General features: G+C 39.2%; 39 protein-coding genes, 9 tRNA genes, 3 other RNA genes, 3 pseudogenes and 1 riboswitch (2 of these 55 cut by a window edge). Of the genes and pseudogenes, 10 read left to right on the top strand and 44 right to left on the bottom strand.

Annotation, left to right across the window (positions count from 1 at the left end):
• The 4 genes from BK575_RS09425 to BK575_RS09410 all read left to right on the top strand — a co-directional run.
• Positions 1 to 144 carry the 3' portion of a YopX family protein gene (locus tag BK575_RS09425; protein WP_078410150.1) on the top strand. 315 nt of this gene lie to the left of the window's left edge, so only the last 144 of its 459 coding nucleotides appear in the window; its start codon lies off the left edge, out of view; it ends in the stop codon at positions 142 to 144.
• Between the two features lie 266 nt (positions 145 to 410).
• Entirely contained in the window at positions 411 to 1,982 is a 1,572-nt protein-coding gene (locus BK575_RS09420; RefSeq protein WP_078410149.1) for a bifunctional metallophosphatase/5'-nucleotidase, read from the top strand.
• Between the two features lie 437 nt (positions 1,983 to 2,419).
• Positions 2,420 to 3,289, top strand: a complete 870-nt coding sequence (locus tag BK575_RS09415) for a TVP38/TMEM64 family protein (RefSeq protein ID WP_235867345.1) — start codon at positions 2,420 to 2,422, stop codon at positions 3,287 to 3,289.
• Positions 3,290 to 3,583: 294 nt separating this feature from the next.
• Positions 3,584 to 5,326: an acyltransferase family protein gene (locus tag BK575_RS09410; RefSeq protein ID WP_169907683.1), complete on the top strand. Its 1,743-nt coding sequence runs from the start codon at positions 3,584 to 3,586 to the stop codon at positions 5,324 to 5,326.
• A gap of 422 nt (positions 5,327 to 5,748) precedes the next feature.
• Here BK575_RS09410 and BK575_RS09405 read toward each other — a convergent pair whose 3' ends face one another.
• Positions 5,749 to 6,666, bottom strand: coding sequence for a LysR family transcriptional regulator (locus BK575_RS09405; RefSeq protein ID WP_169907681.1), 918 nt, complete (start codon positions 6,664 to 6,666; stop codon positions 5,749 to 5,751).
• A 127-nt stretch (positions 6,667 to 6,793) separates the two neighbouring features.
• On the opposite strand from BK575_RS09405, the gene trxA reads away from it, so the two are divergent.
• Positions 6,794 to 7,111: a thioredoxin gene (gene trxA, locus BK575_RS09400; RefSeq protein WP_078410146.1), complete on the top strand. Its 318-nt coding sequence runs from the start codon at positions 6,794 to 6,796 to the stop codon at positions 7,109 to 7,111.
• 95 nt (positions 7,112 to 7,206) lie between these two features.
• On the opposite strand, the gene BK575_RS09395 is transcribed toward trxA, so the two are convergent.
• Complete coding sequence (locus tag BK575_RS09395) at positions 7,207 to 7,812, bottom strand: TetR/AcrR family transcriptional regulator (RefSeq protein ID WP_078410145.1); 606 nt, start codon at positions 7,810 to 7,812, stop codon at positions 7,207 to 7,209.
• Positions 7,813 to 8,003: 191 nt separating this feature from the next.
• Here BK575_RS09395 and BK575_RS09390 point away from each other — a divergent pair, with 191 nt between their 5' ends.
• Entirely contained in the window at positions 8,004 to 9,176 is a 1,173-nt protein-coding gene (locus tag BK575_RS09390) for a YhgE/Pip domain-containing protein (RefSeq protein ID WP_078414720.1), read from the top strand.
• Positions 9,177 to 9,309: 133 nt separating this feature from the next.
• Here the strand turns inward: BK575_RS09390 and BK575_RS09385 are convergent, their stop codons facing one another.
• The 7 genes from BK575_RS09385 to BK575_RS09350 form a co-directional block, all read right to left on the bottom strand.
• Entirely contained in the window at positions 9,310 to 9,981 is a 672-nt protein-coding gene (locus BK575_RS09385; RefSeq protein WP_078410144.1) for a YdeI/OmpD-associated family protein, read from the bottom strand.
• 1,555 nt (positions 9,982 to 11,536) lie between these two features.
• On the bottom strand, positions 11,537 to 13,945 hold the full coding sequence (locus BK575_RS09375; RefSeq protein ID WP_078410142.1) for a penicillin acylase family protein: 2,409 nt from the start codon (positions 13,943 to 13,945) through the stop codon (positions 11,537 to 11,539).
• Between the two features lie 319 nt (positions 13,946 to 14,264).
• On the bottom strand, positions 14,265 to 14,480 hold the full coding sequence (locus tag BK575_RS09370; protein WP_078410141.1) for an aspartyl-phosphate phosphatase Spo0E family protein: 216 nt from the start codon (positions 14,478 to 14,480) through the stop codon (positions 14,265 to 14,267).
• 702 nt (positions 14,481 to 15,182) lie between these two features.
• Entirely contained in the window at positions 15,183 to 16,487 is a 1,305-nt protein-coding gene (locus BK575_RS09365) for a helix-turn-helix domain-containing protein (RefSeq protein ID WP_078410140.1), read from the bottom strand.
• 432 nt (positions 16,488 to 16,919) lie between these two features.
• On the bottom strand, positions 16,920 to 17,282 hold the full coding sequence (locus BK575_RS09360; protein ID WP_078410139.1) for a VOC family protein: 363 nt from the start codon (positions 17,280 to 17,282) through the stop codon (positions 16,920 to 16,922).
• Positions 17,283 to 17,506: 224 nt separating this feature from the next.
• A complete protein-coding gene (locus BK575_RS09355) occupies positions 17,507 to 18,307 on the bottom strand; it encodes an AraC family transcriptional regulator (protein WP_078410138.1) in 801 nt (266 codons plus the stop codon).
• A gap of 423 nt (positions 18,308 to 18,730) precedes the next feature.
• Positions 18,731 to 19,930, bottom strand: a complete 1,200-nt coding sequence (locus tag BK575_RS09350; protein ID WP_078410137.1) for a phosphoglycerate dehydrogenase — start codon at positions 19,928 to 19,930, stop codon at positions 18,731 to 18,733.
• 133 nt (positions 19,931 to 20,063) lie between these two features.
• Positions 20,064 to 20,142: riboswitch (ZMP/ZTP riboswitch) on the bottom strand.
• 248 nt (positions 20,143 to 20,390) lie between these two features.
• Here BK575_RS09350 and BK575_RS09345 point away from each other — a divergent pair.
• On the top strand, positions 20,391 to 20,882 hold the full coding sequence (locus BK575_RS09345) for a hypothetical protein (RefSeq protein ID WP_078410136.1): 492 nt from the start codon (positions 20,391 to 20,393) through the stop codon (positions 20,880 to 20,882).
• Positions 20,883 to 20,977: 95 nt separating this feature from the next.
• Here the strand turns inward: BK575_RS09345 and ftsZ are convergent.
• From ftsZ to BK575_RS09250, 19 genes and pseudogenes are all read right to left on the bottom strand, one after another.
• Positions 20,978 to 21,928, bottom strand: a pseudogene (ftsZ, locus tag BK575_RS09340) (cell division protein FtsZ); the annotation flags it as partial.
• A gap of 578 nt (positions 21,929 to 22,506) precedes the next feature.
• The gene (locus tag BK575_RS09335; RefSeq protein ID WP_169907679.1) at positions 22,507 to 24,330 is read right to left on the bottom strand and encodes a sensor domain-containing diguanylate cyclase; all 1,824 of its coding nucleotides are present in this window, start codon (positions 24,328 to 24,330) and stop codon (positions 22,507 to 22,509) included.
• Positions 24,331 to 24,565: 235 nt separating this feature from the next.
• On the bottom strand, positions 24,566 to 24,937 hold the full coding sequence (locus BK575_RS09330; protein WP_078410133.1) for an HIT family protein: 372 nt from the start codon (positions 24,935 to 24,937) through the stop codon (positions 24,566 to 24,568).
• A 398-nt stretch (positions 24,938 to 25,335) separates the two neighbouring features.
• Positions 25,336 to 25,872: a VUT family protein gene (locus BK575_RS09325; protein ID WP_078410132.1), complete on the bottom strand. Its 537-nt coding sequence runs from the start codon at positions 25,870 to 25,872 to the stop codon at positions 25,336 to 25,338.
• A gap of 392 nt (positions 25,873 to 26,264) precedes the next feature.
• Positions 26,265 to 26,648, bottom strand: coding sequence for a DMT family transporter (locus tag BK575_RS09320; protein WP_078410131.1), 384 nt, complete (start codon positions 26,646 to 26,648; stop codon positions 26,265 to 26,267).
• On the bottom strand, positions 26,648 to 27,196 hold the full coding sequence (locus BK575_RS09315; RefSeq protein ID WP_078410130.1) for a TetR/AcrR family transcriptional regulator: 549 nt from the start codon (positions 27,194 to 27,196) through the stop codon (positions 26,648 to 26,650). Before BK575_RS09315 ends, BK575_RS09320 begins: the two co-directional genes overlap by 1 nt.
• A gap of 414 nt (positions 27,197 to 27,610) precedes the next feature.
• Positions 27,611 to 27,875: signal recognition particle sRNA large type (gene ffs / locus BK575_RS09310), an RNA gene on the bottom strand.
• Between the two features lie 24 nt (positions 27,876 to 27,899).
• Positions 27,900 to 28,087, bottom strand: a non-coding RNA gene (gene ssrS / locus BK575_RS09305) — 6S RNA.
• An 18-nt stretch (positions 28,088 to 28,105) separates the two neighbouring features.
• Positions 28,106 to 28,179: transfer RNA gene (locus tag BK575_RS09300), tRNA-Arg, on the bottom strand.
• Between the two features lie 45 nt (positions 28,180 to 28,224).
• Positions 28,225 to 28,611: RNase P RNA component class B (rnpB, locus tag BK575_RS09295), an RNA gene on the bottom strand.
• Positions 28,612 to 28,632: 21 nt separating this feature from the next.
• Positions 28,633 to 28,714: transfer RNA gene (locus tag BK575_RS09290), tRNA-Leu, on the bottom strand.
• Positions 28,715 to 28,887: 173 nt separating this feature from the next.
• Positions 28,888 to 29,334: a hypothetical protein gene (locus tag BK575_RS09285; RefSeq protein ID WP_078410129.1), complete on the bottom strand. Its 447-nt coding sequence runs from the start codon at positions 29,332 to 29,334 to the stop codon at positions 28,888 to 28,890.
• A gap of 39 nt (positions 29,335 to 29,373) precedes the next feature.
• A tRNA-Glu gene (locus BK575_RS09280) sits at positions 29,374 to 29,445 on the bottom strand.
• Between the two features lies 1 nt (position 29,446).
• Positions 29,447 to 29,537: transfer RNA gene (locus BK575_RS09275), tRNA-Ser, on the bottom strand.
• 13 nt (positions 29,538 to 29,550) lie between these two features.
• Positions 29,551 to 29,627 (bottom strand) — tRNA-Pro (locus tag BK575_RS09270).
• Between the two features lie 128 nt (positions 29,628 to 29,755).
• Positions 29,756 to 29,832 (bottom strand) — tRNA-Arg (locus tag BK575_RS09265).
• Between the two features lie 14 nt (positions 29,833 to 29,846).
• Positions 29,847 to 29,920: transfer RNA gene (locus BK575_RS09260), tRNA-Trp, on the bottom strand.
• Positions 29,921 to 29,928: 8 nt separating this feature from the next.
• A tRNA-Ser gene (locus BK575_RS09255) sits at positions 29,929 to 30,020 on the bottom strand.
• Between the two features lie 12 nt (positions 30,021 to 30,032).
• Positions 30,033 to 30,113: transfer RNA gene (locus BK575_RS09250), tRNA-Leu, on the bottom strand.
• 306 nt (positions 30,114 to 30,419) lie between these two features.
• On the opposite strand from BK575_RS09250, the gene BK575_RS09245 reads away from it, so the two are divergent.
• Together BK575_RS09245 and BK575_RS09240 are read left to right on the top strand one after the other, a co-directional pair.
• Positions 30,420 to 30,713 (top strand): hypothetical protein, encoded by a 294-nt coding sequence (locus BK575_RS09245; RefSeq protein ID WP_139368007.1) that lies wholly within the window; start codon positions 30,420 to 30,422, stop codon positions 30,711 to 30,713.
• 384 nt (positions 30,714 to 31,097) lie between these two features.
• Positions 31,098 to 31,493: a VOC family protein gene (locus tag BK575_RS09240; RefSeq protein WP_078410128.1), complete on the top strand. Its 396-nt coding sequence runs from the start codon at positions 31,098 to 31,100 to the stop codon at positions 31,491 to 31,493.
• A gap of 108 nt (positions 31,494 to 31,601) precedes the next feature.
• Here BK575_RS09240 and BK575_RS28465 read toward each other — a convergent pair whose 3' ends face one another.
• Together BK575_RS28465 and BK575_RS09235 are read right to left on the bottom strand one after the other, a co-directional pair.
• A complete protein-coding gene (locus BK575_RS28465) occupies positions 31,602 to 31,745 on the bottom strand; it encodes a hypothetical protein (RefSeq protein WP_169907678.1) in 144 nt (47 codons plus the stop codon).
• Between the two features lie 294 nt (positions 31,746 to 32,039).
• Positions 32,040 to 33,122, bottom strand: a complete 1,083-nt coding sequence (locus BK575_RS09235) for a GGDEF domain-containing protein (RefSeq protein WP_078410127.1) — start codon at positions 33,120 to 33,122, stop codon at positions 32,040 to 32,042.
• Positions 33,123 to 33,380: 258 nt separating this feature from the next.
• Here BK575_RS09235 and BK575_RS09230 point away from each other — a divergent pair, with 258 nt between their 5' ends.
• Positions 33,381 to 35,255: a glycoside hydrolase family 15 protein gene (locus tag BK575_RS09230; RefSeq protein WP_078410126.1), complete on the top strand. Its 1,875-nt coding sequence runs from the start codon at positions 33,381 to 33,383 to the stop codon at positions 35,253 to 35,255.
• Between the two features lie 101 nt (positions 35,256 to 35,356).
• Here the strand turns inward: BK575_RS09230 and BK575_RS09225 are convergent, their stop codons facing one another.
• The 14 genes and pseudogenes from BK575_RS09225 to dptH form a co-directional block, all read right to left on the bottom strand.
• Positions 35,357 to 36,634 (bottom strand): sensor histidine kinase, encoded by a 1,278-nt coding sequence (locus BK575_RS09225; protein WP_078410125.1) that lies wholly within the window; start codon positions 36,632 to 36,634, stop codon positions 35,357 to 35,359.
• A gap of 601 nt (positions 36,635 to 37,235) precedes the next feature.
• Positions 37,236 to 38,333: a GerAB/ArcD/ProY family transporter gene (locus BK575_RS09215; RefSeq protein ID WP_078410123.1), complete on the bottom strand. Its 1,098-nt coding sequence runs from the start codon at positions 38,331 to 38,333 to the stop codon at positions 37,236 to 37,238.
• A gap of 27 nt (positions 38,334 to 38,360) precedes the next feature.
• Positions 38,361 to 39,560, bottom strand: coding sequence for a Ger(x)C family spore germination protein (locus BK575_RS09210; RefSeq protein ID WP_235867473.1), 1,200 nt, complete (start codon positions 39,558 to 39,560; stop codon positions 38,361 to 38,363).
• An 83-nt stretch (positions 39,561 to 39,643) separates the two neighbouring features.
• Complete coding sequence (locus BK575_RS09205) at positions 39,644 to 41,170, bottom strand: spore germination protein (RefSeq protein ID WP_078410121.1); 1,527 nt, start codon at positions 41,168 to 41,170, stop codon at positions 39,644 to 39,646.
• 380 nt (positions 41,171 to 41,550) lie between these two features.
• Positions 41,551 to 43,515, bottom strand: coding sequence for a tetratricopeptide repeat protein (locus BK575_RS28460; protein WP_169907676.1), 1,965 nt, complete (start codon positions 43,513 to 43,515; stop codon positions 41,551 to 41,553).
• Positions 43,516 to 44,200: 685 nt separating this feature from the next.
• Positions 44,201 to 45,043 carry an alpha/beta hydrolase gene (locus BK575_RS09195; protein ID WP_078410120.1) on the bottom strand — a complete coding sequence of 281 codons (843 nt, stop codon included), beginning with the start codon at positions 45,041 to 45,043 and terminating at the stop codon, positions 44,201 to 44,203.
• Between the two features lie 161 nt (positions 45,044 to 45,204).
• Positions 45,205 to 46,545 (bottom strand): hypothetical protein, encoded by a 1,341-nt coding sequence (locus tag BK575_RS09190; protein ID WP_078410119.1) that lies wholly within the window; start codon positions 46,543 to 46,545, stop codon positions 45,205 to 45,207.
• Positions 46,546 to 46,777: 232 nt separating this feature from the next.
• A complete protein-coding gene (locus BK575_RS09185; protein WP_078410118.1) occupies positions 46,778 to 47,188 on the bottom strand; it encodes a (deoxy)nucleoside triphosphate pyrophosphohydrolase in 411 nt (136 codons plus the stop codon).
• A 32-nt stretch (positions 47,189 to 47,220) separates the two neighbouring features.
• On the bottom strand, positions 47,221 to 49,701 hold the full coding sequence (locus BK575_RS09180) for a restriction endonuclease-like protein (RefSeq protein WP_078414717.1): 2,481 nt from the start codon (positions 49,699 to 49,701) through the stop codon (positions 47,221 to 47,223).
• A pseudogene (locus tag BK575_RS09175) lies at positions 49,676 to 50,752 on the bottom strand (McrB family protein); the annotation flags it as partial. The gene BK575_RS09180 and the pseudogene BK575_RS09175, both read right to left, overlap by 26 nt.
• A 628-nt stretch (positions 50,753 to 51,380) precedes the next feature.
• Positions 51,381 to 51,845, bottom strand: a pseudogene (locus BK575_RS09170) (DNA cytosine methyltransferase); the annotation flags it as partial.
• 405 nt (positions 51,846 to 52,250) lie between these two features.
• A complete protein-coding gene (locus BK575_RS09165) occupies positions 52,251 to 52,904 on the bottom strand; it encodes a BglII/BstYI family type II restriction endonuclease (protein WP_078410116.1) in 654 nt (217 codons plus the stop codon).
• A gap of 18 nt (positions 52,905 to 52,922) precedes the next feature.
• Positions 52,923 to 54,629 (bottom strand): DNA cytosine methyltransferase, encoded by a 1,707-nt coding sequence (locus tag BK575_RS09160; protein WP_078410115.1) that lies wholly within the window; start codon positions 54,627 to 54,629, stop codon positions 52,923 to 52,925.
• A gap of 335 nt (positions 54,630 to 54,964) precedes the next feature.
• Positions 54,965 to 57,671: the 3' portion of a DNA phosphorothioation-dependent restriction protein DptH gene (gene dptH, locus BK575_RS09155; protein WP_078410114.1), read on the bottom strand. Its footprint extends 2,378 nt past the window's final position; the window shows 2,707 of its 5,085 coding nt (coding positions 2,379-5,085); its start codon lies off the right edge, out of view; its stop codon occupies positions 54,965 to 54,967.

The raw sequence follows: 57,671 nt of genomic DNA, 5'->3' as shown, positions 1-57,671 counted from the left end.
TTCGTGATTCAGAGTCTGCATGAAGAAAAGAATTTCACCTTTCAGGAAATAAGCCGGATTGAAGTCATTGGAACTGTTCATAAAAATCCTGAGCTTCTTCATGGACAAGCTGTTTCTTTTCTTAAAGAAAAGACAGCGATGTAAGCAGCAAAGACTATTTATCACTTTTTTAACTGAATATTCATACTCTTAAATGAAAAGAGAGTGAGACAAACGGATGATTTCCTATCCGCGTGTCTCACTCTCTTTCTTTTTCAAAATGGCTTCGGGATGTGTGCTTATTGAAGAGTTCATGAAAGTGTTCCAGCCTTTCTTTATTATGCTTCTTAATAAAAGCTTTACGCTTTCTTTAAATTCCTTTAAATTTCCAATGGTACGATGAACGTGACACCTAGAGGAGGGATCAGAAGATGTATATATTTCGAATCCTGTCACCCATGCTGCTGTTACTGTTCATCTTCGGAACATATGAATACGCCGCTCCCGCATTCCATCATTCTAAAGCAAACAAGCATATTCAAGTTCAGCTCTTAGGCGTAAACGATTTCCACGGTCAGCTCGACCAATATCAAACCGTATTCGGAAACAAGGCCGGCGGCGCTGAGTACTTGGCGGCGTATTTAAAAAAATATAGACAAGAAAACAAACACACCTTGCTTGTCCATGCCGGTGATATGGTCGGAGGAAGTCCGCCTATCTCCTCTCGATTTCAAGACGAACCAACCATCGAATTTCTAAACCTTTTGAACTTTGATGTCGGGACACCTGGAAATCATGAATTCGATGACGGGGTTCATGAAATGAAACGCCTTTTAGATGGAGGATTTCATAAAAAAACCGGTTCTTTTTCTGGTTCCACTACTCCTTATTGTTCTGCAAATGTCATCGATAAACAAAGCGGCACCCCGTTACTGCCTCCTTACATCATTAAGCGAATAAACGGAATCGATATCGGATTTATCGGTATCGTCACTACTGAAACCAATCAGTTCGTACTGCCTGAAAATCGAAAAGAAGTTGAAATTATTGATGAAGTGAAAGCGATTAACGACACGGTTAAGCTATTGAAGAAAAAAGAAGTCGAATCCATTGTCGTACTCGCCCACGTGTCAGCTAAATCCGATTGGACAGGAACGAATCCTCATGAAGAGTTAGTAAAGATGGCCCCTAAAATCGATGATGAAGTCGATGTCATTTTTGGCGGCCACAGTCATCAATATGCCAATACTGTAGTCGATGATAAGCTGATTGTTCAATCTTATTCCTATGGAAAAGCTTTCTCTCAAGTAAAGCTAAGCATTGACCCTCATACAAAAGATATCGTAAAAAAGGATGCAAACATTATCCCCACATTTCATCATAAAATAAAACCCGACCAAGAAACGATCCAGCTTTTGACAAAATATAAAGAAAAGATACGCAGCTATGAGAAGCTAGTCACAGGGAAAGCGCCAAAGGACATCACACGGAAGAAAGATGAGAATGGAGAATCTCCCTTGGCGCAAATGGTTGCACAATCGGGTTTGACTGCGATGGATGCAGAAATTGCTTTTGTCCATCACGGCGGGATTCGATCCACTTTACAAAAAGGGAACATTACAATGGAAGACCTTTATACCGTTTTGCCTTTTAACCATCGTTTCGTAAAAGTAACCTTGACTGGAGCTCAAATCCACGCGGTGTTGGAGCAGCAATGGACAAAAGAAAAAGAAAATCTGCTTCAAGTAATCGGTTTAACGTATACGAAGGATAAAAACGCACCAGCCGGCAGCCGTATTCTTGCCTTAAAAGATATGCACGGACACGAACTTGCGCCTGATAAGGAATATACCGTTGTGATCAGCGATTATCTGGCTTCAGGCGGCGACGGTTTCACCGCCTTTCAACAAGGGAAACTGATTGAATCAGGCCCTTTGATCGTCAATGCGCTCGTCCATTATATTCAATGGAAGTTCCCTGCTGATATGGTTCACGGGCGATAAGGAGGAGGCGTTCGTTATTCCCCGCTGCAGTTCCATCATTACAGGAAAATAAGCAAACCCAAAAAGGAGCTTACTTCGAATCCATCGGTCAGCTCCTCTTTTTAATCTTGAGTTCTGCATTTTACTCCATTCTTCCCCCTTCCTTAGCCGCTCCCTTTCATCGTGATTATTTTATATAATGGTAGCTTCTAAGTCTTAAGCCGTATAAAGATTTAAAGCTTGAGTGTGTATCATTCTAAAAGATATGATTCTAAAATAAAGAGAGCGTAATGAGCATCTCGATTTTATCTTTATTATAATATTTATTATAAAGGAAACTTCCATCGGTGGGGTTTTCCTTCATCCCCCACTTTAAACTTCCGCAATTACACGAAGTGTTGAAGGGGTGTTTACTGCCCGTTAATGAGGGATAAAAAGTACAGAGAAGGAGCACTGATTTGATAAAAGAAAAATACAAATGGACTTTAGAAATCCTGTTGCACTTATTTTTATCGGGAATCACCATCTATTTATCATTTGCCTTTTTACCCACCCTCCTGCCCATTTATAAAACATTGTTCGGTGCAGCTGTGGCAGGCATCCTATTGTTGGACCTTTATTTTGTCTTATCCAACCATAAAGAGTACTTAAAGGTCACAAAAATAGCGTTAATTCTCTTATCTTCTTCCATTTTCGTTGTATTGTTGATTTTCTACGGAACCAAATTTTTAGTATTAACCGATACGTATGGAATGGAAACTGTTTTAAAGGAAAAGACGTCTTTTGCCACATTTCTCTTTTTCCTTATTTGCTTTTCACAACCTATTATTCTACCAATTCCGGAAGCGGTAACCGTTCCTGCCGGGAGTGCGGTTTTCGGTCCTTTTATCACCGCTATTTTAAGCTTCTCAGGAACCGTTGCAGGGATAATGGTCATGTTCTTTATTGCAAGAATAGGAGAGCAAAAATTCGTTTCAAAACTGGTAAAAGAAAAACACTTAAGAAAATACCAAGAATATGTCGGGAAAAATGAAACAACCATCTTGGCGCTTATGTTTATGATTCCAATCCTTCCAGATGAAATTATTTGTGTTGGAGCGGGAATCAGCGGAATCTCCTTAAAAAGATTTTTCATTATCGCTTCCATCTCAAAGTTCATCACATCTTCGTTGTTAGCCTCTTCTGTCCATTTAGCAAAATTACTCTCTTTAACAAGTTCACAATTAATGATGTCTTGTTCAGCAATTGTAGGCATCATGCTTGCCGTTTCTTTGATCTTTAAACGATTTCTAGAGAAAAACAAAACCAGGGAAAGAATGAATGAATAGCCAATCAAAAAGCTGGGATTCCAAGCTTTTTGATTGATTGTTTTTCATAAACAATCACAAGGAACCATGAAATCCGTAACAATCGTTTTCAGTTTTTTTTTAAACGATGCCTCCCCCTCTTCTTTCTCACATAGATTTTAACTGTCACTAATATTAATAAATATAGGTCTTAAATAATGGATGAAAGAAGTGCGGCACCTTGCCAACTGCGGATATGTATGAACTGACGCGATAAAAGGGGGGCGTATAGATCTGTCAAACGAAAAGGAAAAACCATTTCAATATATACCCGGCTTGGATGGACTGAGGGCGTTAGCCGTTTTACCTGTTATCGCGTACCACTTAAATATTCCGTTTGCTGCGGGCGGATTTTTAGGGGTTACCGTATTTTTTGTCCTTTCCGGCTTTTTAATTACAACCCTTTTAGCATGGGAATGGGAGCATTGTCAGACAATTGATTTGAAACATTTTTGGATTCGACGGGCAAAAAGACTCTTACCCGCCATGTTTCTCGTGTTACTAGCTTTGAATGTATTCATCCCCGTTTTCCAGCCCGAGTTAGTCAAAAACTTACACAAAGATACCATTGCCGCTATTTTTTATTATAGTAATTGGCATTATATTTTTCGGGATTTGTCCTATTTCGAATCGTTTGGAATCACTTCTTTGCTCACGCATTTTTGGTCGCTGGCAATTGAGGAGCAGTTTTACATCATTTGGGCACCCATTATTCTCTGCTCGTTTAAATGGATCAAAAACCGAAAAATCTTCATCTTTCTCATGATGATTGGAGCCGGTTTATCCGCTGTATGGATGATGATGGTGTACGAACCGCATCTTGATCCGAGCAGAGTGTATTACGGAACGGATACAAGATTGTTTTCCTTATTAATCGGTTCAAGCTTCGCACTCCTCCTTCCCCGCCGCACGTTAACTACTCATGTAAGCAAAGCTGGAATATGGGCACTTGAAATAACGGCAATTATAGGAATTCTTGTATTTTTGCTCATGGTTGTATATACGAATCAATACGATAGCTTTGTATACCAGGGCGGGATGGTTTTACTGTCGATAACAACAGCTTTGTTGACCCTGTCCCTTGCTGTGCCATCTACTGTTATGGTGAAAAAAATCCTGGAGTGGAAGCCATTAAGATGGATTGGCATTCGCTCATACGGAATTTATTTGTGGCATTATCCAGTGATTGTGTTAATGAACTCAAACGTCAATACAGACGGTATCAATTATCTAAAAATCACCTTCGAAATAGCGCTTACTTTTATATTGGCCTCTCTATCGTATACCTTCATTGAAAAGCCCATTCGTCACGGCACATTTCGATTTAATACGAAAAATTCGATTACACTGGTCACAGCCATCTGTTTACTTGTTGGTGCAGCGAATAGTGTACCTAAATTCTCAACCCGCAAAATGACTGTAGCCTTCCACGGAGAAGTTAGTCATCATCCTGTTCAGAAGACGGCTGCAAAAATCGCTTTCTCAGAAGAAAAAACCGGTGCTGAAGCACAACCGAAGCCCGTTCCATCCATTACAACCGGAAAAATTACCGCTATCGGAGATTCTGTCTTGGTCATTCCTGCTCCATTTTTAAAAGAAACGTTCTCAAGTATCATGATAGATGCGAAGGTCAGCCGCCAAATGCGGGATGCCTTTTCCATTGTCACTCAATTAAAAAAGGCAAATAATCTAGGGGATATTGTGATCATTGAACTCGGTACAAACGGCCCTTTCCCGGAGAAAACGATAACGGATCTTCTTAGAAACATCGGAAAAGAGAGAAAAGTTCTTTTCATCAATGTAAGGGTACCTCGGCCTTGGGAGGCGATCGTGAATAAAAGCCTTGAAGAGATATCAAAAAAACACTCGAATATGTCCATCATTGATTGGTACTCGACCAGTGCCAATCATAATGAATACTTTGTAAATGATGGAGTTCACTTAAAGCCTGAAGGAGCAAGAGCTTTCGCGGCCATGATTGAAGAAGCCGTCCAAAAAGCTATCAACGCCTCCCCTTGATATTGGAATAGCCACTCCACGCTAATCCTTCTAACCCTTGAATCCATAAACCGTTGAACGTAAAAAATAGGATTCATCAGTCAAATGGTATAAAAAAGGCCTGCTGCGGGAACATGTGACCTGCAGCAGGCTTTTTTTGCAGCTTAAAACTCCCGTTTTCTAAAAAGGCAACTCAATTTCCTAGATCTATTAATTTTCATATAGGCTATTATCTATATAAGTCCAACTAAATAATTTAACATTAACTTGGTCCGGGCTCTTTTTTAGAATTTTGGGGTTTCTCATCTTGAATCATCTCACAAAGGTTCTCGTATAAGCGGCTGACAAGAACCCTTAATGTCGCTTGTTAGCCGCTTATGCGTAAATAATATGACATGGGCGCTTTTTGCCCATGTTAAATTATTTATGTGGATTTATATATTTCATTTACCTTTTTTTACTACAACCGAATGATAGCTGTTAAACAATTGTAACGATAAATTTTTTGTGTATTCTTGTGTCTCATGAATAAAAGCAGTTATTACAGGACTAATGTAATCTGTTGAACGTATCTCAAGCCCTAAATTTTGATACACTTGCGGACTTAAGTAAGCGGCGTTGACTTTGGTCAATGTTGCAGGAATTGCCATCTCCGGGAGTATCGTATTTCCAACCCCTTCTTGAACCATTGCTATAATAGTGGCTATGTCACGAACTTCAAATTGAATAGCCGGCGATACTCCTTGTTCCTTAAAAATTGTATGAAGTATACTATGACATTCTTTTGGCATGATGAAAGGTTCATTAGCTATTTCCTTTAAATGTATGGATGACTGATTACTCAATCGGTGATTTTCCGGTACAAAAACGACCATTTTATCCTGAAGCAGCGGAATAAATTCAAGTTCATACTTTTCCTCAGTGACAATACCAACATCAACAACTGACAATTTAATCCAATTTCTAACTTCCTCATAATTTCCTTCATAGAGAATGACTTCCACACCGGGAAATCGTTTTTTAAACGAACTGATCATTCCTGGCAGCAATTTAGCTGACATACTTGAAATACTGCCAACTCTTATTGTCCCAGTTTCAATTTCGGTGATTCCAGTTGCTTCATTTATTATTTTTGTTTTAATCATGATCAAATCTCGAATAAGACCCGTGATGCGTTCTCCTATTTTTGTTAAGCTGACACCATTTCTGTTTCGGTTTAATAATTTAATATTTAACTCTGATTCCAAAGCGGCCACTGCTTGACTGACTGCAGATTGTGAAAGGCCGATTTGCTCTCCAGCTTTCGTAAAGCTTCCCGTTTCAACTACCTTTAAGAAAACTTCTAACTGAAATAAGGTCATGGAATACCTCTTTCTATTCATTAGTTTTTACTTATAAATAACATTAAAAGTATTAATTTTACTTATATTATAATCCATCATATACTACAATCAAAACCAATTACAAATAGAAAAAGGGTGAGGAAGTTTGATAATAAATGCAGATGGACAAGAAATTTTGAAAGAAATCGAATCAAGTAATTCAGTGCTTATAGATTGCTGGGCCCCATGGTGTCCTCCGTGCAGGATGTTAGCTCCCGTTTTGGAGGAAATTCATCAAGAGTTTGGATTAAAAATTGTAAAAGTGAATGCAGATGATAATGAGGATTTTATAAGTAAGTTTCAGGTAATGGGACTGCCTACATTATTGCTTTTTCAAGATAACCAACTTGTGAAGAGGATAACTGGTTTTCAACCTAAGGACGCACTGATCGACTCATTAAAAAAACATGGATTAGTTAAATAAACTTAAAAGGCAGGAATCCCCAACAAATTCCTGCCTTTTTAAACTTTCTGCACAAAATGCTATGAGCCTGTCACCGCATTCAGACACTCAACCGTTTAATCCTTGCGTATCCCCGCCGCGTAACCGGGGCCAAAAAAGGTCATTTTCGCCAGGGTGAGCGCCATTTCTTGAGGGGATTGCTTCATATCACCCGCTAACCATTGCTGTATGACTCCAAGGTGGGCTGAAGTCACGTATGCCATTAAATAATCGACGGGCACAAGCATGTCTTCCTTTGAAATTGTTGCGATCTTTTGATGAAAATTGACTTTCATGAACTCCTTCAGTTTCACTTGAAAAGCGGGGTCTCCTTGCGGCCCTAAAATGAGTTTCATAAACCGGCCGTTTTCCTTGATGTATTCAAATAGCTTCACGACAAACGACAACGGCTCATCAAGCATATTGGCATTAACAATATCATTTGGATTCGCTTCTTTCATGAACTCTTGAATTTCTTGAAGAATTTCATTTTCACTTTGCTCCAGCAAATCATACTTATCGCGATAATGTAAATAGAACGTGCCGCGATTAATATCCGCTTTTTCCGTCAGGTCCCGGACGGTAATGCCCTCAAACCCTTTTTCCTCCATCAATTCCGTCAGCGCGTCCCGCACCATTCTTTTCGTCCGTACAACTCGTCGATCTGTTTTTGAATCCGACATAAGCACCGACCTTTCTTCATATTATTTTTATCATTAATGAACAAAATGCACGACTGTGTTAAGTAACAGACATTCACTCATTTATTGTTTATTGCAGTTCTCTCTTTAATCATTATAATTTACATTGTGAACATTAATCAACACATCGTCTATTACATGTCCGCATAAAATGAAGGAGGATAAACATGAAATTGCTAAAGAACAAATTCGTTCTTCTCTCACCGATTATTGTGTTAGCGGTTGTTTTAATTTTTGGATTAACATTGGCTCCATCTGTTAAACCGACACCAAAAGACTTACCCGTTGCGTTTGTGAATGAGGATGAAGGTGTCGACATTCCCAATCAAGGAATATTGAATATGGGAGACAAAATGGCAGACATGATCGAAGAAAAAACACCGAAAGAGTCGCCTGTGAAATGGGTTGCAGTGGATAGCGAGGAAGAAGTAAAACGAGGGTTGGACAATCAAGAATATTACGCAGCGCTCGTGATTCCGAAAGATTTCAGCGCAAAGCAGGCATCCCTGCAAACACCGAAGCCTTCTTCACCTGAGGTGCACATTTTCATTAACCAGGGAATGAACACGATGGCGTCAACCGCGGCGGGCCAGATGCTAAACAGCGTCGTTGACACCATTAACCAACAGGTACGAACACAATTAGTAGAAGGATTGGAAAAACAAGGCGGAACCTTAACAACAACACAAGCATCCATGTTGGTTTCCCCTATTACCAAAACGGTAACGAACATCAACGAAGTCGGCACAAACAGCATGAACGGTAATGCGCCTGTCTCTTTATTCCAGCCGCTTTGGATGGCAAGCATTGCGGGATCTGTTATTCTCTTTCTTACGGTTAATAAGCTCCCAACCGCTAGTCGCAAAGAAGCCGTTGCGGTTCGCTTCATTCAAGTACTCGCTGGAATCGTACTCGCGCTGGTTGCTGGATTTGGCTTAACATGGATAGTGGATGTATTAGGAGTCGACATTCCAAACTTTATAGACATGGCTCTCTTTTTAACACTTGCATTTTTCAGCTTTTTCTTAATGATCTCAGCAGTGCTGTCATGGCTGGGCATGAGAGGCATTCCGCTTTTCGTTCTTATTTTGTTTTTCGGCGCGCCATTACTAGCGATGGCTCCGGAATTCATGTCGCCTTTTTACCGGAACTGGGTGTACTCGTGGCTGCCGATGCGCTTCATGGTGGAAGGCCTTCGAGAGCTCATGTTCTTCGGCAAAGGCCTGAGCTGGAATACCCCTACGACTGTATTAGTCAGCATCGGGGCTGTTAGTCTTGTTGTACTGGGGGCTTCCTCGTTTAAACCAAGCAAGGAAAAAGATGCGGTATCCCAGGTGAAGATATAAATCGTACTTAAGGTCTATACTCTACTGAACGAATGAGATCATCAAGTTTTCCACACAAATAAAAATAGCCATTTCCTTTTGTTCAGACAAAAGAAATGGCTATTTCATTTGATCTTAAAAGTGAGGATTCAAATCACTTTTTATCTTGTCGATATAAATCCCGACTCTTGTAACCCGCTCCAAGAATCATTTTCATTTCCTCACGGCGTTTTGTTTTTGTCGCCTCTTGTTTAGCACTGTACACATAACGGGCCCAATCCTTGCGGTACCCTGGGGTGAGTGATTGATAAAAAGCAAGTAAATCCGGTGTATCCTGTAAATCCTTTTCCACACTCGGAATCAACTCTATATAATCGTCTACGCATTGACTTGCTTTTGTAGATGTTTGATTCTTGCTTTTAGAATCTTCCTTCAGACCGACAACGGTAAAAACCTCATCTAACCCAACCATACGCGCAAATTTAATGTTACTTGTCCCCACATAACCATCTTTATCTGCACCTAACCCTGCTAATAAATCATCCCGATGAATAAACGTTGGATATACTTTATTCCCCTTTTTCGGATAAGCCAAAAAGAGATAGCCGTTTTGATTGAGATAATGATTTTCGATCACCTTGTTTACGAGCTCTTTTAAAGATTCCATATCTAATACAAAAGCAAAAATAAGATCATACGTACTGCCGGTTAGCTCTGTATCATAATCCGTCAGGTCTGCAAAGTAATCAGTACCATCCGGTAAATTCAATACCGCCGCTTTTTTATATTTTTGTAAGTTCAGCTTTTCTACTATTGTTTTAGCCATCGTTAATCACCTGTAAAATTTATTCTGTTGCTCCTTCAGTGTAAAAGTTCTCTTATTAGTTAGCAACTTTTTAAATGTTGAAAATCCTAAAAAAGAGCCTGGACCAAATTAATTTTTTAACCTTTTCTATCGGACTTTCTGCTATGTCGACCTTTCTGTTCTTCCATCCTGAATAAGCTCACAAAGGTTATGTGGATTTATATATTTGTAAAAGGATTCTATTTTTTTACGTATTTCGACTTTATGTTTATATGAATTTGTTTGATTTTTGTTTGGGCATTCTCCTTCGTTTTCTTCGATATCTTTTGGATTAAATATGTATAATAATTACTTATCTGCTTATTGCGCCACAGGTCATTTTGCCCCCATGCAATCACTAGAAACATAATTAAATGAAAAAAATATACTCCTGTTGGATTGACTAAAAAAAGGATAAGTCCAGGTATTAATGCTATTAAGCTACATGTTAGCCCTTTAAAAAATCCTGACGAATCTTTAAAACTAATTAAAGTATATATTAATGAAAAAACGAAAGGGAACATAAAATACGATGAATCGTTATCTGAAAATAATCGGCCTACTAAGATATTAACGAGAAGAGAAGCAATAAAAGTGATGATCGCTCGTATGAATATTTCTTTTCTTTCTCTTTTCTTTTTTTCGGTTCTTGTTATCACCTGTGACACAAATGATCCTCCTCCAAGTTATATAGATCGATTTAGAAAATTCGACATAACCAAAGAACGGCTATGCCAAATTTTCTAGACCTTTGAGGGTAAATTCAAGTGGTCTAAATAACCCATTGTGAATGTCCCTCAATCGAATGAAGCTGTGTCGATTTATTAAGTGGAATGTATATAGTTTATTACATGAAAATTTTAACATTTTTATCTTGTCATTATCAATTTAAGTGATTGTGAACGAAAACATACTGTTTCTCCTGAATTATTAAAGTATGATTTTAATGGTTTAGAGGGACTCATAAAAGTACACAAAGGTTCTAAGGACCACATTTCTCAGACTTCGAAATTGCAATTGCTTCTTTAAATAAGATTACTATTTACTTATTATAATAGATTATTATTCCTCAAGAATCCTGCTCTTTAGTTTAGGCTCTTTTCTAAAAGATTGTTGTTTTTAGATAGGTTTCTTAAAAGATAAGCGTTTAAGGTTGGTTGGTCACCATCTCTTCTATAAAATTTAACATAAATATCCATTAATTTTAAGGATGAGTTCCTCTACAATTTGACTCGTTTATTGAACAAGAAAAAACCTGCATTTCAAGCAGGATTTTTGATCAAACTTCTTTATAAACAGTGCAACTTTATTTCAAACCTACAACTTATGGATCAGTTCCTTGAAAAAGAACCGTCATGAGCATCCCGGGAAAATCCAGGGTTTTCTTGACGGTTCTTTTATTTACCGAATCAATTATATAGATCGATTTAGCCCTTGAGAGCGAAATCAAGTTGTCTGAATCCCCGTTTGTGAACCCCTTTCGATGGAATGAAACGTGTCGAGTTATTAAGTGGAGTATATATAGATAAAAAATGATCTAGTTACTAACGGTTATTTCATTTATCGTGACAGCGGCTTTTTCAATATCCTTCTTATCGAATAAATAGTTTTTAAATGTCCAGTTTGCATATAATTCAATTTGATCATCGTAATGATCGCTAACCGTTCCGTCTTTTTTGACAAACCCGATTTGACCTGGCGGTGTCACGTTAAAGCCTTCTGGTCCTTCAGGGGTCATTTCGATATAATGGTTTTCACTGCCCCGGTTCATTTCAATAATTGGAGGAGGAGCAACGATGCCATGCGGCACACCAATTAACGACTTTCCGCCAAATGTCATCATTTTAATCGGCGAACGCCATTCTTCCACTTTCTTGTCTTTTCCTAACTTATCGAGCGCTTGATCTACACTCTCTAAAATAATTTTTTCAGGATCTTCGTTCACCCAATCAAAATTTGTTTGATCTTCATTTAACACCTTATAGGCCAGTGTAGCTCCATAACGATGATCGGTGATTTCTTTCGTTAACCCATACATTTCTCCCAAAGAATCTTGAAATAGTTGATTGTGAACAATTTTCCACCATTCATCAAAGAAAGCAGCAATACCAGCATCATAATATCCGTCTTTATTCACATCTTCTTTTAAATTATTCCAGCCTTCTAATTGGTCAATTAAATATTGATAATCATTGTTAGTATCTTTGTATTTGTCTAACGTTTTGATTAATAGCGGTTTAAAGTAATGGGTACGTAATTGCGCAAAGCTGGCAGTATAATTGATTTCATTAAGATCTTTCAATGTAACTTTCTCTCCCGCTTCCATTCCATTTATAAATTGCTGGACCCGATTATCTTGTCCCCAATACATACTAAGTTCCCCATTGGTCCACGTACCAGCAGGCTTATTGTTCCAATTGACTACATATCCGTTCTCAGGATTGATCACATGCGGGTTCTTTTGAAAAGGCAAAAAGCCCTTCCATTCATACTCGCCAGTTCCTGGTGTAGGAATCCTTTGATCGATTTTATCGTTTCTAATCGGGTATTTTCCAACATGGTAATAAGCAATATTACCTTTTTTGTCAGCATAGTACCAGTTTAATGACATGGTATATTCACTTGCTGCCTTCTCAAACTCTTTTAAATTTTTTGCCCAATTGGCTTTCATGTAGGCCGCAATACTTTGTGCTTCAGTGCCTCGGAATGACCATGATTTGCTGTACGCGATATGTTTTTGTTCATCCAGACTGATGACCGGCCCATGCACTGTGTGATAATAGTTCTTTTCTACTTTTTTCTTTTCGCCGTTAGCGCCGCGTACAATAAAAGTTTCGGTTCGCTTCTTCATGTCTTTCCATGTCCCGTTATAAAGATATTGATAAGAGTTTTTAGGGTTTAATTTTTCTTCAAAAATATCCGTTACATTTCCGTATCCGGCCGTAGCACTTAAAGCAAAGTGCTTATTGGCACCAAACATGATGAATGGGTAACCGATGAAACCAGATCCTGCTATATCAAAACCAGGGGCATGTAAGCCTACTTCATATAAAAAGCCCGGAGCTACAAAGCCTACTTGGGGACCGCTTAGTAATAAAGCATTACCTGTTTTCGATTTCTTGGAACCAACAATCGCTGCATTGCTTCCGATCTTTAACGGCAGGCCAAGTTCTTCCGATGACTCGATAAAATTTTCTCTTTGCTTCTCAATTTCTTTTGAAGCATTTACCACGCTAGAAGAAATAGATTGATGAGCAACAGAAGAAACCGAATCGTCTGTTGCCTTCTCCCCGCTTACGATACTTGTAGGGGCATTTGGATCATTCTTCCACACTAAGTCATTGAACATTTGCATAGCTTGTTCTTTTCCATATTTGTCTTCCAACTTCGTCAATATCTCGGCATTTTTTAATTCTTGGTGATTATCCATGAAGAAAGTCATAGAAACCATATAAATACGGATGACATCTACTGAGGTCCATTCTCGGGGTAAAAACTTGTAGTCATGAAATTCTTTAGATAGTTTCTCATCTGGGTCTTTACGGGCTTCTTTTACATACATCGTAATACCTTGGGCAAATTGATCGATCAATTCTTTCGACTGAGGATCTAAACTTTTAATCATTTTTTGAATTTCCTTATTGCTGTACCCATCCCTTCGGCTTTGCTCATCCTTTAATAAATATTCTTCTCCAAAAATCTCTGAAACAGTTCCTTCATTTCCGCGCCGGAACATTTCCAGCTGAAAAAGGCGGTCTTTAGCCATTACATACCCATATGCTTTATATAAATCTTTTTTATTTTCAGCATATAAATGAGGGACTCCGTATTGATCACGTATGACCTTGACCTCTCCTATTTGCTCATTCTTTCCTGCATGCACCATACTTTGAGGAAAAATGAAAGCAATGACTACAGACAATAAAATTAACACCTTACTCCACATGTCCAAAATCCACCTCCATAATATAAAACACCAACAAAACGAATTATATGTTTTATGTTATATTAAATCAATATATTAGTTTGAATATTTTAAATATTCAGTATAAAAGTATGATATTTTCCAAGGTAATTACTAGTTCATTAGCGATATAATACCTATTTTATGAGATAAATATTTCTTTTCCCAAAGTTACTTGTAATCTTTAAATTCCCCAAAAATATAACAAAATAAAAACGAGTTATGAATAATTGTTTTATTTTTTATCTATGCTCCGATTTATTTGGTTGCTATAAGGGATGATTCAACGATATACACAGACTCATCCATGTTTGTAATCATAATAACGGTCCATCTCTGTTTGTGAGGAGCGAATCGAATTTATCATTTTTTGCAACATAATAATTTTTCTATCTAATCGCTCGCTGATTCTTATGACTTCTGGATCAGAAAGACCTTTAATCTTTGTCAATTCATACATATCCTTTCGATCTTGAGTTATACCCCTCATTAAGTCTTGTGCATTTTTCAAAATCATTCACGATCTCTCCTTCTATTGTTTGTGGAGTATTGTTAATTTAAAAGTCGTAAGCAAACTTTATAAAGGAATACAAGTTTTTATCGTCCCTTTTAGTGGTGCATCCCACTAATCTCACAAAATTGATACCGCTTTCAAAATAAGATTTAGATTTAGATATATAAAACGAATATATAACGAATTTTTCGTTATATTAATTTTACAAGAGAGTTTTTTATTTTTCAATATGTTTTTAAGCGCTTTCAAAAATGTCGTACTACTGTCTCTGCTTGCCTAATGGCCAAAGTAAATAACCACCATCTTTTAGAAAAGACTAGACTAAACTAAAGATAACTCTCCTTCCCTATGATTATTTGAGTTCTTTTATACAAAAAATAAATAAACTGAATCTTTATTTAGCTGGAATGTAGAATGAGAGGGAAATAAAAAATCCTTTGTGCACTCAACATAATGCGCACAAAGGATTTCCTTACTCTATTCTTTTTATACATCACTTAACTTGATCACTATGGTAATAAAGAAAACTTCCATCAGTGGAGGTTTTCCTTTATCCCCGCTTAACTAAATGATCAAAGGCTAAGAACGCATCGTCCTGTTGCAACGCCTTTGCTAGTACATCCTGTACGTCGGAAGTGGGGGTCTTACTGCCCATTAATGCGGGATAAATTTGAAGGTATGCTTTTGCAAATCCAGGTCAGCTCTCTATTTCAAACGGTAGATTTTGCTCGGTCTTCCCCGACCAGAACGCACTTCTTCTCCTACAGCCTCGGCCAAATTAAACTCACAAAGACTTGCTATAATACGCTGAGCATTTCGAAGCGTCATAGCTAAGTGTGTAGCTAAGTCAGATGCAGCAAAACTGTCCCACCCCATTCGGTTAATAAGCGCTTCAATTTTCTTAAATGTCTTTATACTTATATTCGCTTTGTTCAAATTCTCAATGACATCCTTGTCTTCCGAACGGTAGGAATACACCAATTCTTCCTCTTTACCTACAGATTCCACCATCAAACCGTTTTCCTGTACAATAAAGATCTCGCCATTTCCTTTCATTTTTGACTGTTGAACGGCACGGCGGGCATTCAGTTCTGCCGAAAATGCCGTCTCTCCAAAGCCAATTCCTACCGAAACGGCCGTATCAGTTTCAAGTGACAACTGTTCAACCGTCTTTTGCAGCTGCGTGATTTCCCTTTCAATCGCACCACGCGAACTAAAAATCACATATCGACCATTTCCCTTATATAAAAATGAACCATTTAATCTTTCACAAAGCTTAAGTATGGCCTTATTTAAATCAAGTTCCAAATATTGAGGATGGTAAATATTATTTGTCTTTTCAATAATTTGATCAAATTGCTCAATCTCGATGATTTCGATGCCGACTTGTGTAGATTGGAAGTAGAAAGTTTTAACTCGTCCAGCAAGCATTTTTAACGTTTGTTCAACTTCTATGTCGGTTGGAGATAGCCGATATACTGGAATTCCCTCTTTTGTTAAAACATCATAAACCGCAGGCAAACAGGTGAAAGCTCCTTCTGTCTTTCCTTTCTTCCATAAATCAATATGGAAGTGGATTAATTCCTCGGTATTAAAGTCAGCCGTGAAAGATTTTATGTAAATGTCAGCTGGCGCCTTATCCAATTGTTTGAATGCTTTTGTTACTAGATTTTCCTGCAGCACATCGATCATATCTATACTTGCTCTTTCTATAATTTTCCCTAAAGAATACGACATCTGCAAAAAAACCTTATAGATACTGGATTCGGTCACCATAATATAATATAGTTTTTCGTCTGAATCTAACACTTGTTTGGCAATTGCATAGGGAACAGGTCCAGAAAGGAGCCATGCATTAACTTGTTGACTATGCTCCAAAATAGTGTTTTTCATTTGCTTAACATCCTCGGCGGGGTAAGCTATACATTCTATTCCCGTTTCAAGCTCTTTAGCCAAATTGATGATTCGCTCTACGGACATATTCGGCCCAATAATCCCGACTTTATACATCAATTTATTCCTACTCTCTATAGACTACTATTCATATTCGATACTTTAGCTCTGTAAAATAATTTTGAAAAAAGATCTATTAATATTATATTACACCAAAAAGTATTCTGCTGTATAAAGGAAACTTCCTCTTACTATTCGTTAATGGGGATAAACCTTAAACAGTTAGTCGCTCGAGAGCTTAATTAAACGGACAAAAAAGATACGGAGATGGGTAAATCGATCATGCAGAGCGGAATAAAAATAAACAGGGCCGCTCTCCCCAAAGGGTAAAATTTGCTCAAGCGGATTTATGACTCATGCTATGATAATACAATTTTTTATCCAAGATATCTATCACATTTATGATACAATTCACCGTGATTTTTATGGTAAATCAAATAATCAACGCAAAAAAAGACAGGTATGTAAACTTAACCTGTCCCACTCACATTAACCCTTTAATACAAACTCATTACCATCTTCATCACTAAACTGAACAAAAGTCCCCCACTGCATTTCTTTCGGCTCTTCTTTAAATTGAACACCATTTCCCTTCATCATTTCATAAGTTTCCATTACATGATCACATTCAAATACAATGGATGCTTTCATACTTTCTGAACCTTGCATCATTCCTTTAGGATAGAGCACTAGACGTGTTTTAGCATTTTTAGGGGCGACCTCCAGCCAGAATGCATTTGGTCCCATTGGAAATTCAGCCGTCACCTCAAAACCAACTTTCCCTGTCCAAAAATCCTTTGCCTTTTGCTGATCTTCAACATAAATTGCTACAGTTCCTAAATTTGTTATCATATAAATCCTCCTCAATAGTTTGTACTATGAGTTTATCAATCATGATCTTATTCTTCTTGTAAAAAAACGACATTATTCTTATATATTCCACTTGATAACTTGACACATCTTCATTCCACTAAGAAGCATTCACAATCAGTGATTCAGACAGCTTCAATTCGCCCTCAAAGGTTAGAAAATTTGGCATGGCCGTTCTTTGATCATGTCGAATTTTCTAAATCGATCTATATCATCTTTTTAAATGGGTTTATTTTTTCTAATAACCACTTTTTATATTCTTTAGGGGTCAAACCTATACATTCTTTAAAATCCTTTGAAAAGTGGGCATAATCATAATATCCATACTCATGCATGCAATCATATAGATCTATTTCTCTGTTGCGAAATATTTTTAGCCGCACTTGATTAAACCTTGCAACTTTACTTAATTTTTTAGGAGACAGCCCAGTAAGTTCAATTGTTTTTCTTTGAAATTGCCTTTGAGAATATTTGCTTTTTTCATGAATAGCTTGCAACTCTTGGCCAACAGGGTTTTCATAAAGTTCTGCTAGAAATGTTATAAACGAACGGTCATCTGTGGTAGTTTGCTTTAATATACCTAGTAAAAATTCAGTTAAAATAGTGACTCCCTCTTCCAATTCCTTATCCTTTAGAATAGTCTGCAAGTTCTCTACATTACTTTTACAAAATATATTGGAAAGAGGTATAAATTTATCTCTTAATACTTTTACGTCTGTATCTGATAACAATTTTAATCCCCAAGGTTTTAAACGGATGCCGAATAATCTTATTTTTCCTTGAGCCTTTAATTGATGGTAATGAGTTAATGAACCTATTAGAAACGAATTATCTAGAGGCTTACCATTTACTTCATATTTAGCACCATAATGAAAGATAATTTCATAACAACCATCTGGCCAAAGAACTTCACCATCTTCCAATTCTTTGTACTCTCTATTAAGGTACCAGAAGCATTTCACAAAAGGCTCCAATTCGGCTGGTGGTTTTAATTCTTTATATCTCATATTAACTCCAAAAAACACGAATTTTTTATTTTTATGCTCTGTTAAAGTATAGTGTTGACTTTTGACTCATTTGACGAAAACAATCAACATTATTATTTAAGACAGAAAGGCCCGGCCTCTTCCTTTCATTATCTAACAGTTAAATTACTTATTCTATAATAATGAAGTTCCAAAGTGAATACAATTGCATTTCCTTGACAAACATCTATTCATCTAAAACATTTAAGCATTTGTGAACAAAAGAAAATCTAGATAAACAATCATCGGCAATATAAGTTAAGGTTAAAAATAACAAAAAGCCGGGGAAATTCTCCCCGGCCTTTTCTAAAAAGTGAATGCAGCTATTAAAATGTAAGGTTTATTTAAAGTCGACTCCTAATGACGGGAGTTCAACCATATTTAATCGTCCTGACTAGCGTATGCTTAAATAATACGTGTTGTTACGATACCTTCGATTTGGTTGATTTTTTCCTCCAATTTAGGTACGATATCGCCGTTTACTTCATTGTCAATGTCAATTAATGTGTACGCGTACTCACCGCGGCTTCTGTTCACCATGTCAGCAATGTTTAAATTGTAGTTTGATAAAGCCTGCGTGATTTGTCCAACCATGTTTGGAACGTTTTGGTGGAAAGCTGCCACACGTTTCTTACCTGTGTAAGGAAGAGAAGCGTTCGGGAAATTCACTGAGTTTTTGACGTTACCTGTTTCTAAAAAGTCCTTCACCTGGCGAGCTGCCATAATCGCACAGTTTTCCTCTGATTCTTGTGTAGATGCACCAAGATGCGGAATTGGAACCGTATTTTTCATTTTCAATACATTTTCATTCGGGAAGTCTGTAATATACTTACCGACTGTTCCCTCTTCAAGTGCAACAGCCATATCAATTTCATTCACAAGCTCACCGCGTGAGAAGTTCAAAATATGAACACCCTGCTTCATGATGCTGAATGTTTCTTTGTTAAACATTCCTCTTGTATCATTTGTTAATGGAACGTGTACCGTAATATAATCAGCGTTCGCAAATAGCTCCTCAATCGTCATCGCGCGCTGCACTTTACGTGATAAGTTCCAAGCTGTATCGACAGAGATGAATGGATCAAATCCGATAACGTCCATGTCTAAATCTAACGCATCATTTGCTACAAGCGCACCGATTGCGCCTAAACCGATCACACCTAAAGTTTTACCTTTAATTTCTTTTCCAACAAATTGTTTCTTTCCTGCTTCTACAAGCTTCGGAATTTGATCGCCTTCACCGTCTAATGTCTTTGTCCAAGCGACACCGGCAAAAAGGTTACGAGATGAAGCCATTAATGACGTAAGAACGATTTCTTTTACAGCGTTCGCATTGGCACCAGGAGTATTGAATACCACAATTCCTTGCTCTGTGCATTTATCAACTGGAATATTATTCACACCAGCACCCGCACGTGCGATGGCTTTTAAATTGCTGCCGAATTCCATTGAATGCATATTAAAGCTGCGAAGAACAAACGCATCAGGATTTTCACTATCATTGTCGATTGTAAAGTTACCCTTATTAAATACATTTAGCCCGCTTTGTGCAATATTATTTAACGTTTTGATTGTTTTCACTTTGTCTAAAGTAACTGTGCTCATATGATTCTCTCCCTTTTCGTAGATGATGGTTTTCAAATTTTATAAAAATATGAAAATGCGCAACTGCTATAATAATGAAAGTAGAATGAGCTATCCCCTCCCAGTAAACAGAAAGAGGCAAGGAGTACTTCCTTACCTCTGCCCAGGCGAACGGCTACGACACTATGTGCTCCCTCACGGTTCTCCGCGTTTCGCCAGTTACACATAGTCTTTTGATTTATTTCATCTTATCAAATTCTTCAGAAATCTTCAACATCTATTATTTAAAAAATTATGTCAGTTCAGTGAAGTTAGCTTTTTATATCCTACACTGCTGTCGATTCATCCTCTGATATTGTTTCAAGAGAAACAATAAGTGTAAAAGACGAACGAAAACATTGCTATTCACCACTCCCGCTCATTCTACATAAATTATATAGGATATTAGGGTTATGTTTAAGATCGCGATGGAGGTAAACGTATGATAAATTTTAAATCTTTTCATGGTACCATCACCATGATTAATGATTTTATGATAGGACAAAACGGGGAAGCGGAAGGCTGTTATAAATTAATCTCTGTGGAAAACGAATTCGGCGTATTAGTCAATTTCGTCGCGTCACCCGCCACTTACTTTGTGGACCATGTAATGGTGGCAGTTGGAGACCGAGTAACCGGGTATTATGATGGAAATGCGCCTGTTCCCCTTATTTTCCCGCCGCAATATGGAGCGCTTGTGATGGTAAAAGATAATCCATATCAAAATGTAAAAGTAGATTATTTTAACGGGCAATTGGTGAGCAGTGACGGCCTGTTAAAATTAAATATATCCCCCTATACCCAAATATTATTGACAAACGGGCAAGCCTTTTCAAGAAATCCTGCAAACCGAAATTTAATTGTCATCTACGGTCCTTCCACAAAAAGTATCCCTGCACAAACCACGCCGTATAAAATCATCGTTTTGTGTTAAAGGTGACAATGGAAAAGGTGCCAGACCCCGCTAAACAAAAATATTCATACGGGGACTGACACCTTGTTTATAAAATTAACTGGACAAACCTCTTAGTCATCAAAACCGGTAGCAATGACGGTGACCCTTATCTCGCCTTTTAAATTTTCATTAATAACTGAACCGAAAATCATGTTTAATTCCTGATCCGAAACAGAAGCGACAATATCAGCTGCCTCTTGTACTTCAAATAGACTTAAATCGGCACCGCTGGTAATATTAATGAGCACACCTTTAGCACCCTCAATGGACCCTTCAAGAAGCGGACTAGAAATCGCTTTCTTGGCAGCTTCAGCCGCGCGGCCTTGACCTGTTGCACTGCCAATCCCCATTAAAGCAGATCCTTTATTAGCCATTATCGTAGTCACATCCGCAAAATCAAGGTTAATTAAACCCGGCACTGCAATTAAATCCGAAATGCCTTGTATCCCCTGGCGAAGAACATTATCCGCTTCACGGAACGCTTCAAGCATCGGTGTCTTTTTATCGATAATTCCCAATAATCGATCGTTTGGAATGACAATCAATGTATCTACCGCTTTCTTCATCAAATCGATTCCGCCTGCCGCTTGCGTTGCACGCTTTCGGCCTTCAAATGTGAAAGGGCGTGTAACCACACCGATGGTCAGCGCACCGAGATTTCGGGCGATTTCAGCAATGGCAGGAGCGGCGCCTGTTCCCGTACCGCCTCCCATTCCGGCTGTCACAAATACCATGTCTGCGCCTCTTAATACATCTTCGATTTGTTCTCTGCTCTCTTCTACCGCTCTTCTGCCCACTTCGGGATTGGCCCCAGCTCCTAAACCTCTTGTCAATTCTGCACCAATCTGCATCCTGACCCCTGCTTTTGATAAATTTAGCGCCTGGGCATCCGTATTAACAGCAATAAATTCGACACCTTGAACTCCATGCTCGATCATGCGGTTAACAGTGTTGTTCCCACCGCCGCCAACGCCGATTACTTTAATCTTAACCAATTCTTCCATGCCTGCATCAAACTCCAGCATCATAGTTCCTCCTTATACAGTAAAATGATTCTATCTCGCACTCTTTAAATATCCGAACAGTTTTATTCATATATAATCACCTTCATCGCTCTTCAAATAAGTACAAGTATATACGCTTATTGTATCACTTAATTTTTCATATGAAGTGTAATAAAAACAACTTATTTCCTAATAAATAAAAATAAGTTAAAACATGTTCACAAAATTATATTATAGGAGCTTTTTTTCAAAAAGTACAAAAAATGTGCGCCCCTATCTGTTATAAGAGACATACACTTTTCATATTTTTTATTGATACATTGCCCCTAACCATCTATCTTTTTAAAGTGAATTCATACTTTCAGCCTCTATCCCTTTGAGACAGAGGCTGTATCCGATTTATACTGTTTATATACATTCCACTTAATAACTCGACACGTTTTCATTTTATAGAGAGATATTCACAATCGGCGCTCTAGACAACTCGAATCCGCCCTCAAAGGTTCACCTATGCGGATGGCGCCAACGGATGACAGCCGCTTAGGTCTAGAAAATTTAGCATGGCTGCTCTTTGGTCATGTCGAATTTTCTAAATCGGTTTATATAGTTAACTCCTTAAAGGTCACCTTATTTTTCCCGGTCTCTTTTGATGTGTAAAGGGCCATATCTGCATGGTGGTATAGCTCTTCAAATATAATGTCCTTCCTTTTTGTATAGACTGTACCAATACTGACCGTAACAGGAATTTGTTCCCCTTCATCTAGAAAAAAACGGCCGTTCTCAGTAAATGCCCGCAAGCGTTCGGCTGTCTCCATACTTTCTTCCTTCTCTATTCCTGCTAAACATACTGCGAATTCTTCGCCTCCAATTCTCCCTACAATGCCTTCACTGGCACATGATGTTTTTAATATATCGGAAAATGTAATGAGAACTTGATCTCCGCCCATATGGCCATATCGATCGTTAATCCGCTTAAAATTATCAATATCAATCAGTAATAAAGAAATGCCCGATTTTCCTTCAGCCAACTGCTCTTTGACTCGATCTAGAAAATACCTGCGATTAAGCATTCCTGTCAATCCGTCAGTCGTCGCCAGACGAAACAATTCTTCATTTTTTTCTTGTAATTCTTTTGTTCTTTCTATCACTTTTTCTTCTAATGTATGATTCATTTTTACTAATTCCGCCGTCAACATTTCATTCTTTCCAAATAATTGAGAATATCGATAAGACACGATGACAGCTTGTAATAATAGAAAAAGGAGAACACTGTACTCCAGCGTACTAAATGTATCTATCACTTGAGTATAGTACAGCGTGTCATGGCACATGCTGACAACGATAATCGCCAGTGCAATCAAATTGACCTGTGCTCCTTCTCTTTTTCGCCATGCAGCTACAATGCCTACATAAAAAACAAAATAGAAAAGAAAGATGGACATCATTGTAACATGTATAAACATTGTCTCTGTAAATACATGTACGGGAGTAAGCAACACATAGGCACTGCATGCAGCAACAAAAACATAGGCAAGACGAAGAGAGATAGTATGTACCTCCTTAGGATACATATGCTTCATTAGAAGAACGACAAATGTAAAGCCTGCAATTTCGACTAAATATTCGACCTTCGTCATAAGTTCCCAACTGATTCCAGGGATCAACAAAAACATCAGGTACTCATTAAGCAGCAGCGTGCGGATCGCTCCTGCCATCCCAATTAATCCGATCAGAAGGCTGGGCAAGTCTATTTTCCTTATGCCAAAGATCACTATATGGTACAATCCTACGAAGAAAAATCCCCCAATAATAGAAATTTCTTTAGCAAAAGTCTTTACGATAGAAGGAATAAGCGCTGTCGGGTCACCATATGATACCTCACCGAATATTCCGCCTTCCCGAAAAGAATGATTAGAAACTTGAATGACGATTTCGACCGTTTCATATTTAGGTTCAAAAAAAGCAAGGTTTAAGCGCAATTTTGGAGTCTCTTCATCGCGGCTCTTCCCTACGACTCCTATCCCCTGTTTTTTTTGGCCGTCTATCCAAAGTTGATAGGCAGTTCCCACATATTCCAAGTATAAGGCTTTATTTCTCCCTATATCTTCAGGGGGAACTTTTAATTGAAGTCGATACGTTGCATATCCAAAGTTAGGAAGCGTCTCTCCATTGATCATATTTTCCTGCCAAGAAGAAGGGACCTGGATATAGTCAGGTTTGATATCCTCTTGTTTTATGGCCTTAGGATCCAATAATTGATTCCAGTAAAATTCCCATTCTCTATGCAATGACATTTTTTTCTTTTCCGTTGAGTAGCTTTCATGTTCAAAACGGCTGTTTGCTTGAACCATCATAGAACCCATCTCTGTTCCACCGAGATTCATCCATAAGCATCCCGATAATGAAAATAAAAAAGTAACCATGATTATCCTCTTCATGAATGACCCCATTATATTAAAGTTTTCTGAATTCTCTACTTTATTATATCACTTCTTAGAAGCTAGTCATTGAACGGATACCATATTTCCTAGTAAAAAAGACTTAGAAATGATTTCTACGTTTTGTCTGGTAACTCATTTTCTTTTACTTTTGGAGACTGCTATCAATGAGGAATGAAGGGCTGGACACCTTCTTTCGGCATCCATCCCCTTCTTCTTTTCAAGGATACGGCACCAAATTCGGGATGGCCTTTCGGATACCGCCCCTCGGATCCTCTATATCTCCTTGATAACGAGGAATAAGATGAACATGCAGATGCATCACCGTTTGGCCGCCAAACTCTCCTACATTGACACCGATGTTGTAGCCGTCAGGCTGATATTTGGCGTCCAGCATTTGTTTTCCCTCATGCAGCAAAGCGTGTATCGCTGCCACTTCTGCCATGGAAGCATCAAAATACGTTTTAATATGACGTTTCGGTACAATGAGAAGATGCCCTTGTTGAACAGGGTATTTATCAAAAAAGGCAATGGCATGGTCATTTTCAAGCAAGATGCTTTCTTTTGGTAATAAGCAGAATGGACAAGACATGTGCTTCCTCCAAATCACAAATTTCACAAGATATGGTATACTCCATAAAAATTATAACAACGGAAGATAAAAGAAAAAAGCATCAACTCGGTTTAGTCAGTGCTTTTCATTCAGAGATGACAGGTGCTTATGTCTCATATGATGACCTCAACATTCCATATGAACCTTTTCTAACTCTTATTGTGAAAAAATATCATTCACCGCTTACTGCCTTATCAATGCCTGAAGCTCCTCCACCGTCAACACATGGTCTCTCTTGCGATGCATCATACGATGACATTCACTAAAATCTCACTAATTTTATAGAGAAATTTTGGATTCATTAAATTAAATGAACATCAGCATATAAAAAAATACCTGCCATCCCCAAATCTCGGAAATGACAGGCATAAACCGTACTACATCGCTAATTTCTTATCAGAAGATTTGACAACGGAGTTCAAAATGAACGCCCCCAGTCCTTGGATAGCCGTTTTGACCAGCACTTGGCCAATAATGGCTGCCGGTACGGCTTCCCAAGGCAAAAAGTTCGCTCCAAGCGGACTCAGCGCAATCACGACAAAGATGATGGAGTCAAGCAGTCCTCCCACAATCCCGCTGTAGAACACACGCCACGCCATCGGCAGCCGCAAACGAGTATAAATTTCCGTATCCGTCGTTTCCGAAACCGCGAAGGAAACGGCAGAAGCGGCTACAATCAATAACGTATCACCATGCAAGTATGATGCAACGGCCGATAACAACAACGCCGCTCCAATGATCATATACGTCTTTTTTCTGCCATACTTATTTTGCACGAGGTCACGCAAAATGAACGTAGCCCCTATCAGCAAAGTTCCCATCGGAACGATAAACATACCAACATGCAGCGGTGCAAAGGCTGCTGTCACGAAGTTCGCCATGACAATCGACAAAAGATATAATCCTATTCTCATAAAAACCTCCAATTCATATACAACAAAAAATAGACACCCTATCAAAGGACGCCTTCTGCATTTAGAAAGGGCATCGAACTTCCCTCTCCTATTCATCATATGACCTAAATAAAACGACTATAACACTATACCATATCCTAAGTTTAACGGTAAAGAGGATGACCCAAAAGGACAAAATACATCCCATCCTTCTGCAAGGCACATGTCGCTGTTGCTAAAAGTGCCTGTCACCATCCAATTATTAAAAGCCCTGAGCAGACTGTTTTGAAAATTAAAAAATGCGGTGTGTAGCAGTATTTACTTCGTATATGAAATAGGCCGGAAAGATTCAAGTTATGAATATTTCCGGCCTTTTAAAGTTAGAGCATTATTATGTTACAGCAGCCTAGCACTCAATATAAGCTTTCTTTTTGCTGAACCTGGAATTCAGAATTCGTTAAGTCAGCTGCATGACTGTGACCAGGACCAAAGAGATTTAATACGACGACTCCGGCAATAATCAATAAGATCCCGATGACACTGCCAACCGTTATTTTTTCTTTCCAAATCAACACGGATATTAACACGGTTGCGATTGTACCTACCCCTGACCAAATGGCATAAGCCATATTGAGCGGCAGACTCTTAAGTGATAGGGATAAAAAGAAAAAGGAAAAGGTAAAGCTTATAATAACTCCTAACACTGGTAATAACTTTGTAAACCCTTCAGAGGCTTTAACCATGGATGTGCCAATAAGCTCCCCAATGATGGAAAACAACAAATAGATATAGGCCATTATTCATTCTCCTCTTTTGTCCACATAACAAGTTCATTTAATACACGTTCTCTCAGCCCTTTTTCTAAAGGGGCTAATCCAAATATTTCTGCAAACCATAAACCATCAGCAGCAAGACGTGCAATGGCAGGACGTACAGAATCCGTGTTTTCAGCTTCTATATGGTCCTGCCAAATTTTATATTGCTTTTGAAGTTTTTCAAGCAATTCCGGATTGGTAAAGACCGCTGCCAATAATCCAGAGCTTATTTTTAATCCATCTTCAATTTCTTTAAACGTAGCTTCTACGTAAGCCCTGCTCCATTTTCCAGATGGATCATCATCCCCATTTACTCTTTCCTCAATTTCATTCACATATTGATCTGTTAACTCATCAACCAGCCCTCTAATTAAGGCTTCTTTCGTTGGGAAATGATAAAGTAAGCCCCCTTTGCTGACACCTGCTTTATGAGCTGCGGCTTCCAGAGTTAATTGCGCTGCTCCTTCATTTCGAACGATTTCTGATGCTGCCATTAATATTAACTTACGTTTAGAAATATTTTCTCCCATTTCTACAAACCTCCAAAGAGATAACAACTTTCACATTTTTACTGTACCGTCCAGACGGTTTTTTGTCAATTTACTAAATCTTAACTAACACCTTAAATAAGGGTGTCATAATAAACACTGATTAGTATGCATACCGTAAAACGTACATTGTTTGATTGCCACAAATAAATAGCCGCTCTCTAAATGGTACTGAACAAATCAAATTTTAGAAATAATAAAGGAATTGACTTTCTATCCTGTTTATACTGGGAGTTCGACAAAAATTCCTTGAGAGGTTCACATATAAACATCGAACAGTACCTTTTAACTCATGAAAGAAGGCAGTTTGCGTGATTCGCAAACTGCCTGATAGATGACCCGTACGCTCTAGCCAGCTGAGCTACGCCGCCGTATATATGTTATAGGATAAAAACACCGTGCACCCATCGTTGATACGACCACCTAAGCGTTACTTGTGCAGTTAGCTCGATCAGGCTTGTCTGCGGCACACAGAAGAATCCACTTATGGCTGCTTCCTTCCGGATCTGACCAGGTTCATGGGTTTCTGTTGCGCAGGACCCGATTGTCAACACTACTTGCACAAGGCAGGCCTTACATGAATCGCACCGCGGATGGGAATTCAACCCCGCTAAGGCGGATTGCGGGTTACAGGGCACCGCCATCTCCCCATCTAGCACGGTATGTATCATTATTTTATCTGAAGATAAGTCCCGCCTATGCCGTCCTTCCAATCTGTTTTGTGAACCCGCGATCTCGCAGGTGGGTTTCCGCATATCGACGTTCCTGCAATCCTCGCTTACAGGGAGGCATGGCATCTGTCCACAAATATAAGAATCCCGATCAAACAGTACGGTTCAAAACAAATAGGAATAACGTACACCGCAGGATATATTGGTCAATCAGTTCAAGCGCGCCCGACAGGAGTCGAACCCATAACCTTCTGATCCGTAGTCAGACGCTCTATCCAATTGAGCTACGGGCGCATATTTCAGTTTGGATATCTACACTATTTTATTGAATATACAAAACCTCATAAGCCGCGTTTTGTTCACCATGTACTGCAAACGAAGCGCACTTCTCGTACAAGGTGGAGAATCATCTATCTCACCGCATGAAAGCGATGGTGTCTGTATCGGTTGTATTCCCTCAAGACACTTCCCCTACCATTGTTTGGGTTTCTCGCTCGTGGGGTTTACCTCGTTCCACCTTCAAGGTTTCCCTCGAAGCTCCGTCACTGTGGCACTTTCAAGGTATTCACACCATATCCAGCGGACTTAGGTGCTTTCCCTGCCGTCAGCCTGATGTACAAGCTGCCCTGACTTATCATTTCGCCAGGCACGAACACTACAGACATCTCAGTCTGTGCGAGCACGGACTTTCCTCACAGATCGAAATCTGCGCGATTCTCTCCGGTTTTGTATAGAGTAGTAAAAAAGTGCGGGTGAAGGGACTCGAACCCCCACGCACGAAGGCGCCAGATCCTAAGTCTGGTGCGTCTGCCAATTCCGCCACACCCGCATAGTATTAATTTTAAATCTTTAACTTTCGATCGTGCTCTCTTCACGCCACCACTTTTCAATAATTGTCTTGCTGGCGACAAAATCTATCTTACCTTATAACTTCGCAGAAATCAATATCTACGAAGTTAGTATTTATTGGAAATGAGCGCACAAGAAGAGCGGTCGCTTCTGTTACAGTATGAGAAATGTGCCAAAATCTTTTTCTGCTAACGCTCTATCCAATTTTAAATAAAGGCTGCGTTTTGATTTAAGGTAAAAAATAGAGTTGACTTTACTTACTAATAAAGCCAACTCTATTTCCTTGTGATATTTTAAGAATTGAATGATAAACATCCACGATAACTGAATATACAAATCATTCTTGTCTAATTTATTTTCTTTTTCTGTCGAATGAAGGCAAATACACATAATAAAATGCCAATTAATCCTGGTATGAATGGATATAAAATCGGAATAGTACCCCATTTGCATTAACTCAGTCCCGGAAAAGCCAATTAATCGAACTGCAAGTGGATGGTCACCCCGTGATGAATACGAGATTTGCTCTTCATCAGCAAATACTTTCATACTTCGTTCGTTTGCATCAAAGGAAATCGTGTCTAAGAAATGAAAACGCAAAAAAAGACAGCTTGCGTTATCTGCAAACTGCCTGGTTGATGACCCGTACGGGATTCGAACCCGTGTTACCGCCGTGAAAGGGCGGTGTCTTAACCGCTTGACCAACGGGCCGTGGCAGAGAAGAAGGGATTCGAACCCTCGCGCCGCGTTCGCGACCTACTCCCTTAGCAGGGGAGCCCCTTGAGCCACTTGGGTACTTCTCTATATGAATTTATTTGGTTGCGGGGACAGGATTTGAACCTGCGATCCCTTGGTCCCAAACCAAGTGCTCTACCAAGCTGAGCTACTCCCCGTTATGATCTAGCTATGGCTCCTAATCTCTCTGTCATTTCACTTCTATCCATGAAACCAAAGAGCGGTTTCCCGGTCAGAAGCCCAACGCCTTTCAAGATTGAACAGTCGCTTTCGCTTTTCTATAATATGGCGCGCCCGGCAGGAGTCGAACCCACAACCTTCTGATCCGTAGTCAGACGCTCTATCCAATTGAGCTACGGGCGCATATTTTATCATTTTGGCAGGGGCAGTAGGAATCGAACCCACACTGGAGGTTTTGGAGACCTCTGTTCTACCGTTAAACTATGCCCCTATTTTAACTGGCGGAGAGCAAGGGATTCGAACCCTTGAGACAGCGTTAACCATCTACACGATTTCCAATCGTGCTCCTTCGACCACTCGGACAGCTCTCCTAAATATAAAAGTGCGGGTGAAGGGACTCGAACCCCCACGCCTAAGGCGCCAGATCCTAAGTCTGGTGCGTCTGCCAATTCCGCCACACCCGCAAATTGAATTGTCTAGCGACAGCTCCATACAATGATCAGTTTTTGTTGATCACCGTTTCGCTGGCGACAAGAATTATCTTACCTCATGTTTTCGTAGAAATCAATATCTACGAATGAGGTATTTTTTGGAACTTATAATAAAGAGCATTGAATCCGCTACAGAATGATCGTTATTTAACGGCCAGAAACTACATTGACATCTCTTATCTTATTCAAAAGGCAGGTTAAATGGAGATTTTAACGTATTATATAGCATAGTATAGATATGTGATTAAGCTAACTTTTTTAAGTTTAGGGGGAATCTAATTGTCAAACGAACACATTAAAGGATTAAGTATTATGTCATCTTTATTAGCGATAGCGGGCTTAATTCTCATGTTTTCAAGTATTTCATTCGGAACTTCTCTAGGCGATTCGTGGCTTCTTAACCAAGAAAACGGCGTCGCTGATACTAACCGATACAACATGATTGTGGAAACATATAAAAATAACTTTGTCATTATCGGCAGCATACTGTTCGGTGCAGGTCTGCTAACAGCTATCCTCACTTATTTTACATCCTTATTATTTGTAAAAAAGGAGAACAAAAATATCGTCTAATTGTTCTTCAATAAACACCTAGAAATGTTGAAAACAATATATCACATTGATTTGGAATTAGAGTTTTATCAAAAGACTAGGCGAGAACACTCTCTTCTCAAGGGATGAAAAGGCATATTCTAAAAAGGAAATCTCGGATGAGTCGATTTCAGATAAGGGATGGGCGACTCGCCATTTCCATTGGCCTATCCTCCGAAAGCGCTTATCATGTAACTTTTCATTATGGACATATGAGTGCTAACTACTTCTTTTCAGTCTGAATAAGAACATATGTTTGATTTCTTTTTTAGAAATGGTATAATATAGGCAGTAAAAGAGGATTGAATAAGCTAAGAGAATTATTAAAGTAAAAAAGAGACATTCATTTTTAAGGAGGTCATTAAAATGTCAAAGGTAACACCATTTTTGATGTTTCAAGGAAATGCAGAAGAGGCTATGAATTATTACACTTCTTTAATAAAGGATTCCGAAATAATCAACATTGTTCGTTACGGAGCAAATGAACCAGGCGAAGAAGGAAGTGTCATGCAAGCTGCCTTTTCATTGAAGGGGCAGGAATTTATGTGCATTGATAGCAATGTGAAGCATGAATTTACGTTTACTCCATCCTTTTCAATCTTTATTACATGTGACACAGAAGAGGAAATAGACAACCTTTATGAAAACTTAAGTAAAGGTGGACAAGCTCTTATGCCGCTTGGCGATTACTCCTTCAGCAAAAAGTTCGGATGGATTGTCGATCAGTTTGGCGTTTCATGGCAATTTAATCTTCCCCTCTAAGTGACAGGATAAAGATCTTAATTGGCAAGCCAAACATGTAAATGTACATAACATCAGCTCTCCACTTAACAAAGACGAACTTTTAATAAGGGTTCGTCTTTCTTGTTGTTAAACGAACCATGCCGCGACAACTTCTTCTGGAAGAGGGAAAACTTCTCCATCTTCTTCGAAAATAACATAACCTCGTTCAATTGCAAGAACTTTGAATCCTATATCTTCGCAAAGCTGCTCCACTTGATGTTCCCACTCCACAATCAATCACCTCAAATTTCACTTTGTTTGGTTGTTGTTTCTAAGGTTATTTTTGATGAATGGACCAAAATATAAAGATGAATTCTTTTTTATTGTTCATTTCCTTTAAGTTTTTATACCATTTCAAATCTTCTTCCAGTAAGCTCCTTTCAGTAACTCCATGATATCATCATACAAAAAAAATCCTCCGGCTTTGATACCGAAGGAAAAGTCCAGATGAAAATTCCAATTTATCTTTTTAGGAGAGAAGACTCCCACTTCAAATTTTCGTTAGAAAATGAAGTGGTGGGTAGTTCAATAATATGTAGATACAACGACACGGTTTCTGCCTGAGTTTTTTGCTTTATACAAAGCTTCATCAGCTTTCCTGAATAATTCATTAGAATTATTGGTTTCAGGATATGTTGCAACACCGATAGAAACCGTAATGTTTATCTTTTTATTATCAGATAACTGAAATTCATATTCTTCTATCGTTCGTCTTATACGGTCAGCAATACTTGCGGCATCTCTTTTCGAGCGATCAAGTAAGACTACCGAAAATTCTTCGCCGCCATTTCGAGAAACAATATCCCCCAATCGGGTAGATTCCAATAAAATGTTCCCTATCTGCCTTAAAATCTCATCTCCACTTTCATGACCATACGTATCATTAACTTTTTTAAAATGGTCAATATCAAGGAGCAAGAAAGATAAACTTTTTTGCTGCCGCTGTGCTCTGGTGATGTACGAGTCAAATAATACATCAAACTGACGGGTATTGTTCAAACCGGTTAAGAAATCTGTGGTGGATTCCTCTTTTAATTTTCTGATCATAGCATTATTTTCTATAATATAACCAATCGTATAATGAGCTAACCATGCTGTTAAAAAGGAAAATACCCAGTGGTAAGGGGTAATTTCGAGAAGAAGTGAAAAATTATATTCCAACATGTCCAGCAACAAAATGGAGATTGCGGCCATGCAACATAAATTCATTATCATCCATCTTTTAAAAAAAGATAGTCGAAAAGAATATCGATGAATAAGACCGCATCCGATGCCTAATAAGAACATAACTGCTGCAGCTTTTATACTATCAGGGTTTATGTCAAAAAAGGCTAATCTTCCAACCGCGATCATCGTTGAAGCGACAACTGTTGGCAAAAGACCCAAATATACAGCAGGTATAATAACAGCAATATGCCTAAGATCAATAAGAGCGGTGGGTGACACATGCAATGTAAACTGCATGAGTATTAAACCTAATCCACCTGCTAAAAAACCTATTTTCCATTTATTCATTTCCTGTTGTGAAAATGGATTACTTACAAAACGACTGATTAAAAATATATAAGAAACTATAATACAAGCATTTATAAATAAGTCTCGAAACATAAATAGAACACCCAGACTATATAGTATTAGATTTGGAAACAAATATAAATTATAGGTTTTTATTCCAATAAATTCAAGAAAAAAGTTTGCTAAAACATAACATGATGAATCATAAACCTGTTTATTTTCAAGGTTTATGATTAACTGCCTTTTCCTAATAACAATCTAAAAATAACCTAAATAAGTTTTCTATTCTCCTTTACGTTCCCATATTATAACTTATGGTCTAATGGATCTTTGGTAAAGGAGGGTACATAAATGAAGTATTTCATTGGTAAAAACCAGAATAATCATGCCCCTGTTTCTAATGGCAGCGTATTAGCCTGGCTCCAGCAGTATGATAAGGGGTGCCGCCCAGTCGATAAAGTAAGCCAATTCTTTTATCCAAACTTTGATTTATCAAGCTCGTTATTAGAGGAACCAGGTTCTTACGTACTAGTAAAAGATCACCATGAAAAGATTTGGTATGACCCGTATGGAATGGTTCAAGAGAGTTTGGGACAAGTCGGAGAAATTGTATCATTAAATAACACTCGGTACATCAATGGCTGCGGTATATATGAAGCAGTCTCTCACAAGGGGAATACAGTTGTTCGGACAAAAACTTGGGCCCCTCCTTCTAAAAATACACTTATACGCTCTATCGAAGTCAAGACACTCCGCAATCATTCTTCAGCGGCATCCATTTATCCCGTTGTCCATCTTCGAAACATTGTCCAAAGAATAAACAACACGTTTATTTCTCGAATTTCTGCAAATCAATGGCTGGCAATAGCTGTTACGCCTACTGCTAAAGGAGTTACGGGAGATATTGCTAAAGCTGTCACAGGAGGTCAAACAACCATTTTTGAACATAGTTTGCTTCCAACTTCTTTAACCTTTATTATTCCTGATCAAACCATTCCCAGTAAAGCGTATAGCCCGCCCGTTTACCAAGTATTTGCCGCTGGTGATTCTAAAGAGGAGGCCCTTCAAGAATTAGAGGATACATTAGCAACCATTCGACAAAGCGAACAGCAAACATTACAAATGTGGGAAACATGGCATCATGAAACGATCGATGTCGGTTCACTGCCGTCACCACTTGATTATTACTGGAAACTTAGTAACACTGTATTAAAAATGAGCTTGCAGAAAGATGGCACTCCCATACTTATTGGATTCAGGCCATATCAAGGAAATGTGTGGATTCGTGATAGTTTGTGGATCGTATCCACTTTAGCGTTATCAGGCCATCTAGACGATGCTGTAAAGGCTTTGTACGCAACACTTAGTTATTTAATCGAGCGTCCTGACGGGAACTATTATTTTGCCTATAATGCTGTGACCCATTTACCTAATGAGCATGCATTTGAAAATGATACGACGGGACTCATTTTATACGGGATTTGGCAGGTTTGGTCCTTAGTTAAAGATCAGAAAATTTTACGCGACCTGCGACAAATTATTAACGAATCCGCTGATTGGATTTTAAAAAACCGTGATGATACTGGACTGATTTTACCGGATGCGGGAATTTGGGAGACCTTTGGCCCTCATTTAGGAGAAGCCTTTGAACATATGACATGGACTTCTGCCATTTCCTCGTATGGATTAATGAGGGCTGCTGAAATGGTGGAAGCTCTTGGCGAAAAGGAGAAAGCGGCTCAGTTTAGACAAGGAGCATATGAATTGCTCCAGGCTATCCATTATCATAATGTCCACGACGGCATAGTAGCTCGCTCAAAGGAAACAAAGCGATTGGATGCATCCGTTACTTTGTTCTTCTCTGAATTTCCGATTTTCCCAAAAGAGTGGCTTGCTCCTACTGTTAAAGCAATACAACAAAGATTAGAAGATCCCTTCATTGGAGGAATTTGGAGACACGAAAGCCTAACAACAGAAGAAGGTGATTTGAAACCGTGGACCGGGCCTACTTTTTGGTTAGGCGAAGCCTTTTTAGTTCAAAACGATGTAAACGAAGCCTGGAAATATTTCAACCACAATTACCGTAATAGTTCCTTTTGCGGTCTGTTGCCGGAATTATGGTATAGCAAAGGCCGCGCGAGAGGAATTGCCATGCCAAGTTACTCCCAATCAGGTGTAATAAGATCCATCCTGTTACACCAAAACTTATTCTTTCGAAATGGTTAAAAGTGCCTGTCACCATGACAATGTATAAAAAAGCATGTCTCCCTTTTACAAGAAACATGCTTTCTCTCTTCTCATAGTCCAAGCTAAAAGTATTGGCCAACTTAAAGCTTGGACACGCCCTGTTCATCCATACAAACAGGGAATGAGATCGTGATGGTTGTTCCTTCATTTAAGGTACTTTTTATATCAAATGTCCCCTTCATCGTTTGAATGATCCGAACCGCAACCATTGAACCTAATCCCGTACCTTTTTCTTTGCTGCTATAATAAGGCTCGCCAAAACGGTTGATTTGTTCTTTCGTCATTCCAACCCCGGTATCACTTATCTCGATGGTCATATGAGTTTTATTTACAGCTGAAATGACAGAGAGTTCCCCGCCGTCAGGCATTGCCTCTATCCCGTTTTTAATCAAGTTCAAGAAACATTGCTGAAAATATTTCGTATTGCCAAGTACCATTCCCGGTACCAGTTTATCTGATATCGTCACTGAATTCATGTTAGCGAGCGGCTTGATGACTTCCATGATATTTCTTAGTTCACGATCGATTGAAATATGTTCTACTTTTTCAGCTGCGGGTTTTGCAAAGGCTAAATAATCACTAATAATGGACTCTGCGCTCTTAAGCTCTCTTGCCACATGTTGAATGTACTGATCCCTCACTTCTTGAGACAGACCAGGATCTTTCAGCAGTTCAATAAACCCTTTCACAACGGTTAAAGGATTCCGGACTTCGTGTGAAATACTTGCTGCAAGCTGGCTGACGACCTCCATTTTTTCGAGCTTTACTACTTTTGATCTTATAAAAAGCGCGTCGCTTAAAAGTTCTATGATCGACACAGCGAAAAACATAATGACTGGAGGAAGAACGATAAAATAAAAGACATAAGCTTCAGTCACTCGAAAAGAGTCAGACATCATAACAGCGATAAAGGTTGTGACAACAGCAAGAACGAAAGACAGTAAAACGGATGCGGTAACCTTTCTCTTTCTATTCAGCGTATTGAATCTTGTTGAATAAAGCGCCGTTGCGATAAATATCACAATGTAAACAATAACCGTCAGGAAATTAGCTCCATAAAACACGAATCTAACGGTTAATAGAATCGTCAACAAAGCAGCCCCTACAGGCCAGCCGCCATAAAGGGTACCGATTATAAAAGGAATTTGCCTTAAGTCATGAACACAATACTCATCAATATAAATCGGGAATCTCATGCTTAAAATCATCGGTAAACTCATGCATATAGTCATAAGGGTTTTTTTATAACGTTTGAGCCTCTTCACATTCTCATATAAAACAAAATAAAGAAAAAGACTGGCTAAAATGTAAAACAGATTATCTAGTACATTTTGATTAATATAAGTAAAGTTCACCATGAAGTCCCCTAACAGAATGTATTACTGGCTTTAGTATAAAGTAAGGGACCTTCATCTGGGAAGCTTTTTTATGAAAGCAGGTAAATTGGGAACTCCATGAAGCGGTATGGTTGTTATTCAAGAAAGGAACATTTGTTAACATAACATTTTTATTGAAAATTAACCTGTTCTAATACTTCCGACTGTATTCTTAACTAGCGATTGACAAAGGCAGCTCTTTCACAATGTCTGCTCTGACGATTATTACCACATTCCGATCATAATTGATTTTAGAATGAAATCAGTGCATAGTTATCATAATAATCAATGGTAACTACAAAGGTACTTACAAAACGTGCAAAATCGGTGATTGGAGGTTTGAAATCATTTTGCAAATATTCCTCATTTCTCTTGTGCTCTTTATTCTCAGTGTTTGCTTTGTTATAATCATGGATCTGCTGGTGAAATTACCTTTGCATGTATCCCTTACAAATATCCTTTCTCCTTTTACATTCATGACAAAAGATGAATTAGTCACCATTTCCCTGGTTATGCTTTATGTATTAACAAAACCGATCGTTCTTCATTTCATCGAGAAAAAGTAACCATCAAACAGCCTGCATCATTCGCCGGATCCAAACCGTTTTTTCAATCTACCCGCTATCAATAAAGCTACGGGGATGGCCATTCCAAACAAAACAAAAACCGTCCGCAGGGCTAAATTCCCCTCCTCAATATGCTCAGTAAAACTGCCGCTGAGCATCATCGAAATAAGCAAAATGAGAAGCCCCATGGGCAGAATGAGCTTCCGATGATCCCCGATTTGAAACACATCTGCAGCTGCCATCACACCGGCATAAAAAAAGATCGCCACTTTAAAAAAATTACCAATAATCAAAGTCGTAACAACAAATACGTCCAGCCTTTGGACAAACTCACCGATATTGATCAAACTGATCGTGTACAACAGGGGGAAAGTGGCCCTTCCGACGATATTATTCCCAAGCACAGCGATATTCAACGCACTGGAATAGCTGAGAACGAGTCCGCTGATCAACACAGCTGCCAACCCTGCCCGAACTCCCGTTTTCGGTTGATTCAAGTAGGGCATTACCATAGTAAAACAAATTACTTCACCGTGAGGGAACGCGATTGTCTGTTTTAATGAGGTCTTAATCACCGGTCCCCAGCCATTGCCCAAGACCGGAAACAGTCGTTTAATCTCGACTACTCCGGAAAAAAATAAGAGCAAGTTACTCAACAGGCCCAATATAACCAAAACGACCAAAAAAATTTGGGCCGTTCTTGCCAACACTTCAATTCCTTTATTCAAGACGTAGGCGACCGACATAACCATAACAGCATTAATCACGATTAGCGGTGTTTGGTCCAACAGCGAACTGACAAGCAAATCTCCTCCATCACGCACATCCCTTGCCGCTCCGTAAAGAAAGAAAAGAATGTAAAGCAGCCCTAACGGCCATCCAATCCATTTGCCCAAAATCGCTCTCATGTAACCGGTAAGCGAAAGCTCTGGATAAAGGCGAAAAAGTGAAGCGTAAACAATAAAAAGGAGTAATCCGAAAGCCCCCCCCAGCAGAATGGCCAACCAAGCGTCTTTTTCCGCCATTATTCCCAAGCTGACCACCAACGCAGTCCCAATGTCAAACAACATCATTAACGCAAACAGCTGCCCTGGACTAATTCTCGCGTTTTCCACTTTATCCACCACCGTTTCGACTACACATTATTTCTTTAGATCGAACAAAGCAGGCTTTGTTATCTTCCCCGAACGCCGTATCTTCGACTCAACCTTCACCTCCACCTCACATGTCGCGAAAATTTTGTCCCATTCCTTCACCATCTTCTTCCATGCCTTCGGATTCGCCCGTTCAACGGCTTCGCCAAACCCAAAAATATCGGTCTCTAGATCTTGTGCCTCCTTGATGGCCCTTGTCACTTCATCCTTCACTTTTTCGTTCCACTGCTGTTCCAATTTGCGAAGTTCCTTTGATTTTGTTAGATCAATCATACACATCGCTTCTCCCACTCCGCCGATTTCACGAATATGTATGTGTATGAATGGTTGCTCTCCCTTAACTTCTGCTTTAATTGTTGTCTTGGAGCGAAGAATTTCAATCGCGATGGCATCCTTTTTCTTTTCGCAGTCCAGGTTAACAATCGTACCTTCCACTTTATTGTTAATCCATGAAACCCCTCGGGCTTCGCCATCTTCCACCCACCCCGCCAACTTGCCTCCTTTAAAGAGAGCCATGCCGCTGACGATCAATTCAGCAGGCACATCGCTTTGCTCCAAATTCGATAAGTTCGGTCCAACTCGGGTATCTCCTGTGAGTTGTATTCCGCTGATGACGGGACCCCCTCCTTTGATTAGCAGCCCCCGAATGGTATCATCGATATCTACTTCGTAATTCTCTGCATATACTTTTCCTGAAGTTTTCAGTTTTCCGAGAATAGCATTGGACGGAATGTTTTCGAGCGGCGTGAGAGTCTTCATAATCGTTTCCGCATCTGAGTCTCTCGCAATAAACACTCTCGTTGTTAAACGCGGTTCAGGATCCCGTTCCATCAAATCAAATACCTCTTCCATCCCTTCCCTTGCCAATTCTTCCCCTATGATCAAATCCCGCATATGTTGCCCATTGATTCTTCGAGGCACTTTTTTCGATGCTTTTCTGATTGCTTCCAGCAACGTTTTTCCCGTGGCGGAGTATATAACAACCGGTACAGCTCTACCTCCTCTTTCTTGCCCCGCGATTTCTCTGGCGTTGACAATCTGAAACGAGAAGCGGTATTCGTCTTGATTTGGTACTTTATCGATTCCCATAGCCGTGGCAAATGCCAATTCGTTTAACTCCCGGTAATTCCAGCAGCCTCCCAAGGGAAATAGGCAAAGAATCATTAGAGAAAGAAAACACGCTTTCATTTTCACGATGTTCTCATCCCTCCTGATGTTTTATCTTTTGATCCGGCAAAAGACCCTCGTCCTTTTGGAAGGAGGTCCTTTGCTTAGTCCCTGCGCGTAATCGCCGTCTTAAAAGGTGAACGCCATATGGTATCCTTTTGGTGCTGGAGGCCAAACGGCGCGAATGGAGATAGATACGGAATTCCAAAAGACCGCAAACTAGCCATGTGAGCCACTAGTAGGATTATCGCCATGATAATCCCGTAAAAACCCAGGGTGGACGCGGCAAGCATCATAGGGAACCGGATCAATCGTGCTGTGGTGGAGAGGGTAAAACCCGGCATTGTAAAACTGGCAATCCCCGTTAAAGAAACAATGATAACCATCATCGCGGTTACCACACCTGCTTGGACCGCGGCTTGCCCCAGTACTACGGCGCCGACAATGGAGACCGCTTGTCCTACGGCACGAGGCATGCGAGTGCCGGCCTCCCTCATGATTTCAAACGCAGCCTCCATCAGCAGAGCTTCAATAACAACAGGGAATGGAACCCCTTCACGCTGGGCCAATAAGTTGATGACCAGAGGCGTCGGAATCATTTCATGATGGTAGGAAGTCACTGCGATATAAATAGACGGAACCAATATCACAAGAAGAAAACTGAAATATCGGATCATGCGCATAAATACAGCAAAATCAAACCGTTGGTAGTAGTCCTCTGCCGATTTAAAAAATTGGGAAAAAGTAGTCGGTAAAATCAAGGTATTCGGAGTCCCGTCAACCAACACCACGATTCGCCCCTCTAGTAAATTGCCGGCCGCCACATCTGGCCTCTCCGTATTAAAAACGGTCGGAAAGGGTGTAAATGTCTGATCCTGAACCAACTCTTCGATGTATCCCGATTCAAGGATGGCATCAATTCTAATGTCTTTTAAGCGTCGTCTCATTTCTTCGACAAGTCGATCTTCTGCAATCCCTTTAAGGTACATGATGGCAACTTCTGTCTGTGATACATTTCCGATTCGCATTGATTCCATCCAAAGTTTCGGACTTTTCATTCTACGGCGAATCAAAGAAATATTGGTCCCGATGGATTCGGTAAAGCTATCTTTTGGTCCCCGAATGTTTATCTCCACTTGGGGTTCCGATATGCTTCTCTGCTCTCCGCCTCGAAGATTTCCGATGATGCAGTTCGCAAAGCCGTTGACCAAGACGATGATGTCTCCTGATAAAATGGCATGCATCATGCCGTTCCAGTCACTTTGAACTTTTACATCACCAACGGTCAATGCCCTAGTCTTGATAACGTCAAAGATACTCAGTGAATGACTCGATTGGAGTAATACATCATCCGGTTCGGTTAATAAAGAACGAGCAACAAAATCATTGATTTTCTCCTTATCCGTTAGCCCTTCCATGTAGACGGCCGCAACCCAATTTTGTGGGCCGTTCCCTATTTGAAAGGTACGGACAATAACATCTGGACTATTCCCAAGTTCGTTCTTGATCCGGTGTAACACTTCATCCAGGTCTTGCTGAAGCTGATGGTTTTCCTCCTGAAACCCCATCTCATGGACGATTTCTTTTTTTCTATGTTTCTTTTCAGTTCGAGGAGACCACTTAAATGACATAAAAATACTCCTTTTAAAACTGTATTATTTATCATTATTTGATAATTTTTTGAAGTTATTCCAAAAGAAAAACCAGGCATAAGACTTGTCGTTCCCACCAACACCCTATCCTTACTAAAAAAATGGCGTATACGGCAAATAGCATCGAATTTAGCTAACGCAATTACTGCTGAGGCCAATATGATGGTTTTTACTCAGGATGACGATGATGAAATAAGATTAGCTATGGTCAAAATTTGGTCAAAAGCACTTTTCAGACATTAAAAAGACCCCCAACCAAATCGGCTGAGAGTCTCACATAAAGTACTGTCATCACCCGCATTTTGTCGATTCATTCGACAATCTTCAGATAGTGACATAGGCAACAAATACAATATTTTTTATAGTTGTTTTTTTAGCCAATCAAGTAAAGTTTTATGCTTCCACCAAAAATGGGCATTGTCCGCAGCATAAATAATCGCTTCATTTTCATCTCCCAATCCATAAGCATGCGGCATGGATTTCGGAATTCGTTTTTTACGCAACAAATAGTCCATCACATATGGATTTTGTTCAATGGCCTGCATGAATAGATTTTTCGCCTTGGTGGTCGGGCCTTCATCAAGAAGTTCCAGCAAGAGTTTGCTATAAACATAATAAGCTGTCGTATCTTCTCCATACGTTTCCAAAAGGTTTAAAGCTTCCTTTGTTTGTCCTGCTGCTATATAGACCGAAAGCAACGGATACCTGACTCCTTGATTATCATTTGGATTGAGCTCAAGCAACTCTTCGAAGTGTTTTATGGCTTCATCATAATCAGAATTGTCATATCGAAGCTGTGCATACTGGAACTTGGAACGCATAAAGGGCCTCGTATGGACCATCATCCAAAAATGGCCTTTATTCTCTTGAAAAAAACGTTTTCCTAATGCTTTTTCTCCGCGAACCATCCCTTCATGATAGTAATGTAAAGCTTCTTCAAACGTGGATGCTTCTTCCCCTAAAATGTTGTAAGCATCCGAATTGTCGGGATCAAATTTAAGAGCTTCTTTGGCCAGTTTCTTTCGCTTTTTCCCGGTTGTCTCATAGGCATCAAACACCAATTCCTGTGCTTTTTCTTGCATCGATGGCGGCTTTGTCGAAACAGAAGGATGATTCATTCTCTCATTCATGAATTGGTTGATTTCATCAATCGACTCAAACTCCAGCCCTTCCATTTCCTGTTCCATCCTCCGCAGCTCACGTTCCATCAAAAAACGTGACTGGATGAACGGATTTTCCTCTTCGTCCAATTCATCTCCAGGGAAAACATCTTCCGTAAACATTTCACTCATCAATTCATCAAGGTCCTTTTCTAAAACGCGTTCCATCTCCCGGCAACGCGACGAAACAGTATTTGCATTTACCCCGTAACCTTCCGCGATTTCCTTTAATGAAGCCGGCTCCATTAGCGGCATTATACGCTCAACTAAGCAATGCAGCGCTGCAACGTAAATCATTTTATTTCGAATGCGAGGGTTTCGCTGTTCACAATATTTATACCAGAGTACGATTCCAAGAAAGCCGACAACATCATCATACCGTTCATCCTGCATCGCTCGTTGAAAAAGAACCGCAACTTCAGCATGATCATTCGACACCCACTCAAACCGGTCAACATCCAGCTCGGCACTGTCACCAAACATGGCCATATCAAGAATTTCCGGAAAGAAGTTTTGGATATATCTCGAAGGATTTACCCCATCATTTTCCTCATATTTTTGAATGATGCTTCGTTCAATAGAATCCGCCATATCACTTGGAAAATCAATGAATAGCGTAAAAAACGCTGCCTTATCAGCAAACGGAATCAGGATTCCCGCAACTATACTATCCTGTTCAACCATGCGATTTTCTTCCAAAATATTTACGGTGATGAGCTCGTTTGTCAAAATATCTTGAACAACGATAGTTTGATTTTCACTCGAAACAACTCTCGTAATAGAAGGTGTCCCCTCTCTCCATGATTGGAGAATGTCTTTCGCTTTTTGTCTTTTAATGGAGGAAAGGTTTCCATCGATGTAAAGATCGATGACCTTTTTGTCCTGCTTGACAGGTAAAGTAAAGAGACACCAATTGATCATCATAAACTCAAAAACTTCCATCATTTCATCCGGTATGTAAACATTCTCTAGTCTATCATCCAAGAACTCTGTGATTTCATCTTCATAATTCGTTAAGGCAAAGGCTACTATATTTCTTTGCAGTTCAACTATTTCCTCGTTTATAACTTTGTTTATCGAAACAACGGCTTTTTTATCACAGCATTTTTTATGCTTTTTCCCGCTCCCGCACGGGCACAAATCGTTTCTCCCGACTTTTAACATTCTATAACGACCTTTCATTTTTTCTCTTATTATACCTTAACCTCATTACTAGTTTTTTATTCTGTTAATATAGTGTGGAAAGCACCTGTCACCTCCCGGATTATGAATGGTCCCTTTTTGGATTATCATTCCTTTTTCCTTATTTTAACACCAATAAACCTTTACAGGAATGGTACCCTCGAAGCTTTTCACACAAAGATCACGTATAAAGTAAACCTTCATTCAGCAGGAATTTTACTGCCGATAGATTCGGATAAAAATGGTTTCCTAATTTATAGTATTCCGGCTCCTACGACGGGGGAAGCTAGTGTGGTTTTCTCGGCTAATTCTCTATAGCAAATGGAAGATACAAGAAAAAAGCACCAACTCATTTGTAGTTAGCGCTTTTGAATATTGACAAGTTATAAGCTCAGTATTTTAATTCCGAAGCTGCTCGATTTCTTTTTGCGTTAATTTCCTTTCGGAGTTGTTTCTCTTCTTCTTCATTAAGTTCCAGGTATGATTCGAAAAATCAAGTAATGACCATTTAGAAAATGCAAGGCCTTATTTTATCATTGACTTTCGGTATTTAAGCCCCTGTTCTTTTACAAAAAATTCACAGAAAAAAACAGAAGAAACACATCCAACTATCACCAAAAATACTTGTCACCAATCAAGTTGGCTGACTTTGATCCATCGACATTCTTTAAGTTAACCGGGCAAACCAACTTCTAACCTCGGCATATGCATCTGTATGCTCTAAAATCCCATCGTGGTCAGCGTCGTTTATGATTTTCACTTCAGCCCCATTATATCGTTTAAACAACGGCTCGTACTGGGAATGATCAAATTCCTCATCCTTATCCCCAATTAACACCAATGTTGGCTGCTGTAAAGCTCTCAGTGCATCTTCGTATTTTTCAGCAGTGCGGGACATGAGCAGGCGGTATGAGAAATGCAAGGTTTCTGTCCCATGGCACTGCTCTTTTGGCTTATTGACAGAAAGAACACGCCAATGGTTGAAGCGGGTCACTCCTGCTTTATTCAGCAGAATAAGCGGGATTAGCCTGGATAAATAAACCTTCATCCGGTTGTTCGAATTGCTCTTTGGTGTCGTCGGCGCGTCTGGATGTACAAAAGGTGCCAAAAGCAAATAAGCGCTCACATCTGTTCCATACTTACTTGCCGCAAATCGTATCACTGTTCCTCCCCCTGCCGAATGACCGGCCATAATAAGAAAGGCTGTTGGATGATCATGTTTAACAAACTCAATTAAATCCATTACATCATCCTCAATCTGACCGATATAATCCACATCTCCCCTTCTTTCTGGATGCTGTCCATATCCTCTTAAATCAAGTGTATAAACATGCGCCAGGCGCTCCCCAGAAATAAACTCCGCCATAGGCATTAAATACTTACTGTCTTCGCAAATTCCATGGAGAAGAATCATAACATAGTTGGATGGTGCGGGATAATAACGATAATATAATGTACTTCCATTTCTGGCTTGAAACGGCTTAAGCTCCCGATAAATGGACGGTTCCATCTCGACACCTCTTTCATACTTTCTTTGTCAAACAGGCCTGTGACTTTGATGAAAAACTCCCCAACAACCTTTCTTAATATGTATAGTTATGGTTATGTTAGAAGATGAATATTAAAAGTGCCTGTCACTAACTAAAACCAGGAAGCGACAGGCACTTAATATTAATGTTCAACAACCCTTATCTCGTCCAGAAATGCTCGTTTATTTTTATGCTGCATCTTTAATGCTGCTAAACGACTTTGCCACACATCACTTTCTGTTAAGAGATTTTGATAAATATTTCTTACTTTTTGTAAGTATTTTGCGGCTTCTTTATATGTTTTACGGTTGCCATCCGGGATGAAAGAGCAGCCTTTATTCCAATAGTATTCACTAATTTGCCTTGGGTACCTTTCCGCAAGCTTATCAGCAAAGCGATCCCAACTTGGCTGCATATAACCATAGCCATATGGTCGCCTCTCTTGCTGGAGAATGATGTTCAGCACTTCATCATAATTTTCTTCTTCATAACAAATTGTCATATAATCTGTTACATTCTCTTTTTTGGCAATCTGCAATAATTCTCCTTTGACTTCATCCCAGTCTTCCGCAGTCAAATAATTTTTCAGCACTTTGTAATATTCATAATGCTTTTTTCGAAAATAGCTCGTACGGAACATCCGAAGCAGCTGATTTTTCGCTTTTTCATAGTCACCTTGTTGTTTGAAATAATCAAAAGCACGTTCACCTACCAGAGTGATCTCTTCATTTCGTTGGAAAGACTGTTCAATTAAAGCATCAATTTGCCTATCATCCTTTTGCTTTTCATAATAATCGAATAGAAAAAGAACCAGCTCTGTGATCCTTCCTTTCCCTTTTTCCATACCTGATTGGGCGACCTCCACCGCCTTACTCACCTCACACTTTGATACATAATATCCGACTAAATCCCAGTAGTCCATGCCGTATTCCAAAGTCTGAAGCCGGCGCTCCAAATACGCCTCATCATCGTGCAACTGATTTTTGTAAATCCCCATAATCAGCTTTTCATTCCAAGAACGCGGTTCTGTTTTCAGCAATTTGATGACATGCTCCCAATCGGAATTAGAGTCACACAGCTCATAAATAAAATCAATTAAAGCATCATCAAACCCTGAATTTCCGATTGCATATTGACTAAATGCCCGGTTCATTAACGTCCTTTTTTCCTCAAGAGACAGCGTGGATTGCAGTGAAAGTTCTCTTATTTTCTCTAAATATTCGGCCGCCTCATATTCCAAATGCTCCGGCCCTCCGCCATAATCATTAAAATCGCTAATAATCTCTTCTGCCCGCTCCCAATATTCCCAAAGCAATTTATTAGGCAAAGTTGACGATTTGTTCAATCCTTTTTGAGAAGCATACCACTCCATAATCGCCATATCGATATCTGCATATTCGTCAGATAAATGTGTGACTAATTGTATGAGTTCTTCTTTCTCTAAATCTTGACACAGCTCTTGTATTGATAACTCTTGTTTCATTTTTTTATTCTCCTTACGATTTAATACGGCACTTTCAGTCTATTTCTTCTCTCTTATTCTCGCACATAATCATTCAATCTCTGCTTTTTACCGTATCATCATTGCCGCAATAATTCACAACCATTCAATTTTTTCTAATTATACCATTTTTTCAATTAATTTCCTTTTTACTGAAAATGCCTGTCACTACCCAATTTGGGAAATGACAGGCACTTATTTTTCATATTATTTTTCAACATTCTATATTAACCTTCCCTGACAACAACGCCTTTACCGTCGGAATATCCGCAGGTGCCCATTGTAAAGAACTCAGTTCTTCAAGCGCCATCCATTTTATTTCCGCATGTTCTTTTGCCGTCGGTGTTCCGTTCACGATTTTAGTCCTATATGTAAGTAGATGAACAGTGATATTCGGATACTCATGGACAACATCTTCAATCAGCTCATATACCTTAACCGTGCAGCCAAGCTCTTCCTTGATTTCCCGGACAAGCGACTCTTCCGGACTCTCGCCCTCTTCGATCTTCCCGCCTGGAAATTCCCATACATTTGGCTGGGACATGTTTGGGGAGCGCAGCGCACATAAAATTTCGCTCTGCTTGTTGATTGATACCGCTCCGACGACTTTCACCGTTTTTTTCATGATAAACGTGACTCCTTTCACCACCAGTTGACTTACGCTTCAAGCTGCTCCAACACTTCTTTGAAAAAAGCGGATGTATTTTTTACCATTGCAGATAGTGATATTTCTTTTAGCCTGCCTTCTTTGCCCATGATGACAACCCCGCGCTCATAGTCAATCGTTATACGTACATTTTGAATTTCGTAACTTTTAATCGCAGAGGCCTGATCCAAATACGAATGATCCAGTTCAATCTTAACCCGTTGCGTGAAACGGCGCAGCGTTCGCCAAAGAATTCGTTCTTCTTTGGATTTCATAAACAACTCGGGAAGTTCTTGAACATCTTTTAATAAAGACATGGTTGTCATCGTGTACACTTGAATACCGTATCCTACTGGGCGAATAAGATGATCAAGCTTTTTCCACGGTTCCAGTTCAAAATATGCATAATCATTTGTTCTCGAACTAGGTAACTCGTGAATTTGATTGCGCTTTTTAATTTGGACATTCTTAATTCTCGCTGCATATTGAATCCCGCCATTTTCCCCATACCATTTCTTCGGGGCATATAAAGCCACATATTTCGCTTCCTGCCAGCCAGGTTTTAGCTGGGAAACGGGGATATGGTAAAAGCCATCCTTCATATGTGCATCATAATGTTGCTGATTTTTCACAACACCCACTAACACTTTTTCCTCTAAAGAAGATTGCCATTCCTCCCGTGTTCCCCTTGGAAGAATGCCTTCTTTTACGATTTCCTCTGGACTTTTTTCAATGAGGTGATCAAGAAATTGCTCGACAAGTCTCGTCGCATTCGGTAAAAACGGAAAACCACCAATATTTACTTTTTCAATGCTTTTATAAAAAGGATGATGCTCATATTCCTCTTCTTGATTCCAAGGAAATAACACATACGCTCCGTAAGCACTTCGTTCAAACGGACCATCTTGCTCGACTACTAACGCATCACGGTAACGATGCATTGTATTAATATCTTCTTCCATCGGTCCGGGAGTTTTGTATTGCTTTTCATAATAAGAACCAGACTTCGCAAAATCAATGCGGTATTTCGCATCAAAAATATATTGATAGCGGTACTCCTTCCCTTTCTTTTCAATCGCCAGCATTGTATCAGGTCTTTGCGAAACCGTCGGCAACTTGCCGCTTTTCTTCTGAAAATAAAGCTCGATTATTTCCCCTGTTTGCGGATGGATAAACGTTCTTTTGGCCGACGCACGCTCATCCAGCGTGACATATAATCCATCCCTTCGCACCTTAATGATGTCTTGCTCAACCATGGAATACTTTTTAGCCAAAAGCTGCCCGAGCTTTAAATAGGTCCAATACTCATATAACCTCGCCACATCTTTCACCGACATCTTGAAGATTTGCCCGCGTAACGTCAGCCCTCGTGACAACATTAAAAAGACTTGATACGCATCACGATAGCCAGCTGCCATTTGAATCACAAGGGAGAAAACGGAGCGATCGAGTTTTCCGATTCCGTTCCAGAAAGGATCATTCCATTCACCTTTCAAACGGGATTTCATTTTCTTCACTTTTTCGACCAGCTCTTCATCCATCGTCAGTTGATGGGATCCCGCTCTAGACTCCAAAGCCTTCTGTAAATCCTCTATTTTATGTATGACCCTTGTGATCATCCATTTGACGAAACGATTCTCTAATGTATCATAAGACACTTCTTTACGAGCGGTAATTCCCTTAGAAGGAACGATAGTGGCTCCTGCCTCTTGAAACAAATGCGGCCGCTTTCGCAAATAGTTCTTCCCGACAGAATCAAGCCGGCGAATCTTCTCTCCCCGCACAAGCTGATGCTCGGTCACAAGCGCATGATGCGGCTGCCTTTTAATATGGGCGATCGCTTTTAAAAACCGATCAAATGAATCATGTAAAATACGGTAAAACTCACTTTTCGACGGATTGGATGCATTGATGGTTGAAGCCCCTAAATACGTTCGCTTCAACATGTGAAACGCTAAATTGTAAATTTCATCATTCACTTCTTCTAATAGAGCACGATAATCCTCTTTGTAATCAAGCTTGGATGGAAAAATTTCAAACGTAACCGTCAATAACGACGTTTTTTCATCGCGGACCTCAAAGGATGTATGACCGACTTCATTTGGAAACGAAAGACTTCCCATCAGTATCTTCAATGGTCCCATCTTCGTGGGGCTAATGGCCTGGCGAAGGAGCGGATGCTCATGGTAAAAATGAAGCTCTCGATCAGTCTTTGGAACGACCACCAGCTGATAGCTTCTGTTTTCAAAAAAGATCGGAGGGTGCTCCGACCAGTTTACAAGCCCTTTTTCCCGAACGTCATACACCAAAACAGACTCCACTGCCCCCGACACATGAAAATGCATCCTCTCATCAGAGGACATCGTCTGATACTCTCTTAAGCTCTCGTATTTTTCGTGATACGGTTTTCCTTTGATCGTTAACGAAAAATCATCTGTCTCAATTTTCACAAGCTCGACTTCATCATTAGAGCCAGAAGGAAGTGAACCCATCATATTCGAACCTCCTTAACATTTGAGACAGTTTCTTTGTACAGCGAGGGTATTTAGCGTAGCTCATGTCTTCATGATTCCAATCAGCCCCGTCGAACTCTTGATTCTTGCACAACAGATACAGCTTCTTTAGCGCCTCTTCCGTTCGCCCGTCGCTGCCGGCAATACGCGGTAAAATCTTTTGATAAATTTGATAATCCAGCGCTTCTTCAAAAGACAGGAGATGGGCTTGTTCGTTATATGCCATGTAAAAACAAATCTCGTCCCGTACACGATACCCCACTTGTCCACCAATTGGTTCAAGTATTCCATTAATCTCAATTAGAACATTAGTCACTCTCTTCACAAGGTCTTCATGACTATTAAAGCAATCCTTCAAATGAAGAAACTCCGCTGTCAGGGATTTATTTGAAACACGCTTAGCCTCCACCTCTTCCAAATCTATTAAAAATTCAAATGAATCCAGCTTCACTTCATTGAATTCAATCGTATTCGCCCGATCCAATACCTTCTTACTTAACGGATGGGTCGTTTCATCCATATTGACCGTTCCAATGACATACACGTTCGCTGAAATGGTCACCCGCTTCCCGACAACGGACTGCGGCAGCACAGCAGATGTCACAATCTCCCCAGCCTCCCACTTCCGGCTTTCAATGACACTCAGGAAATCACTGAAATAATACTCCACACGCGCCAAATTCATCTCATCCAGCACGACAAAATAAGGCTTGTCCGGATGATCCTCAGCTTCTTCAAGAACTTTAATCAGCGGCCGCTCCTGAAACTTTCCTTGAATATCGACGTATCCCAATAAATCAGAGCTGTCACTCCAATCCGGACGAACAGGAATCAGCACGAACTGGCCGTTCTTTTCGGTTGCTCCTAAGCTCTCCGCAAACCATTGGACAATCTTCGTTTTCCCTGTTCCCGAGATGCCGGACAGAATGACGAATGGTTTTGTTTTTAAGGATAGGAAGAGGTTAATGATGTCTTGTTTATTGTAGTAGAAGCCTTTGCTTTGGATGTAGGAGGAGATGTGGTTGATGATTTCTTTATCTGTTAAATGAGCATCAACTCTTTCAGAGATGCCATCTACCTCCACAGCATGTTGCTCATAATCGGATTTGTCGTCTCCAATTTCATCAATATATGTTTGCAAGGTCTTATCTGCCAATTCCGTTTCTTTTTTATATCTTTCTAATATGTCTTTGACGACATTCCTTAAATCCTGTTCACTAAAATTTTCATATTTTTTCACTACTTCTAAACGACTGGGAGATAGGTCTCTTTGATACCACCCAACTCTCTTATTCGGATGTAAAGGATCGAATTGCTCTCTCATATTTTTGATTGTGTTTGGTTTCAAATCTAAAATTTCACCAATGTTCTTAAAAGCATCCGTAAAATTTTTATAACCTAGGTTTTCGACAGCCTTTTGATCGAACTTGGAAAGATAATACGAAATGATTAAAGCCAGTTTACGATTTTGTTCCATTATGAATCCCCGTTTCCCACTTGAATTATCTATTAGACAAGCCAACTTCCAGTGTTGAATTGTGTGACTTAAATTTTTATGAATCAGTTGACTAAACCTCACCTTTTAATATAAACATATACAGTTTATCCTTTTCAATAAAACAGGGATAGACTGGAAATCAGCCTATCCCTGTTTTATTTCAGAAGAAAGTAAGTTGTATGAAATTCTTCACTTTTCTTTCTTGCTCTTCGATTTCAAGAATTCTTTTTCCTATCTCTTCAATCAATCCGACGACCAAAGCATTTCCCATGCAGAAATACCTGTTTCTCTCCGGCATCCCTGTATTTGTCCAATCCATAGGAAAGCCATTTAACAATTCACATTCCACAGGTGTCAAATACCTCAACCTACCTGTGATTGGATCCTTCACCACATGTGAACTCCGATTCCGCGTTCCTTCACTTGTCAACATGGTGCGGCCTGGTTTATCAGGGTCATCGGAGAAAGCCATGCCCCCCTCGGTGTAAAAATATTTATGCCCTGTTAATTTTGACGTTCTTTCTTCCTTTTTCGGTCCCTTCAAGGATTGCATCTCTTCCAGTTCCGTACGTCCTTTTTTATTGAGTTTATCCATCTTTAAATAATAGGATTCATCTGCTTTTCCAAGATATTAGGATGTTTTCTTTTGGTAGTGAGCAAAGTGGGGAGGACACGGAATTACTCCACAATAAAGAATTAAATTAACTCTACTAAGTGTCAAAAATAATATAGAATAAGCAAATTATATCAAATAAGGGAGAATTATTTTAGCCCTGGTCACTATCATCTTTTATTGAAACAAATATAAGTCAATGAAATAGAAGTGAACCTTGCTAATACTTGAGTCAATACTTTCAGCAATGAAAATCTTTGTATTTGACAATAATTACATTTTGAGTCACTCCTATTACATAATCGTGAGCCGTTTCCAATTTCAAAAATGGAAAAATGGGAGGACATACAAAAAAGGCAAGAATTTATCCTGCCCAAGGTACTGATTAACCATTCGTAACAAAGAATCCTTATACCCTTATAACCTTTTTAAGGAGTTGATATAGTCTAGCACTAAAAGTTCATGTTTAATACTAGTTTTATTTTTATTTTGAAGTACTTTCAAATCAGGTTCAACTGCTTTTACATCCCATTCATCGCTGTGCTGATCGTCTAAACCAATAACCAATATCGGGAAGTTGAATAACAATTTTCCAGATTGTATTTCCTTTATTGTTTTTTCGAAAGATGCTACCCCACTGTCAATTCGTCTTGAAAGTGTTTCAGTCGGGGTTATTATAATTCCTATATCACATAATTGATTTAAATTAGACATTTGTAGTTTAAAATAGTTTCGGTAAGTGCTGGCTACGTTACCGAATTCAACTTCAATTTGTAATCGATAAGTATGTTCACTTTTGTGAATCTCTTTTAAATAGTCAAATTTTATAGAGTCACCATCGCTAGAAATAGGCTTATTTACATTCCAACCTAAAGTTTTGAATTGTAAAGTTAAATATGAATCCATTATTTGTTGGACCACATCTAACCTTTTTTGCATTTTCGACTTATTCTTAAAGACAGGGATTGGTGTATTCTTACAAACCCAGCATATTTCGTTAAAAGTTTCGATAAAGTCATTATGGTTAAGTATTTGCTCTGCAAACTTATGAGAATAAAATTTAAGATTCATAAGTCCTCCTCTAAATAATTACCGATAAATAAACAAACCTTCAGTTAATATGCCTTCATCACTTAAATTTTCTATATTTTCCATGGATAACACTTTGTTCATAATTTTTGTCAAGACATAGTACCCTAAAGCTATTGAGAATGGCAGTTCGTTAGGTTCTTCTTCTATCTTAATATTTTGCTCGTTTAAATTGTTATCTTCTCTTAGAATACTATCAATAAAATTCCTGACCCTCATTAAAATTTCATCAGGTCCCATTAATCCTTGTGCATCTCTCTCTTTTTGTGTCATGCAATATATCTTCTGAAGTTCTAACGAAGGGACTAGCTGACGTTCAATCGTCTTTAGAAACATACCTACTTTCTCTTCCCAAACACTTCCCAGCGGAAAAGCATCAACATTTTTTGGCTGAAATACCTTTTTATTTTGCACTCCCTGACTCTTGTGTATTTCTACATCCCATACAAATTCACCTTTCTTAAAGTCAGAATGATGATTAGTCAACTCTACTCTAAAAGTATTTACTTTTAGATAAGGTATATGATACTTGTACCTAGCTTTATCCATTTTCTTTCTTTTCTCTATGTTCATTGGCAATTTACTGAAATTTAACTCTTTAAACTCTTTGTCTTCTTCAAACCTTAATGTTAACTTCGGATACCCCTCTGGTATAGGAAAACCTTCTTTTTCAGCAATCGCTCTCGCAAAAGCAAACGATAATTTTGGTGGGACCGCATTACCAACAAGCTTATATTTTACGGGCATAGAATCGCCATAAAATCTATAATCCAAAGGAAAGCTCATTATGGAAGCTACTTCACGTATTGTTGGTGAACGAAACCTATTGTTATGATTTTTATACTGGTATATCAGCGATTCTCTTGCACTACTTGATAAAGTTGCCATTATTGTTCTCGAGGGCTTGTTCAAATCTTCCGGAAACGACATTTTCCCCATATATCCTTTATCAGTTTTGGCTCTTTCTGCCTTTTCCCATTCAAACTGTGCAATTTCCTTAATATAATGATGATCAGTAATAGAAAATAAAGACATTTCTAAATCTTGATAGTTAGGATCAGTAATTGTCCGATTTCCCTCTTTTTCTTCTTTAGGATGGCCCAAAGATTCCAGAATGAATTTTAAGGGTATTACTTTTTCATCAGAAGAAATAATTTCCTGAGGCGTCGGAAACTCCCCACAAAAGAATCTTTTTCTGTTCTGGGCTACCCCATAATATTTTGAATTATACTCTTTTGAATTTTCATTTCTTACTTTCAATGTGAAATCGCCTTTTAACCCTAACTCTTCTGCTGTATATTCGTCTTTTATATAATTTTGTAGATTCGGTACATTCTCTAGTATCCAATACTTCAGAATCGAGTTTTCTTTAAATTTTTTTCTGGCGACAATCCTTAAATAGGATTCCATAAGCCTAATTCCCAGTGATTTATCTCCTTTACCCGATCTGTTGGAGTTCGAAAAAGCAACACAAGGAGGGGAACCGATAATAATCTCGGTATCCGGAATTATAGAATGGAATTCCTCATCAGATAAATTTGATAATTCTTCAACATCCCCGTAGTATACTTCCCCATCTGGATGGTTTTTTTCATGCGTAATTACAGCCGGTTTCCATTTATCAACACCAAAAACCACATCAAATCCAGCTAAGCGAAAGCCTTCACTGAATCCCCCGGCTCCACAAAAAAAATCTGCAACTTTCATAATACTTCACCTTTTCTATCTTAAATCTCAACTTAATTGTACTTAAAATTATACCATAAGAAATTTTATTATGCTCTTATAACAAATTCACGCCTTTTAAATCGAGTTAAATGACCAGATACGTAAAAGTATATTATTTTGCACTTCTCCAGTGCTGCAAAACAGTTTTTCTATTTTTCACCATTGTGAACTGAAAATAAAAAAGTATATCAACCACGAATTACCTATATAAATATCATTATCTATTAATTGCAAGCATCGTCTTTTTTGTCGACTCCCATAAGAAAATAAGAGCAATAACAAAAAGGTGCACGTTTTTGCACACCTTTTTGTTGTTATTTATTATTAAGTCTGTCTTGTAAAGAACTAATATTTATTAGAAGAGGTACTCCTTGTTTCAATGTATCATTTTCTTCAAGGATTGGACCAAAAGCAATGCACTGCCCCTTCTTTAATGTTGCCAGCCTCTTTTCCCATTCTTTGCGGGCAGAAGCATCTTGGGCGAGATTTGCTGCGATCGAACTGATTTCATTTTCAGGTGGCATGAAATAAACTTTTTGGCTGGAATTCTGGAGCCTAGAGATTTCATCCGTCGTAAACTGACCTTTCAACGATTGAGTCGCATACCACCCGGACCAACCGAACTTTCTTCCCTCAGTCAAAATCTTGGCGCTCGGTGATTTTTCCCTATGGTCAAGGTTTTGTGCTTCATCAAGAATGACAGGGAATGGCTTATTTTTGTCGCCATGATGCAATTGATGATTCCAAATGTCCCAAAGGATGAACTCGGTAATCATCAGTTGGACGTCCCTGTTGAAACCCGTCAATTGAACGATGAATACTTTTCCTTTTTCGTTCAGCAACTCTCCCCAGTTATATTGGCTCTCATGGTTGAATGGACTTTTATCGATGAGCGGCTTGATTTGAGATTTGGCCGTCCTTGCCGGACCAGAACTATCATCATCCAACTCTTCCAGCAGCAATTCTAGGCTCATGTTTTCACCATGTTTATCAAGCCCTCGGATTACAGCTTCATAGATGGCATTTTGCTGTTGGATGCCCAAATCTTTATAAATGGCGGAAAACACACTCTTGATGCGTTCGGCAACGTCAGTATTGTCCTCATCTATATAGATTCCCTCATCAAGTTCCTTTTGATTTCGCTTGAACGGATTGATTGGGAACTTATCCTTTGCTACCAAGAATTGTTCGATGTTTCCTTGAAGTTGCTCTTTAAATTCCGGCTCCAATTTGGAGTTTTTGAACCCATCCGTATAATCAAAAATGATACTTGAAATGCCGTTTTGGGCCAATTCGAGAAGTAGGCATTGAATGAAATAGCTCTTGCCCTGCCCCGATTTTCCCGAAATCAAAATATGACGATTGGCCAATTCACGATGCCCGAACTCCCAATATATTTTCTTCATGGACCCTTCAATGGTTCCAAGCAACACACGAATGTCATTCAAGTCATTTTCGACGGCGGGAATCGGTGGCTTCACGACGGGCTCGGGTGGTTCCATATCAGACACTTTCTTTTCCTCATTATAACCACCGTATCGGTTTCCCAATAACACCTCAGGATTGATATCTGTATTCCCTGACTGGATGTTCATTTTAAGCTCTTCCATTCCGACAGCAACACCTGAATATCCATCCTCTTCTGTCAATTCCAGCAACAAAATATCATCCTCATTTTTGATGGATCGCCATGTTTGTTCCGTTTTGAACGATAAAATGGCACCTTTACCAATTATGGGATTCAAATGTTGGCTTATTTCATAATCGTCGTTTAGCAATCTCGCTTTCAGCGAATCGATTTTTCCATAGTCTTTTTCCGGCCATATTCTATTCGCAATGAATTTCTCAGTGTTCGATAGCAACAATTGCACAAAAAAGTTACGGAAGAATTTATGCTTAAACACCTTTTTCCCATCTTCGTCCACTTTTGAAAGTTGTGTATCGAAAAGAAGCCTTGTACTACCAATTTGCTCTTTGGCCTTTACGATGGTACTCTCCTGATTCAAGCCAATTTTCACTTCTACCGGATAATAGTGAACAAATAACCTTCCATTGCCGACTTCGACTCCAATCAACAAAAGATCATCACTATGGGCTCCCTTGACTCCAAGGTTCTTCGCCGAGAAAACTCCTTCACTTTTCGTCAATTTCACCGTACCAGCCACACGTAACACTTCTTCCAATGAAATTGGAATCCATAAAATGTTTTTATGATCCAATGTACTTAAAATATATTTGATGGCTGAAATGATGCTCAATTTTTCACGCGAAAACTGGCCCTTGCTTCCGATTATCCGAAGGAGCCATTCTCCATTCAAGCTATTGAATGCCCTAATGGCCGTATCTATCTTTTCTGGAGTGGCAACGATGGATTTCTCCGTTAGATACTGCTCGATGATGGCTTGATATTGTTTCGTCTTATCGGTTACGGTGATGGCATCGTATTGGGTCGATGATGAATATTGGTCACTGTAGTGGATGATTAATAAATCGCGTGACGAACTTTGGAAGAAATCCAATCCCACACTTGGCTCAATGAACGTTACCCAATATGACGAGTCATATAACTGATTCAAAACCCGTTCATCGTAATTTGATGTTCTTGTAACTATTGTTTCATTTTTTCGATAAGGGTTCGTTCCGTCATTGTTCAAATTGCTGGCCAATTCGTTCATGCCCCATGCCGTTCGAATCAACAGGTGTTCTGTATCCAATACATTCTTTACCCCGAACCCCGTGCGATAGTCTTCCTCCGTCTTGACCGATGACAAGGAAGATAACAATCCATTCAACGATAGGCCAGTTTCGATGTCATCCATCGTGTTTTTGGCGTGTCTTTCATTTGAAACCATTTTATAAAAAGAAATATGGGCGTGACCGTACTCTTCCGAACCTACGCTTTTGTAATACAGCACATTTTCCCGAACTAACCTCAACACATCGACAGCATCCAAATTCTTCGTTCCAAGCGACATATCGAAAGCCTCTTCAAATTTTTCGACTTCATCATAGATTGAGAAC

Origin of the sequence: Priestia abyssalis (genome assembly GCF_002019595.1) — a bacterium.
Classification (GTDB): Bacteria; Bacillota; Bacilli; order Bacillales; family Bacillaceae_H; genus Bacillus_BA; species Bacillus_BA abyssalis.
Note: the sequence above shows the minus strand (reverse complement) of the source record. Positions and strands in the feature narration are given on the sequence as shown.

Excerpts from the sequence above, each read along its gene's own strand:
- BK575_RS09365 (WP_078410140.1), bottom strand. The coding sequence starts at position 16,487 with ATGTATAAAGTCGGGATTATTGGGCCGAATATGTCCGTAGAGCGAATC.
- BK575_RS09195 (WP_078410120.1), bottom strand. The coding sequence starts at position 45,043 with ATGGAACCGTCCATTTATCGGGAGCTTAAGCCGTTTCAAGCCAGAAAT.
- BK575_RS09315 (WP_078410130.1), bottom strand. The coding sequence starts at position 27,196 with ATGGGAGAAAATATTTCTAAACGTAAGTTAATATTAATGGCAGCATCA.
- BK575_RS09185 (WP_078410118.1), bottom strand. The coding sequence starts at position 47,188 with ATGAAAAAAACGGTGAAAGTCGTCGGAGCGGTATCAATCAACAAGCAG.
- BK575_RS09375 (WP_078410142.1), bottom strand. The coding sequence starts at position 13,945 with ATGTGGAGTAAGGTGTTAATTTTATTGTCTGTAGTCATTGCTTTCATT.
- BK575_RS09190 (WP_078410119.1), bottom strand. The coding sequence starts at position 46,545 with ATGAAACAAGAGTTATCAATACAAGAGCTGTGTCAAGATTTAGAGAAA.
- BK575_RS09240 (WP_078410128.1), top strand. The coding sequence starts at position 31,098 with ATGTCAAAGGTAACACCATTTTTGATGTTTCAAGGAAATGCAGAAGAG.
- BK575_RS09395 (WP_078410145.1), bottom strand. The coding sequence starts at position 7,812 with ATGTCGGATTCAAAAACAGATCGACGAGTTGTACGGACGAAAAGAATG.
- BK575_RS09370 (WP_078410141.1), bottom strand. The coding sequence starts at position 14,480 with ATGATTTTGAAAAATGCACAAGACTTAATGAGGGGTATAACTCAAGAT.
- BK575_RS09320 (WP_078410131.1), bottom strand. The coding sequence starts at position 26,648 with ATGGCCTATATCTATTTGTTGTTTTCCATCATTGGGGAGCTTATTGGC.
- BK575_RS09330 (WP_078410133.1), bottom strand. The coding sequence starts at position 24,937 with ATGTCTTGTCCATTCTGCTTATTACCAAAAGAAAGCATCTTGCTTGAA.
- BK575_RS09420 (WP_078410149.1), top strand. The coding sequence starts at position 411 with ATGTATATATTTCGAATCCTGTCACCCATGCTGCTGTTACTGTTCATC.
- BK575_RS09225 (WP_078410125.1), bottom strand. The coding sequence starts at position 36,634 with ATGGTGAACTTTACTTATATTAATCAAAATGTACTAGATAATCTGTTT.
- BK575_RS09205 (WP_078410121.1), bottom strand. The coding sequence starts at position 41,170 with ATGTCATTTAAGTGGTCTCCTCGAACTGAAAAGAAACATAGAAAAAAA.
- BK575_RS09360 (WP_078410139.1), bottom strand. The coding sequence starts at position 17,282 with ATGATAACAAATTTAGGAACTGTAGCAATTTATGTTGAAGATCAGCAA.
- BK575_RS09385 (WP_078410144.1), bottom strand. The coding sequence starts at position 9,981 with ATGGCTAAAACAATAGTAGAAAAGCTGAACTTACAAAAATATAAAAAA.
- BK575_RS09355 (WP_078410138.1), bottom strand. The coding sequence starts at position 18,307 with ATGAGATATAAAGAATTAAAACCACCAGCCGAATTGGAGCCTTTTGTG.
- BK575_RS09345 (WP_078410136.1), top strand. The coding sequence starts at position 20,391 with ATGATAAATTTTAAATCTTTTCATGGTACCATCACCATGATTAATGAT.
- BK575_RS28460 (WP_169907676.1), bottom strand. The coding sequence starts at position 43,515 with ATGTTAAAAGTCGGGAGAAACGATTTGTGCCCGTGCGGGAGCGGGAAA.
- BK575_RS09160 (WP_078410115.1), bottom strand. The coding sequence starts at position 54,629 with ATGAAAGTTGCAGATTTTTTTTGTGGAGCCGGGGGATTCAGTGAAGGC.
- BK575_RS09210 (WP_235867473.1), bottom strand. The coding sequence starts at position 39,560 with ATGAAAGCGTGTTTTCTTTCTCTAATGATTCTTTGCCTATTTCCCTTG.
- BK575_RS09235 (WP_078410127.1), bottom strand. The coding sequence starts at position 33,122 with ATGTTTCGAGACTTATTTATAAATGCTTGTATTATAGTTTCTTATATA.
- BK575_RS09230 (WP_078410126.1), top strand. The coding sequence starts at position 33,381 with ATGAAGTATTTCATTGGTAAAAACCAGAATAATCATGCCCCTGTTTCT.
- BK575_RS09405 (WP_169907681.1), bottom strand. The coding sequence starts at position 6,666 with ATGACCTTATTTCAGTTAGAAGTTTTCTTAAAGGTAGTTGAAACGGGA.
- BK575_RS09350 (WP_078410137.1), bottom strand. The coding sequence starts at position 19,930 with ATGAGCACAGTTACTTTAGACAAAGTGAAAACAATCAAAACGTTAAAT.
- BK575_RS09335 (WP_169907679.1), bottom strand. The coding sequence starts at position 24,330 with ATGGTTACTTTTTTATTTTCATTATCGGGATGCTTATGGATGAATCTC.
- BK575_RS09165 (WP_078410116.1), bottom strand. The coding sequence starts at position 52,904 with ATGAATCTTAAATTTTATTCTCATAAGTTTGCAGAGCAAATACTTAAC.
- BK575_RS09180 (WP_078414717.1), bottom strand. The coding sequence starts at position 49,701 with ATGGGTTCACTTCCTTCTGGCTCTAATGATGAAGTCGAGCTTGTGAAA.
- BK575_RS09325 (WP_078410132.1), bottom strand. The coding sequence starts at position 25,872 with ATGAGAATAGGATTATATCTTTTGTCGATTGTCATGGCGAACTTCGTG.